Raw genomic sequence first — 46,148 nt, forward strand, 5'->3', positions numbered from 1 at the left:
TGCTGCAGCGGGCGCGGCAGCGTGTCGTCGAGTCCGAGGTCGGCGCGGTAGACGGCCTCGGCATCCGCGACCAGGCCCTGTTCGAGAAGCAGCGCGCCGTATGCGTGCCGGGTGGGTTGCATCCACCCCCACGGCTCGTCGTACGGAAGACCGTCGTCCAGTTCGATCGAGCGGCGGAGTGCGGCGAATGCCGTCTCGTGCTTCCCCTTGCGGTAGGCCAGCTCTCCGTCCAGCATCTGCGCGGCGATCGCCAGGATGTCCGTGCAGGTGTTGTTGAACAGCGTTCGTGTCTGCGGGACCCGGGTGACCGCCTCGCGGAAGAGCTCACGTTCCACGTCGGCCTCGTCGACCCGGCCGGCGGCGGAGAGTGCGACTCCGCGCGCGTACCGCAGCATCGCCGTGGTCACGCAGTACAGCTGGGCGTCGGCGGGCATGGGAAGGCGCAGGATGTCCTCCCAGCGGCCGAAGCGGATGAGCACGTGCACCCGCATCGCGAGGAAGCCCTCCAGCCAGTCCGCCATGGGCGGGCTGGCCACACGCAGCAGTTCCTCGGGCACGGCCGCTTCGAGTCGGTCCGCTGTGTCGATCGCGTCCTGGAAACGGCCGAGGAACATCGCGCCGTAGATCTTGAAGTGGTAGTTGTGACACCGGTACAGGGTGTAGAAGTTCATCGCCCCGGCCCGGGCGTGAAACTTCTCGTCGGCTGCGATCGCGGCGTGGTTGTCGGCGATCACCCGGCGATAGTCGCCGCAGAGCACTTCCAGGTGGGACGGCATGTGCTGGAGATGTCCCGCGTCCGGCACCAGGCCGCGCAGCCGGTCACCCACCGACAGAGCGGCCTCGGGGGTCGGGGACATCTCCATCAGATGGATGTACATGTGAAGCAGGCCCGGGTGCCACGCGCCCGCCTCTGTGGCCATCGCCCGATCGAGTACCGCCTTGGCCTCGGTGGTGCGTGAACCCGGGGCCGGCCTGCCCGTGCGGATGTCCCACAGCTGCCAGGGCGTGAGGTTCATCAGCGCGTCGGCGTACAGGGTGGCCACGTCGAGATCGTCGGGCGCCAGTCGGTGGACGGAACCCATGCAGTCGGCGTAGGCGGCGCTCCACACGGAACAGTCATCGGCGTCGGGGGACTGCGCCCGTGGATAGCGAGCGTGCAATGCGTCGATGAGCGCCTGCTCGACCGGGGTGGCGCCTGCCGCCTTCGCGTGGGCGCGCTGTATGGCGGCGTGCGCACGCTCCACGCTCTGTCCGAGGTCCTGCTCGTCGAAGGACTCCCAGGGCTTGTTGTAGTTGGGGCCGAGCGCGTAGGCCACGCCCCAGTCCGCCATGGCACAGTCGGGATCCGCCGCGGCGGCGGCCTCGAAACAGCGGACGGCCTCCTCGTGATGGAAGGCGTACGTCCAGTTCAGCCCACGGTCGAACCACATCTGCGCCTCTGAGGACGACGTTGTCACGTGCCGGCCGTGGCTGCCGAGGTCGTAGTACTGCATACGGGCTCCTCAAGGCTGTCGGCCAGCCGTCCCGGTCACTGGGACGGCACGACGGTGGCTGGTGCGACGACCCTAGCGACGGACGGCGGTGATACGGCCCATTCATGCAGAAAATACCCGGACGCGGCGTCCGCGTGGAAGTGCGCATTCCGGCACCGGCGGCGGGCCGTGCGGGGGCACTGACACCAGGTGGGTGCCGCCGCGTGCAGCCGGCCAAGGACTGTCCCGCAATTAATCTCTGGCGCTCTGGTTGACGGCTCCGGCACCCTCCGTTCATGGAACAGGTCCACCCCCTCGTCCGTGAAGTCTTCCCGGATCTGGTCGCAGAGGTGATCGCTCTCCTGGAGAACGAAGGAGAACGCGAGCTGGCCGTCTGCGCGTGGGATCTTCGTCTGGTCGAAGAGTGCGGCTGCGGTGATGGGTTCTGCCAGAGCTTCCGGACCGCACCTCATCCGAAGGGCAAGCCCTATGGCGCCGGCCACCGCTGCGTGCCGCTCCTGCCCTCGCGAGGCATGCTGTGCCTGGACGTCGTTGACGGCCGGATCATGTACGTCGAAGTCCTCGATCGACCACCGATGCACCGCCAGGGTTCGCGGCCGTGAGGAGGATCCGAGCGGCCGGTGGCAACGACGGGCCGCTGGATCCCGCTCGGTGACTCGAAGCCGTACGCCGCCCCGCACCCGACTCAGTCCTCGGCCTCGGGCGCCGTAACCGCTTCGGCAACGACACATCCGCCCGCACCTGGCCGCCGGCCACATCGCCGGCCTCGACAACGCCCCCGGTTGCGTCCCCGACAGCAACCGCTGCCATGCCGAGGAGGTTCCGTCCCAGGGCGTCCCGGGACGCGGGAGGTGCCGTCCCGAGACGACGCGGGACGATCCGGGGACGGGACGGGACGGGACGGTCCGCGGTGCGGCGCGGGACGGTCCGTGCCGCGGGACACGCTGTCCCGAGACGGTGCGGGACAGTCCCGGGGAACCCTGCGGAGCGTGAACGGCCCATTACGCTCGCCACCGAAACGACCACCAGTCTCCGGGGGAACCCATGTCAATCAAGCATGCCCGCAAGGCAGTTGCGACCGCGGTCGCGGTTGCGGCGCTCACGCTGGCCGGCGCGGGCACCGCGTCCGCCGACGGCAACGTGACCTGGCGTCATCGGCCGTCGAACAACTGCCTGGCCATCGTCATCAACGGCGCCGGCCAGCCGTACGACGTCGGCATGAACGGGTGCGACGTCGGCCATGGCTGGTACGAGCAGTACAACAGCAACGACGACACCTGGCTGATGAAGCCGCAGGCCCAGTCCTGGCGGGGTTACTGCCTGGCGGCCAACTCCAACGACGACGTGTACATGGAGCCCTGCCAGCCGAACAACGACTGGCAGCGCTGGTACGAGCGCTGGACCGGCTCCTCCTGGAAGCTCCAGCACAAGCAGACCGGTCGCTGGCTGGACAGCAACGGCAGGAGCGTCTACCTCGGCCCGGGCGGCTGGAACAACGACAACAAGTACCAGCTCTGGTACTGAGCCGTCGGCTCCGTCCCGCACACCCTTCCGACCACGAACAACGACACACAGGGGGATCTCCCATGCGCATCAACACCGCCCGCATAGCCAAGGTTCTCGGAACCGCCGCGTTCGCACCGGTCCTGGCGCTGACCATGTCCACGGCGGCGCACGCCGACGGCGACGTGCACTGGGTGCACCGCGAGTCGGGCAACGCCCTGCAGATAAAGTGGGCCAACAACCACCCGGACGACGTCACGGTCGGCTGGGACTCGGACGTCTTCACCCGGTGGCACGACGTGCACCTGAGCGACGGCAGCTGGCTCGAGAAGAGCTTGGCGGACACCGGCTACTGTCTGACGGCCTACACCGACCACGACGCCTACATGGAGCCGTGCAGCGGCAACAACTACCAGCGCTGGGACGAGATCGGCGTCGGGGGCGGCAACTGGAAGCTGCGTAACCGGCAGACCCAGGAGTGCCTCGACAGCAACGGCAGCTCCGTCTACATGCACGAGTGCAACGACGACAACAAGTACCAGCTCTGGTACTGAGCACCGATGCCCTGCCCAGGGGCCGGTACCGGACGGTGAGCCGTCCGGTACCGGCCCCTCGGCCAGGCGTGCACGGCCGGACGCCGCCCTCCGCCGTAGGCTGAATCTCGACCATGGTGGAGAGGAGGCTGAGGTGGCCGAGACGACGCTCGCCGAGGTGATGGCCGAGCTGGCCGGGCTCGAGGACCCGGAGGCACGCGCGGTGAACGAGAAGCACGGTGACGATCACGGTGTGAACCTCAGCAAGCTGCGCGCGCTCGCGAAGCGGCTGAAGACACAGCAGGAACTCGCGCGCCGGCTCTGGGAGACGGGCGACACCGCAGCGAGACTGCTGGCGATCCTGATCTGCCGTCCGAAGGCTTTCGAGCGTGACGAGTTGGACGTCATGTTGCGGGAGGCGCGCACGCCCAAGGTGCAGGACTGGCTCGTGAACTACGTGGTGAAGAAGAACCCGCACTCCGAAGAGCTGCGTCTGGCCTGGTCCGACGATCCGGATCCGGTGGTTGCTAGTGCCGGCTGGGCGCTGACCACCGAACGCGTGGCGAAGAAGCCCGAGGGCCTCGACCTCGCAGGGCTGCTCGACGTCATCGAGGCGGAGATGAAGGACGCGCCGGATCGCCTGCAGTGGGCGATGAACCACTGCCTGGCTCAGATCGGGATCGAACACGCCGAGTACCGCACCCGCGCAATCGACATCGGTGAGCGCCTGGAGGTGCTCAAGGACTACCCGACCTCCCCGGGCTGCACGTCACCGTTCGCGCCCGTCTGGATCACCGAGATGGTGCGTCGACAGGACGACAAGACCGGGGCGTGAGGTCGGTACGCGCGGCGATCGTGTCCGTGGCCACCTATGGGTGGCGGGCAGGACGGGAGTCCTCCTCCAGGAACGCCGAAACCGCCTCGACGAACGCCTCCGGGGCCGCGTGGTGGATCAGGTGTCCGACCGGGATGGTGGCCGCTCGCGCGCCGGGGATGCAGCGAGCGAGCTCGGCGACGCCGTCCTGGGAAACATGGCTGTGTGGACCGCCGGCAAGCACGAGGGTCTTGGCGTTGATCCGGCTGAGCCGCTGCAGCCACCTGGGATCAGGCACGTCGATCTGCCGCCTGACGGCCAGCACCATCTCCCAGTCGAAGGTCAGGGCGCCGTCTGGCCTGGTCGGGGTGGCCCGCTCCCGGGGACGCGGGATGGGAACGTCCTCCAGGACGAGCCGGCTCACCCTCTGCGGACAGTCCTGAGCGAGCAGGTAGGCGACGACCCCGCCCATGGAGTGCCCGACCAGATCCACCGAGCCGAGTCCCAGTGTGTCCAGGAACCCGAGCACATCGGCCTGCATGAGTTCGAGCGAGTAGTCCCCCGGCCAGTCGCTTCGGCCGTGACCGCGAAGATCGAGGGCGTACACCCGTCGGTTCCGGGCGAGGGCCGGAGCAACCGCCTCCCAGTCGGTGGCATTCTCGCCCATCGCATGCAACAGGACGAGCGGCGGAGCATCCGGCGGACCCGACATCCGACAAGCCAGCCGAACCCCGCCGACGTCGACCGTGTGTTGATCAACCATGGCCGGAGAATATGCGGTCGGGCCCTGCCGGAGGATCGGCGTTCACCAGCGGCCGAAACACCGACCCGGTCAGCACCCCGGATCCTCAGCCACCTGGTTCCGGGCCCCTGGTGTCTGCTGTTGATGATCGACATGTCAGGATTTGCGGGGCTGACCAACCGGCGTGGTCATCTTGCTGGTTGAAGAGTGTCTGCGCCGGTCACCTCGGTGAGGCGCGGACGACCGCTCGTCAGTCCGTCCGGCCCGGCAAGACAGGTAGGCACAGCTCATGGCTGATGAGTGGTACGTCCTCATCGAAGAGGACACTCGACTGACAGAGCGCGTCGAAGGCGTGGAACTGAAGCTGCATCGCTGGATGCTGGTGGGTACTCACCACATCGAGGGGGACGAGGCACAGGCTGCAGAAGCGGCCGAGGACGCGGCCCTGCACTACATGCCACAGGTTCTCGCACGGCATGCCCGACCGGGAGACGAGCCGGCGCGGCATGCCCTCCTCACCGCGGACGGTGCGTGGGTGGTGCTGGTGAGGCAGCGGCACCGGGAGTGCCATGTACGAGTGACCACGGCGCGGCTCATGCATTCACGGGAGGAGAAGGAAGCCCCGCCCAAAAGCCTGAAGGAGAAGTTCCGCAGCGCCTGGGACGGACCGGCGCCTGCCGAGAAGCCGTGGACGCCGCCCGGCAAGGGATGAGCGACGTATCCGGAAACGTACTGGCGGAGAGGGCAGGATTCGAACCTGCGTGGGCCTCGTGAGGCCCGACCTTGAGGCGTGCTCGCTGGTCCCCGATCAACCACTCCGGGCACCTCTCCCTGCTCCCGGCTTCGGGTGACCCGCGCCGTTCACGTGAACAACATTGGCAGGGCCCACTGACGCCGGCCTGATCTGTCTCTGACACGCTCGGAGGGCAGTGGGCCCGGGCGTGCGGGTACGCGGGATCTACTGCCTGGTAACTTCTCCGGGTGATCATTTCCTCCCGCTTAAACCGTCTGGCACGCGTCACGCTGATATCCGCCCTCTCCCTGGCCGTGCTGCCCGCCGCACCCGCCACCGCCGCCGACTCGGCGACCCCACATCTCGACGCCGTGGAACGCACCTTGCGCGAGGTCTCACCCGGCCTCGACGGGGACGTGTGGGAGCGGACGAGCGGCAACCAGCTCGACGCCGCGGACGGCGACCCCGCCGGCTGGCTGCTGCAGACGCCCGGCTGCTGGGGCGACGCCGACTGCAAGGACCGCGTCGGCGCCAAGCGGCTGTTGGCGAAGATGACCGAGAACATCTCCCGGGCGACGCGGACCGTCGACATCTCAACTCTCGCGCCCTTCCCGGACGGCGCCTTCCAGGACGCCATCGTCGCCGGCCTGAAGTCCTCCGTGGCCTCCGGCCACAAGCTCAAGGTCCGCGTCCTCGTCGGGGCCGCGCCCCTGTACCACATGAACGTGCTGCCCTCGAAGTACCGGGACGACCTGCGCAGCAAGCTCGGCCCGGCGGCCGACGCCGTCACGCTCAACGTCGCCTCGATGACCACCTCGAAGACCGCCTTCTCGTGGAACCACTCCAAACTCCTGGTCGTCGACGGCGAGTCCGCGATCACCGGCGGCATCAACGACTGGAAGGGCGACTACCTCGACACCGCCCACCCGGTCACCGACGTCGACCTCGCCCTGACCGGCCCCGCCGCCGGCACGGCCGGCCGGTACCTGGACCAGCTGTGGAGCTGGACCTGTCGCAACCAGAACAACATCGCCAGCGTCTGGTACGCCGCCTCCGGCGGAGGGGACTGCATGGCGACCATGGAGCGGGACACGAACCCGCGGGCCGTCCCGGCCACCGGCGACGTCCCGGTGATCGCCGTCGGCGGGCTCGGCGTGGGCATCAAGGACGCCGATCCCACCTCGACCTGGCATCCGGCCCTGCCGTCCACGTCCGGCACCCGGTGCGTGGTCGGACTGCACGACAACACCAATGCCGACCGCGACTACGACACGGTCAACCCCGAAGAGAGCGCGCTGCGTTCACTGATCTCCAGCGCGACCAGCCACATCGAGATCTCGCAGCAGGACCTCAACGCGACCTGCCCACCGCTGCCCCGCTACGACACCCGCGTCTACGACGCCCTCGCCGCGAAGCTCGCCGCCGGCGTCAAGGTACGCATCGTCGTCAGCGACCCTGCCAACCGTGGCGCGGTCGGCAGTGGAGGCTACTCACAGATCAAGTCGCTCTCCGAGATCAGCGACGTACTCCGCAGCCGGCTCACCCAGGTCACCGGCGACGAGGGCAGCGCCACGGCGGCGCTCTGCTCCAACCTGCAGCTCGCGTCCTTCCGCAGTTCCCCGGGCGCGAAATGGGCCGACGGACACCCCTACGCCCAGCACCACAAGCTGGTCTCGGTCGACGGCTCCGCGTTCTACATCGGCTCGAAGAACCTCTATCCGGCGTGGTTGCAGGACTTCGGGTACATCGTCGAGAGCCCCCACGCCGCACAGCAGCTCGACACCCAGCTCCTGAGCCCGCAGTGGTCCTACTCCAAGGAGTCCGCCACGGTCGACTACGAACGGGGCATCTGCCAGATCTGAAGTCCCGCTGTCCGCAAGGAAATCCGCGGACAGGCCGGACACTCACCCGCTCAAGGCCGGCTCAATCGGCTTGATCACCAAGCTGCGGGCTACTCGGCGATGCCTCGGGTGAGCAGGACCGTCGTGACGAAGGTGCGGTACAGGCGGACGGGGTCGTCGTCGCGTAGGCGGACGGTGAGTTCGTCCGCACGGGCCACGCCGTTGATCCAGGTCACCATCTCGGCCAGGTCGGCGTTGCGGAAGCGGACGGCCAGGGTGGCCGGCAGATCGATCGCGGGCAGTGGGGCGTCCGCCAGCCGCCGCACCGCGGCACCGGCGGCCTCCCTGATCACCTCACGAGCCTGTTCCGGGTGCAGGCTGTCGGCGGCGAAGCGGGAGACCGAGTTCTTCACCACCGCTGCCCGGACACCGGGGCAGAACGGCTCGATCTGCGCGGCGGTGACGTCGTCGCCCGTGATGAGTACGACCGGTACCCGGTGTCCGAGCGCGACCAGGGCATTGATCCCGGCCTCCCCGGTCGGCACGCCGTTCAGCCGGACCTCGGCGATCGCACGCGGGTTGTAGGTGTGCGACAGCGTGGCCGGGGCGCCGGACATGGAGCCGTGGTACGAGACGAGGAAGACCGCGTCGAACGACTCGTCGAGCCCCTGCATCATGTACAGCGGCTTGTGCCGGCCGGACAGGTAACGTGCCCGGTGCGCCAGGCGGTCCGGCCGCAGATTGGCCATCGCCGAGTGCGAGTCGTTGACCAGGAACTCCCGTGCGCCGGCCGCCGCCGCGCCCTCGATCGCCGCGTTGACCTCCTGCTCCAACAGCTCCCGGTAGTAGCCGTACTCGGGGCCCGACGGCCGGCACTGGTCCCAGTCGACGACCCCCGCGGTGCCTTCCATGTCCGACGAGATGAAGACCCTCATCCGTGTGCTCCCCTCAACCGTCATCTGCATCCGGGGCGTTCAGGCGGATCATCGCTCGTGGCCGGGCAAGCCCGGTAGTGGGTGGACGGTGCCCGTGGACCGGTACCGTGATCCCCGCCGCCCGGGGATGCAACCGATGCCTCTCTCGTCAGGACGGGATTGTGCCGCGCAGACTTCGGAAGAAGGCACGGATGTCGCCGACGAGCAGGTCGGGCTCCTCCATCGCTGCGAAGTGGCCCCCTCGATCGAACTCCGTCCAGCGGACGATGTTGTCGGTGCGTTCGGCGATGTGGCGCAGGACGATGAAGTTCTCCTGCGGGAAGGAGGCGAACGCGGTGGGGGTCTTGGAGGGCTCGGGCTGCTGTCCCCAGTAGGACGCGTGGGCGCGCTCGTAGTAGATCCGCCCGGAGGAGCCGGCGGTCCCGGTCAGCCAGTACAGCATCACGTTGGTCAGGAGATGGTCTCGATCCACGGCATCCTCCGGCAGGCCGGAGGAATCGGTCCACTCCTTGAACTTCTCGATGATCCACGCAAGCTGGCCGACGGGGGAGTCGGTGAGTGCGTACGCGAGGGTCTGTGGACGCGTGGACTGGATGTCGGCGTAGCCCTGCTTCTCGCGGCTCCATGCCTGCATCCGCTCCCAGGAGGCCCGTGTGCGTTCCTGCTCCACGGGGCTGAGGGCGGCGAGTTCCTCCTCGGTCGGCTCGGCCGTCGCCCCTGCGCCGGGAATCATGTTGAGGTGGACCCCGATGACCTGGTCGGGGCAGATACGGCCCAGTTCGCGGGAGATTGCTGATCCCCAGTCGCCGCCCTGGGCCCCGTAACGGTGGTGTCCCAGGCGTTGCATCAACTCGGCGAACGCAGCCGCGACACGGCGGTACTCCCAGCCCGATGCGCGGGTGGGGCCGGAGAACCCGAAGCCGGGGATGCTCGGAAGAACCAGGTGGAAGGCATCGGCAGGGTCGGCGCCGTGCGCACGGGGGTCGGTGAGAGGGCCGGCGATCCGCTCGAACTCGACGATGGAACCGGGCCAACCGTGCGTGATGATCAGAGGCGTGGCATCCGGTTCCGGGGAGCGGATGTGAGCGAAGTGGATGTCCGCGCCGTCGATCGTGGTCATGAACTGCGGCCACTGGTTCAGGCGGGCCTCCGTCGCTCGCCAGTCGTACTCGTGCCGCCAGTAGTGCGCAAGCTCCCGCAGGTAGTCACGCGGAACGCCGTAGGCCCAGCCGACGTCCGGCAGTTCGTCCGGCCAGCGGGTGCGGTCAAGGCGGTTCCGCAAGTCCTCCAGGTCGCTCTCCGGGATCGCTATGCGGAAGGGGCGGATCGTCTCGTTCTGTGATGCCGTCATATCGGCGCAGCTTAGGTTCCTGTGCGATTCAAGATCGGCAATTTAACGGGGCAAGGCGCGGCATGCGGCGGAGATCGCGATGAGTTCACGGTGGACACAGCGGATGCCTCCGCCCTCCTCAGCGGCGGATCAGGCCCGTCCGTTTGACCGTCGCCAGGAGTGGGGTGGTGTCGATGGCGGTGACCCCGTCCAGGGGGCCGACGGAGTCGGTGAGGAACATGTACAGAGCGCCGAGGTCGGCGGCGGCGAGCGCGACGACCAGGTTGGCGGGGCCGGTGGTGGCGGCGCAGAACCGGACGTGAGGGTGGGCGCTGAGGGTCTGCGCGGTCTCCTGCAGTGCGCCGGGCCGCACGGCGATCCACAGCAGGGCTTCGGCGTGAGCGCCGAGCAGTGCGAGGTCGAGTTCGGTGGCCGGGCGGATGACCTGGCCGCGCACGAGTGCGTCGAGGCGCCTGCGGGCGGTGAGGGCGGTGGTGTCGGCGCGGCGGGCGAGGTCCGTGTAGGTGGCCCGGCCGTCCTCGGTCAGCGCAGTGATCAGCGCGGAGTCGATGTCGGCGGCCGCGGGCGGCGCGGTGGGCGGGGTGGGCTCGGGGGTGAGCTGGGCCAGTTCGTCGGGTGAGAGGAGACCGGCGGTCCAGCGGAACGCGGTGGGGAAGACCCGCAGCAGGGTGTGGGAGGTCCAGGTGCCGACCGCTTCGGTGGCGGGCAGGTCGCGCAGCAGCAGTGTGTTGCGGGCTTCGGGGCCGGCGAGGAAGAAGATCGTGGAGATCTCGTCGCCGCCGCCGAGGATGTCGACCCAGACGGTGTCGCTGCGGCGGGCCAGCGCGTGGGCGACCTGAAGGATCTTGTTGGGGCGGCAGCGGATACGCAGGGCGATGGGGATCACGTGCGGGAAGCACGCCGGGTTGCGCACGACCGTCGCACGCAGGGTGCCGTCTGCGTACAGGGGTGCGACGTGGCGTACGACGGTGCGCTCGGACAGGCCCAGGCAGCGGGCCACCTCGCGCCAGGAGGCCCGCGGCGAGGCCAGCAGGGCGGCCGCGATCCGACGGTCCGTTTCGTCGAGCGACTGGCGCATGTTCTGCATGGTATGACGCAACCGTGACACGTTTCCTGTGCTGCGAGCCGCTGAATGTACGCGCATCGGCTGACGGGCCATACAACGTTCTGTGTCAGCGGACGGGGTGAACAAGCGGAACGGTTCACCAGCGGCCCCCTGACCCGCTCCAGACGACCACGTCGAGATGGTGATGGGAGAAGACGATGACTGATCGAGCAGCCGATCTGCAACGCGCACACGCCCGTTCGTACAGGTCGACGTGTTTTCCACCAGCCCCTATCGCGGCAACCCGGTCGCAGTCGTCCTCGACGGGACGAATCCGGGGCGCGCACGAGCAGTTCCCCGGGTTTGAGTTCAGGCTGGCCGGTGACGTGGACGGCAACCATCACATCGCCCGCTTCGGCTGGGAGTTGGTGTCCACCGCCGACGGCTCTGCGCCGGTCGCCGGTTCCGACGTGGTCACCCTGGACGAGGACGGCCGGATCACCTCCGTCCTCGCCTTCCTCGACCGGATCCCTCAGGCATGAGACTTCGCCTGGCAACGACCACCAGGACATCGGCCAGCGACTGTCGCTGATCACGGTTGGTGTTGTGCGAGGTGGCGTTGGAGGTCGAGGTGGCGGAACTGGTAGACGGCGCCTGCCTGTCGTAGCACGCCGCGTCGCTCCTGGGCGTCGGCCAGGAAACTCATGAAGCGCCAGGGCACACGCCCCGCTGCCGCCAGTGTGATGCGCGCCAGTTGGAACTGCATCCACACCGACCGGGCGAGGGCGAGCATGAGGCCGACCGTGAGTCCGGCGGCGAGCCCGTACGCGAGCCCTGGTGCGAGCTCACTCGACGAGTAGTCGGGCGGGTACCCGAACGCGATTTCAAGCACGGTGACGAGCCCGAACGCGAGCGCGCCCACGATCCCGACCGCGAGCGTGATGGCCGAAAAGGTGCGCCGATCCCGGGCCAGGACCACGCCTGGTCCCACTGCCTTGTCCAGGTAGGGGTGTACCGACCGGAGCCCGCCCATGAGCGCGAACGGGAACCCGCCTGCGAGTGCGGCCACGAGTCCGTACTGGAGCGCATTTTTGACGTCAACCTCGACGGTGAGCCAGGATTTCCCTCTCCAGCTCCAGCGGATCCCTGAACTTGGGTTTCTGTCTCGTGCGGACGCAGTGATGAAGGCCGCCATCACTGCACACGGGAGCCCGACTCCGAGCCCGACCCCGAGGCTGGTCGAGATGAGTCCACGATTCGACGAGGTCCGCGTCGGCCGCCTCCCCTGCGACCGGCAGCGGGCAGGGGTCGTTCAGGCGGCGTAGCCGGGCCTCGGCCTCCCACTGCTGGCGTACCGCCTGGGCGAGCTGGTCGGCCATGTCCAACCGGGACGGGCGGGCACCGGCCCGGTCTTGCCGGAGCGGATCACGGCGACGACTGCGGCGGGCAGCGCGAGCAGGGCAGTGAACGCGGAGACCACGGTGCCCAGATGGTCGACCTTTTGGCCGCGTGCGATGTACCGGGTGAGAAAGACGCCAACCAGGACGACATAGAGCAGTCCGACCTGCTTCGGTACAGGTCTCACATAGCGATCATGCAGGACCTTGGGCGACGTTCCCGGGATTTGAGCTCGCTGACGCCGCCGGACCGACGGCGGCCAGATCCTGCGCGGGTACCGGATCCACCCGACCAGGTCCACTCCCTCGATGAACTCCCATGCAATATGCGCATAGCACATGAGTGATACGCGATAGAGTCATCGCCATGGGCATGAGCCTTGATGAGCGGGTACGTTCCACTGTCGCTGCACTCCTGCACGCGACCGGCGAGTCGCAGACCGATCTAGCCGCCGCACTGGGAGTGAGCCAGGCCCAGGTGAGCCGCCGTCAGTCCGGCACCGCCGTATGGAGCCTGGCCGACTGCGACGCGGTCGCCGCGCACTACGGCATCGACGTCCTCGAACTCCTGGCAGGACCCACCCGTGCCACGGAGTCACTGCCCGAGGAACGCCGTCGCGTTCCCGGCCGCCACGCCCAGACCGCACGCCCCGCGGCCGTACCGGACGGGGGAGTCCGATGACGGACTTCGAAGCGATCGATGCCCTGCTCGCGGGGGCCAGGAAAGAGGTCCCGCTGCCTCCCGCCGAGGAGCGGCGCGCCCTGCGCGAAGGACTGAGCCTTTCGCGTGCCCAGCTCGCGCAGGTCTTGAACGTCAGCCCGTCCACGGTCGGGGGCTGGGAGGCCGGGCGGGATCCGAGCGGTGAAGTGCGGGAGAAGTACGCGTACTTCCTCGACGGAGCGCGGACCAAGCTGGCTGCCGCTACGGCCGAGGAGGCCCCCGCCGAGGAACCGGCGGACGCCGCCCCGGCGGAAGCTGAGCAGGCGGCCGATCCCGACGACGTCGAGGCCCTGTACACGCCGCAGCCCTGTGTGCTGTGCGGGCAGCCCGCCTCCCACCAGGTCGCGGGATTTCCGCAGCACCTGGACCCCGCCGACTGCGGCACGGCCGGGCACATGCAGACGGCCGGGCACACCCGGACGCCCGAGCCCGCGCAGCCGGAGAGCCCCGCTCCGCAGAGCGAACCCCGTCGGCCGGCGTCCTCCGACAGCGCCGGCCAGGCGGCGCGGGGAGTGAAGGTCGTACCCGTCGGGCGTCGTCTGAAGACCGCCGACACCCCAGGCCTGATCGGCTCGGCCGTCGCGGCCGCCCTCGCCCAGCACTCCGGCGACGTCGAAGCGGCAACCGCGGCACTGGTGAAGCGAGCCATCCCGGACGCGATGGTGCTGCTGGACGAGAGCCGCAAGGGCGGCCGGTACGACGTCGTCGCCCACCCGTGGCTGCCCGACATCCTGCGCAAGCAGACCTCCCGGGGCGCCGACCAGATCTGGGAGGCCCGGCCCAAGTGGGCACGGGCAGAATTGCCGCCCGGCAAGCACGAGGTGACCGCGCTCGATGTCAACGGCGCCTACCTGTCCGCGCTCAAGACCCACCTGCCGCTCGGCCAACTGGAGCACTCCACCGGCAACCATCACGACCGCCGCCGCGCCGGCGTCCACCTGATCACTCCGCCCACCTGGGAGCACGACGCCTGCCTGCCCCATCCGATCGGCAGCCGGGACGAGCCGGGCCCGCTGTGGGTGACCGAGCCGACCCTGCGGCTGCTGCTGCGGCTCTCCGGCCCGAAGTACGGGCTGTGCGACCCGCCCGAGATCCACGAGTCCTGGACCTCCGGGGCGACGGAGATCCTGCTGGACAAGTTCCGCGTCGCACTGAAGGACGCCCGGGAGCGCGCGATCGCCGAGGACGACGAGGTCACGCTGGAGTACGTGAAGGCCATGTACTCGAAGTTCGTCTCCACGATGGGGGAGTCGAACTACAACCGGGAGCTGTACCGCACCGACTGGATGCACATGATCCGCTCGCAGGCATTCGTGAACCTGTGGTGGAAGGCGCACAGGGCGTACGACGAGGGCCTGATGGTCGTCCGGGCGATGGGCACCGACGAGCTGCACGTGATCGGTGACTGGCGCGCGGTGTTCCCCGAGGGACGCGGCGTCACCGAGGTGAAGGTCAAGGACGTCTACACCGTCGGTTCCCCCGCCACGACGGGCTAGAGGCTTGCGTTCGGATCGCATGACCGGGTTGAAACGGCTCGGCCATGGTCGACCGGGCGGTCTCCTTCGGGTCGACGTCCATGATCCAGGACCAGCCGCTTTTCTCCGGAGCAAGCCGGGAAGAACGCGGCGGCCATGGCCTGTATCCGCCGCGATCACCGGCACCGCCGTGCCCCTGCGCCGCGGGCAGCACCCGGAGGCGACACTCGTCTGTCAGCGGCCGACGATCAGAGAGATCCCGTAGGTGGCGACCGCCAGGCACGCGCAGAAGCACAACACCGCCACCGCGGCGCCGATCGGCCGGTTGGCACGGCGCGTCTGTTCCTCGCCGGTGTCGCCGGGCCAGGCGGCGATGCCGAGAGAGAACAGCACGACCGTGAGCAGCGTGATACCGAGGCTCGCACCGAAGACTCCGCCGAAGGCACTCCAGTCGATGTCCATCCGTCGCCTCCCTCTGACTGTGGACCGGACGGCCGCCCCCGCTCACGCGGCGGGGTTCTCCGCGTGCCGGCGCAGCGGAGCGGGCAGGTCATTGACGTTGTCGGCGGTCACGGGGCGGCGGCGCGACAAGGCCCAGAACCCGGCTGCCGAGCCGACGGCCGCGGCCGCCACCAGGGCCACACCGAGAGTGCCGTGATCTGCGATCCAGGCTGCGGCGCCGCCGACGGCCGCTGCTGCCGGCAGCGTCAGCGCCCACGACAGGGCGATGCGCCCGGCTACGCCCCACCGCACCTGCGCCAGTCTGCGCCCCAGCCCCGCGCCCAGGATGCTTCCGGTGCACACCTGCGTGGTCGACAGAGGAAAGCCCATGTGGGAGGACGCGAGAATCACGGCTGTGGCGCTGGTCTCGGCCGCGAAGCCCTGGGGCGCCTCGATGTCGGTGAGGCTCTTGCCCATGGTGCGGATGATCCGCCAGCCACCCGCGTACGTGCCGAGGGCGATCGCCAGACCGGCGGTGAGCACCACCCACCAGGGCGGCCCGGAGCCGTGGGGCAGTAGCCCGGCGGAGATGAGAGCGAGAGTGATGACGCCCATGGTCTTCTGCGCGTCGTTGGTGCCGTGCGCCAGTGCGACCAGCGACGCCGAACCGACCTGCCCCCTGCGGAATCCGCTCCGCGCCTGATCAGGCGCCGTCCGCCCGGTGATGACGTACGCGAGGAAGGTCGCCAGCACGGCCACGACGCCGGCGACGATCGGCGAGAGGACGGCAGGGATCACGATCTTCTCCACGAGCACCCCGAACTGCACGGCGGATCCGCCGGCACCGACCCACACGGCACCGATCAGCCCCCCGAACAGAGCGTGCGACGAACTCGACGGCAACCCGGCGAGCCAGGTCATCAGGTTCCAGAGGAGTGCGCCGACGAGACCCGCGAAGATCATGACCAGGGACACCTTCGAGTCGTCCACGATGCCGCCGGAGATGGTCTTCGCCACGGCCGTGGACAGGAAGGCGCCCCCCAGATTGAGCACACCCGCGACCGCGACCGCGACGCGAGGTCTCAGAGCACCGGTGGCCACGGACGTCGCCATCGAATTGGCGGTGTCGTGGAACCCGTTGGTGAAGTCGAAAGCCAGAGCTGTCAGAACGACGACGATGAGAAGGAACGAGACGGTACCCACTGGGAAACCTCACGAGGGAGGGCCGGACCTCGCGCCTGCCGTGCGTGCCCGCCCGGACGCGCCTTGCCTTCCACGCTAAGCGGCGTTTCCGGAGCCCGCGACCTCGGGGACCGCGCACGGTGACAGGATCCACCGTATGGATCTTGCCGCCGCGTTTGCAGACCTTCACCGGGTTGCTTGGCCGGAACTCGGCCATGCCCATGGTCCGGCCGATGATGTGCCCGGTTTGCTGCGTGCGGCGACGGGCGCGGACGAGGAGGCTGCGGCAGAGGCGGAGGAGGAACTGTGGAGCAGCCTCGTGCACCAGGGCACGCCGTACGAGGCCACGGTGGCGGCCGCCCCCTTTCTGGCATGCTTCGCGGCGGCGGGAGTGCGTCGCGCGAACCTGCTCGGCATGCTGGGCGCCGTCGCTGAGAGTGCGGACGAACACAGCCTGGACCAGCCGGGTGCGGCGCGCGCGGCGGCCGTCGCACAACTGCCGCTGATGCTGGTCATTCACAACGACTCGGAGTTTCGCGTCGTCGCCCGGCGTGTGCTGGCGGACCTGGCGCGCTGAACGGCTGCCGACACCTGCATCGGCGCCATGAGCGCAAGGCCGGACTCTCCCTTGCCTTCGTCTGCATCGCCGGTGCCCTCATCTCGTACCGGCGTGAGACCGACCGGCGAGGGTCACAGTGCACCACGGGTCGTCGGTGAAGTCCCGTTCGGGCAGACGGCCTTGTCGGGTGACGCGCCGACGCATATCGTTCCGATGTATCAACTTGATATATCGGTGCGGCACTTGCGGTCGCCCGGTCAACACGGGGAGCAGCGATGAGATCGATCGACTACGACTCGGAGCAGCATCAGGACTATGCGCGCGGCCGCGCGCTGACCCAGCAGCAACTCCACGTATGGATGAGCGCTTTTGAGGCGGCGCTGCCCGAACGGCGTACGCTGGCGGGGCTGGACGTCGGCTCAGGGACCGGCAGGTTCACCCCCGCGCTGGCGCGAGCGTTCGGGCCGGTCATCGGCGTCGAGCCATCGGTTCGTATGCGCGAGGTCGCGCAGACACAGTCCCAGCATCCCGGTGTGCGGTATCTCCCAGGCACCGCCGAGGAGATACCCGTGCCGTCCGACAGCGCCGACTACGCCCTCATGGGCTGGTCCTGGCACCACGTCCAGGACAAGCCCCGGGCAGCCCGGGAGCTGGCCAGGGTGGTCAGGACCGGCGGACGGCTGCTCCTGCGCACGAACTTCAGCGACCACCATCCCCGGCCGTGGTGGCTGGAGTACTTCCCCCGCGGTTACGAGGCGGACGCCTCGATATTTCAGCCCCTGCACGAAGTCATCGAGACCTTCACGTCGGTCGGCTGGCGCGTGGCCAGCTTCGGCACGGTCACCGAGCCGTCCTCGGGCACCCGCGGCGCCATGCTCGAACGGCTGCGCCTGCGCACCCTCTCCTTCTTCGCGCAGCTCAGTCCCGACGAGCTGGAGGCCGGCTTCCTCCGACTGGAGCAGGCTGTCGCCGAAGATCCCGACGCCCCGGCGCCTGTGTTTGCTGAGCCGCTGCTCACGCTCGAACTGAGCTGATGCGGCTCTTCGTCAGCGCGCTGGGCCAGTGCCGGTAAAGGCCGGAGGCAGGCCCTGGCTGTCACAGGCAAGGTGGTCTCCAGTCGTGGAGTCGACGCAGACGCTGATCTGAAAGGGACGCCCGATGTCCGCCCTACCCTGCCTTCAGGAGCTGCTTCTCCAGCAGCGTGAAGGACTTGGGCGTCCCGCTCGGCTGCGGCTTGCCCTCCTTCAGGCCCACGGGACGGTAACCGGCGTTCCGGTAGTAGGCGTTGAGCTGCGTATTACCGGCCAAGCAGTCTAGGCGCACACATGTCCGTCCCACCGCAGCCACTCGGTGTTCCGCGGCGCTCAGCAGCAGCCTCCCCGTGCCGGGCGCGGCGACACCCCTGTCCACCATGAGGCGGTGCACGTATCCGGCCACGGGCGGCTGCGGGCCCCAGGCGTCTTCGTCCTCCCACCACAGCTCCCAGGCGCCGACGATGCGCCCGCCGGCCTCTGCGAGCCAGATCTCGCCGTGTGCCATGACCCGGCGGAAGTGATCCTCGTCCAACTCTCCCGGCAGCCACTGCCCGGTGATACCGCGGGCGAGCATCCAGCGTGCCGCCACGTCGCGAAGGAGGACCAGGGCAGCCAAGTCGCCCTCGGATGCAGAGCGGACACGTAGATCATTCACCCAGGGATCTTCGCACGTTCGTCCGACCACGGCCGCTGCCGGTTCTGCGGTAGGTCGCAACTGGTGATCGATAGACGCTCCGCAGGACTTGTCGGGTGGCCAAGTGACCGTGCTCAGCACACCCGCGCTCCGCGACGCGCCCAGGCCGTGGTCCTCGCCTACGAGACGGGCCTTGTCGCTCCCGGCGGCGTCGCCGGCTGACACCGCTTCGACGGCGCTGGGGCTTCCAGCAGCGATGATCCGTACGGTCAATCGAGATGATCGCTCGATCGTGAGTTCTTCCGCTCTCGCATCCAGTCCGGCGCGATGCTCGGAGAAGCGGCGCGTGACCGGCGCCGTCCGGACGTGCTGTGGGTGGGGGAAGTGCATGACGCGAGAAACGGAATCGGGACGGCGCAGGGGCCTGGACGAGCAGGCGGTGCTGCTCGCCGCCGGGCTGGCCGATCTGGCGGTGAGCACGCTGGACTCGGCCGTGGGAACGGTGCGGAGCCTGCTGCGCCGCTCGGACGCCACGGAGTTGGCGGCGCAGGCGGAGCAGGACCTCATGGCACGTGGGCGCCTGGTGCTGGACCGGTACGCGACTGTACCCCCGGCCCACCTGGAGATCCTTGCCCGGCACGCCCTGGCTCGTCGAGCGGGGGACGATGTCTGACCGGTGGGAGCCGGCGGCGTTCAAGAACCGCGTCGACGGGGTGTTGCACCGGTTCGTCGCCGAGGAGGCCGACCAGTTCGCCGCGGTCGATCCGCTGCTGGGCCCGGTGGCAGATCAGCTCGAGGCTGCGGTCGCCGACGGCAAACGGCTGCGGGCAGCGTTCTGCTACTGGGGCTGGCGCGCGGTGGGGCAGCCGGACAGTGACGCGCTGGTGCGGGCGGCGGCGTCCATGGAGCTGGTGCATGCCGCAGCGGTCGTGCACGACGACCTGATCGACGAGAGCCCGCTGCGGCACGGTCGCCCCACCGCACACGTCGCCCTGCGTGGTGCCGTACGGCGCCGTCCGCACGCCGATGCCGCCGCACGGTCGCTGGCGATGCTGGTGGGAGACCTGCTGACAGCACTGGCCGGACAACTGTTCGCCACCAGCGGTCTGCCGGCCGCCTACCTCGCTCGGGCCCGCCCGTTGTGGGCGGTGATGGCCCGGGAACTGATCGCGGGGGAGTGCCTCGAAATCCTGCGCACCGGAGTCGGCCCGGACACCGAGGCGTCCCTGAAGGTGATTCGGTACAAGACCGCCAAGTACACCGTCGAGCAACCCCTGCTGATCGGCGGCGCCCTGGCCGGGGCCGGTCAGCGGCTGCGCGAGGGCTACTCCGCGTACGGGCTGCCGCTGGGCGAGGCGTTCCAGCTGCGCGATGACCTGCTCGGCCTGTTCGGCGACCCGGAACGCACCGGCAAGTCCGCCGCCGACGATGTGCGCGGACACCGGCCCACCGCACTGCTGGCAGAGACCTGGCGCCTCGCCGGCGACAACGACCGTGAACGGCTGCGCACCCAGCTGGGCTGCCCCGGCCTGGACGCGACTGCTCTGGACACGGTCCGCGAGGTGATGCGCCGGCTGAAGGCACCCGACCGCATCGAGGCCCTGATCAGCGCACGGGTCGAGGAGGCACTGGACGCTCTGCACGAGCTGGACGTGCCGGCGCACGCCGCCGGCGCGCTGACCTCACTGGCGCAGTCGGCGACGAACCGCCTGTCCTGACCCTCGCACCGCCGCCGCACAGCCCCCAGCCGACCGCGACCCGAGCCGGCCCCAGCCCCTGCCGCCGCTCGCGGACGACCCCGCGAAAGACAAGGAGCCCCCTCATGACCTACACCGAAGCATCGATGGACGCCCTGCGGAACGGCGGTGACGAACTCGCCGACGCCACCGTCGCCGCGCTCTTCGAACGGGGCGAGGTGGGCACTTTCAACACCCTGATGCGCTACGTCTCCACGGCAGGCGCTCCCCTCCCGGACGGGTTGCCCGACGTGGCCCGGGACTACCTCGAGGCCACTCGTGTCCCGCCGACCTGGGTGGACTGGGCCGAAATGGAGAAGGCTCGGCTGTTCTTCATCGACAACAACGTGCACATCTCCACCGCCCTGTCCTTCGCCTCCATGCCCGCCTGCTACGTCGTCCCGCACGTGGCGAAGCTGCTGTCCGCCACCCACGGGCTGAAATACCCGTCCAAGCGGATGGCGGAGACAGGCCAGTTCACCGTCTACCTGATGCAGCCCGACGCCTTCGAAGCCGGCAGCCGCTTCATCCCCGCCGCACAGAAGGTCCGCCTCCTGCACGCCTCCATCCGCCACCACCTCAAGCGCGAGAACCGGTGGGACACCGACGTACTCGGCACGCCGATCAACCAGGAGGACATGATCGGCGGGCAGATGTTCTTCTCCATGCTCGTGCTGGACAGCCTGCACCGCCTCGGCATCCACATGTCACAGGAAGGCGCGGAAGCCTACTACTACGCCTGGCGCGTCGTCGGCGCCATGCTCGGCGTCGACCAGGACGCCGTCCCCAAGACCCTCGACGACGCCCGCCACTTCCTCGACCGGTACATGATCCGGCACATGGGCCCCTCCGAGGAGGGCGCCCATCTGACCCGCCAGCTCATCGACCTCTACGAAGAGGTGGTACCCGGCACCTTCTTCGACCCGATCGTCTCCGCCCTGATCCGCTACCTCGTCGGCGACACCTGCGCCGACTGGCTCCGCGTACCGAACACACCGTGGGACACGGTCGTCAAGGCCGTACCCCACCTCCTCGGCGTCCTGGAGACCATCGAGGACCGCTCCCCGTTCGGCGCCTGGGCCCTGGACCGTCTCGGCCACCTCACCAGCGTGTTCGAACTGTCCACCCTCACCCGCGGACGCGTCATGCACTACGCCATCCCCGAACGGCTCAAGAGTGACTACGGCATCTCCAGCGCGACGCCCCGCACCCACCGGTGGACCCCACCGGCCGTCACAGTCTCTTGATCATCACGCCGCTCGCGTGCCTATGCGAGCAGGGGCGGGACTGCCGGCGAGCCCGGACCGCACGGGCAGAAGCGAACGCGCCGGCGGGAGCGCACGCGGCCAACTGACGCACTCAGCTCCGCCGTGGGCCCGGCACCCCACGCGGCGCCGGGCCTCCCGCATCGTACGAGGCGTTCACGCGCCGTTCACCGCACAACCATCGACCGTTCCTGCTTGTCTCGCAGTCGAATCTCACCCGCGTGCGCTCGCGCCTCGCCGCCGCTCGCGCTTCAAGGAGGAACCGTGGGCATCCGCAGACCGGCCGTCACCACCGCCGCAGCCGCCGCGCTGATCGGGGCGTTCACCGTGCCGCTCGCCGGGGACACGGCCTTCGCCGAGGAGCGCGCCACCACCGTGCGCGAGGACTTCAACGGCGACGGCTACCAGGACGTCGCCGTCGCCGCCCCCGCCGCCACGGTGGGCGGCCATTCCTGGGCGGGCTACGTCGCGATCAGCTACGGCTCGACGAACGGCCTCGGCCCGGCACGTACCACGATCATCACCCAGGACACCCCGGGCGTGCCCGGCACCTCCGGCGACAACCACGGCTTCGGCTACGAGCTGATCCCCCGCGATCTGGACGGCGACGGCCTGACCGACCTGGCCGTGGTGACGAACGAGCACCAGCCGGCGAACAACATCAGCGGTTCCGTGATCATCCTCTGGGGCAGCGGAACGGGCATCTCCGGCACGGGCGCGGTCCGCGTCCCCGCACCTGCGAACGCGTTCGTCGGCGAGGACATCACCGCCGGGGACTTCGACGGCGACGGACACACGGACCTGTTCATGCGCAACGCCGAGGACTTCGACTTCCGCGCAGTGCTCTACGGCCCGTTCGGCCGGACCGGGTCACCAGTGCGCGAGCAGCAACTGACCGCGTTCAGCACCGACAACACGATCTGCTCCACCGCGGCAGGCGACTTCAACGGCGACGGCATCGACGACCTCGCCACCTTCTACGTCTACGAGGACCACGCCGAGGGCGGCAAGCTGTGGCTCGGCACACGACAGGGTCTGTCCACCGTCCCGCAACGGCTGCCCTCCGCGAACACCACCGCCGTCGGCGACTTCGACAAGGACGGCTACGCCGACCTCGCCACCAGAGTCTTCCCGAACGGCGAGACCTATCTGGAGGACGACCCGGGCACGATCAAGATCTACTACGGCTCGGCGGCCGGCCCCAGCACGACCCGTACGAAGACGATCACGCAGGAGACCGCAGGCGTGCCCGGCGTGAGTGAGAAGGGCGACCAGTTCGGGGCCCGGCTGAGCGCGGGCGATGTGAACGGCGACGGATACGCGGACTTGGCCGTGGGCGACCCGGGCGAGGCGATCGGCTCGGTGGCGAAGGCCGGCTCGGTGGTGCTGCTCAAGGGTGGTAGGGGTGGGCTCACCGGCACGGGTGCGCAGGCATTCCACCAGAACACACCGGGTGTGCCGGGGAGCGTGGAGAAGGGCGACCTGTTCGGCGGCGCGGTACGGCTGCTGGACGTGACGGGGGACGGGAAGGCGGACCTGGCCGTGGGCGCGCCGGGGGAGGACCTGGGCAGGATTGCGAACGGCGGCGCGGTGTGGCTGCTGCGCGGCACGACTTCCGGTCTGACGGCTTCGAAGGCCTTCGCGGAGAACCCGGTGGATCTGGGGGCGCCGCCGGCAGGAGCGCAGTTCGGAAGGAACCTGGGTGGGGACAACGGGCCGGGGCTGGTGATTCCGTAGGTCCGGTCGTTCCGCAGGTCCTCCGGTTACCTGGGCCGCTTCCTCCAGTGGTCGAACACCAGCAGTTGGGGCGCGGCGGGATGCCGGACCACGTACGCGGCGACGCGGCTTCTGGGTCCGGCCGTCCCGGCATTGTCTGTCACTGGCACCTAGGGCGCTTCTTTCGAGTCACGTTGGTCCATGGCGACGTACCGACCGATGCCTTCGGGGGTGGGTGCGGCCGCGGGCAGGGGTGCTGCGCCTTCGGGGCGCAGTCCGTGCAGGTAGACCGCCACGTGCCGAACGGCGAGAGCTGCGCTCACTTCACCAGGTAGGTGCGGCATGGGGCGACAGGCCATGGCAGCCGCGGTGATCAGGTCCTCTGCGGTGACGTCATCGCGCACGACGCCGGCGGCCTGACCGGCCGCAAGGAGTTCCTCGACGTTGTTGCGGATGGCGAATTGGAGTTCCTGTACCCGCTGATCATGTACGACCGGTCCGCCGATCAGTGGGAGCACAAGGCGTTCCCGTTGTTCCACCACACGCCGGAACAGCCTGTCCAGCGCCACCGCCGGATCGGCCGACTCCAGACGTGCCGCCTCTACTGCCGCCAAGCAGATTTCGAAGCCGTCGATGATGACCTGCCGGATCAGTGCGTCGCGGTCAGGGAACCGGCGATACAGGGTGCCTGCACCCACGCCGGCGCGGCGCGCGATGTCGTCAAGGGCCACCGCGGTTCCCTGCTCTCGAAACAGTTCGCGAGCGGCGGCGAGGATTCTCTCGCGGTTGCGCTGGGCGTCGGCGCGCAGGGGCGGCTCAGTGGTCATGCGGCGATCGTAAGCGGCTTCAAGTAACCGGAGATTTTTCTCCGGTTCGGGCGTATGGTGAGAGGTGCCAATCGGCATCCTGAGGTCGACAGGGAGGGATCACTCATGTCCGCAGACCGTTTTGTCCTGCTGCAGCCCGGAGAGACCCGGCACACGCGGGTCCCGCTGCCGCCCGGCTTCGGCGTCAAGGTCGCCACCACTGACAGCGAAGGCCGACTCGCCGTCCTGGAGAACCGCTTGGACGTTGATATCCCGTCCCATGTGCACGAGTTGATGGACGAGTGCGTCTACGTGCTGGAAGGGGAGATGGAGATCGACTTCCAGGGGACGACCTACCGGCTGACGCCCGGCATGTGCGCGCTACTGCCTCACGGAGTCCCGCACGCCATGCGCAACGCATCCCAGCCCCCGGCGCGAGTCCTGCAGATCTCCACACCGGGCGGCTGGGACCAGTTCATGGAGGATCTCTTCGGGGCCGGACCCGCCGTGAGGAATGCCAGCGGTGCAATGGACCTGGAGAAGGTCAACGTGATCGGCGAAAAGTACGGCATGCGCTACACCCGGGGCACGATGGCCTTGGACTAGGCAGCTTCACCTGGATCGACGTGCGGACCAGAGGGAGATGCCAAGGCGCCCTCACCTTGAGGCCCTCGGTGTAGTCGGCGGCGATCTGGCGCCGCAGCCATGCCCGCACGCTCTCGCGGGACGGGTCGAACGAGGCCAGCGAGAGCAGCACCGGTATCGGATCGTTCGGGCCACGGTCGCGTAGCAAGGCGAGGGTGAGGAGCACCGTGAGGGTGGTTTTGCCTGATCCGGCTGGTCCCAGGGCGACCAGGCGTCGGCGCGGCAGGCTGCGGAAGGCGGCCACCAGCTCTTGCGGCGCGTCGGCCCGGCAGGTGACCGGGTCGCCGATCAATTGCCGGTGATTGCCTGCACCGCCTGGGCCAAGGCCTACGCGAAGCTCACCAGAAACCCGCCCGTAGTCAGCTTGGACGTCTCAGCAGGCAGCAGGGCACCCTCGTCGACGCTCTCGCCGAGCACGCCCGCACGCTGGCAACCGAGGCCGGACATCCCATCGGAGAGGCCGCGCAGCGCAAGGTCGATCAGACCCTGCATGCGGCTCTGGCGAGTCCGACGGCAGCGAAGAAATGGGCTGCCGGCAGGCTTGTCAAGGCCCTCGCCCCACCCGTCGGCTTTGCCGCAGAAGATCACGACCAGGCGCAGGCGAGATCGAGCGGACCGAAGCCGCACTGCGTGAACTCGAAGAACGCGCGACCGAACTGGCCCAGCAACTCCACGCCACGGTGGAGCTACGACGCCGGATGCGAAACGAACTCGACAACGCCCGCAACCGAGCCGCCCGGACAGATCGCGCTGCACACGAGGCACGCCGTACCGCTGAGGCTGCGCGAGCCCGTGCCAAGCACTAGAGAGCTTTCCTGGCCCAGGTCCCGGCGTGGTGCGGGACCGTCCCTTCAATGCCCGCGCACAGGGCGAGCGAGTGGCGGTGCCGATTCAAAACGGAGGGCAGCGTGCCAACGGGCGGTGCAATTCTGTTGGACCTACCGCCGGGCTTCAGAAATCCTGACGCTGCATTTTCGCACCTCAGCGTCCGGTATTCTTGACGAACCGAGAGCAGCGAGCGCTTGAAGCTTCGTCAATTACGAGCAGGCTGAGGGGACGAGGTGCCGGAGAGGAATATCGAGTTCGGCAAGTACGGTGCTCGCGGCATCAGGGGACATGAGGCCGTGGCTCGCCAGCTCGATGCGCTCGCCGGCTTCATCGCCACCCCGATCACGGCACGGCGTGGCCTGCTCGCGCGCCTGCACTACCTCACTCGCACCGAGCACGCCCGCCGGGCGGCCCGTGAGGTCGGACTGGCCGTCACCGATCGCACGCTCAAGGCGTGGCTGGACGGCAGGCGCAGCCCGTCCAAGAAGAACCTCGAGCGCATCGAGACGGCCTATCGAACGGTGCGCCGGCGCAACGTCGCCCGCTACCTGCTCACGCGCCTCAACCGTGAAGGCCGTGGAACCCGTGTCGAGTTCCACCCGCTCAACCAGTCCCAGGTCGACCGGCCCCGCCAGCGTGTGGTGACCTACCGCACGCTCAACGTCCGTCACTGGGACCGCATCGTCGAGGCGTGGACCAACGATGACGAAGGGGCCCTGGACGACGCCTGGATCAGCGACGCGGTGGTGGACCTCGGCTCCGAGTGGGGCCAGTACGAGTACGTCACCAACATCGGCTTCGCCGCCTGATTCCTGCGTTCGGCGGCTTTCGCACGCCTCCCTCCCACGGTGGACTGCAAAGGCCCGCACCCGGCGGGCGTGCCGTGAAGGAGGGCCTGAGCGTGGCTTTCGCCGACTACCAGGACGAGATCTACCTGGACGGGCTGCGGGGCGTGGTGCCGGGGCTGCCCATGACATGCGACGAACTGCAGCCTCTGGCGGAGGCGGCGATGCCGCCCGCGGTGCGCTCCTACGTGGCCGGAGGGGCGGGCAACGAGTTCACCCAGCGGGCCAACGTCAGCGCGTTCGAGCAGTGGGGCCTTGTCCCACGCATGATGGTCAGCCCCACCCAGCGCGACCTGTCCGTCGACCTCTTCGGGATGCGGCTGCCCACGCCGTTGTTCATGGCCCCGGTCGGCGTGGTCGGTCTGTGTGCCCAGGACGGCCACGGTGACCTCGCCACGGCCCGCGCCGCCGCCCGCACCGGCGTCCCGATGATCGCCTCCACCCTGACCGTAGATCCGATGGAGCAGGTCGCGGCCGAGTTCGGCGACACCCCGGGCTTCTTCCAGCTCTACACCCCCACCGACCGAGAGCTGGCCGAGAGCCTGGTCCACCGGGCCGAGGCCGCGGGCTTCCAGGCCATCGTGGTCACCCTCGACACCTGGATCACCGGCTGGCGGCCCCGTGACCTGGCCGCGAGCAACTTCCCACAGCTGCGCGGCCACTGCCTGGCCAACTACACCAGCGACCCGGTCTTCCGCTCCCGGCTCGCGAAAGCGCCGGAAGACGACCCGGCCGCGGCGGTGATGCACTGGGCGACGACCTTCGGCAACCCCCTCACCTGGGACGACCTGCCCTGGCTGCGGTCCGTCACCGGCCTCCCGCTGATCCTCAAGGGCATCTGCCACCCCGACGACGTCCGTCGTGCCAAGGACGGCGGCGTCGACGGCATCTACTGCTCCAACCACGGCGGCCGGCAGGCCAACGGCGGCCTTCCCGCGCTCAATGCTCTGCCGGAGGTGGTCGAGGCCGCCGAGGGCCTGCCCGTTCTGTTCGACTCCGGCGTCCGCACCGGAGCGGACGTCGTCAAGGCCCTCGCCCTGGGCGCCGCCGCCGTGGGCATCGGCCGCCCCTACCTCTACGGACTGACACTGGCCGGCACCGACGGCGTCGTCCACGTCCTGCGTTCCCTCCTGGCCGAGGCCGACCTGCTCATGGCCGTCGACGGCTACCCCACCCTCGCCGACCTCACCCCCGACACCCTCCGCCGCCTCACCTGATACGCCGCCGGCGTCTGCACCTTCGCGTACCCGCACACCGAAGGCTCGCCTCGATCAGGGACGTCCTCGGTCAACTGACATCGGCGGAGGAAGTTCTGCGGCCGCCCACCAGGTCGGGGCGCATGTCACGGCGGCGAGCACCAGGTCGTCCTTGGTGACCGACGGACTGCGGAGCCAGGCCTTGATCGCTCCGGCGAAGCCGTTGGCGAGGAACTGGGCCATCACCTGGTGGTCGGCGCCGGGGATGCCGGTGGCACGGGCGAGGTGGGTGCGGGCGTAGTCGTCGAAGTGGCGCACCAGCGCGTCGTAGACGCCGCGGTCCGCCGGGTCGTCGAGGGCGTGTCGGTAGACGCCTGCGAACCGCTCCACGTGATCGACCACCTGCGCAACGGCCAACCGCAGCAGCTCCGGGCCCGGGTATCCAGCGGCGCGGCGCTGGTCCTCCAGCCGGTGGCCGGTCTCCAGGTCTGCGTAGAGCGCCTCGACCAGCGGATCGAGGGGGGTGCTGTAACGGTTGTAGAAGGTCGCCCGGGTGACCCCGGCGTGCTCGGCCAGCTCGGCGACGGTGATCCGGGAAGCCGGTCGCTGCGAGGCGAGCTCCACCACGGCCCGCTGCAAGGCAGCGACCGTCCGAGTCACGCGGGGATCGGTCCTTTGGCTCGCAGAACTCACAGAGAGCCCTCCGTCCCCTTCGGCCCGGTTGCGGGACATCCGCGACCAATGGTCTTATACATATGTAAAACAGTTTACGACGGGAGTCGACATGTCCTCCCAGACCGCCCTCTCACCCCAGGAAGCCGCCGACCAGCTGGCCATCCGCTCGCTGATCGACGCCTACGCGCACTGCGCGGACCGCAGGGACGCCAAGGGACAGATGTCCCTGTTCACCGAGGACAGCCGCTTCCTGGTCTACATGGACGCCACCGCCGCCCGACCAACTCAAGAACTGCACGGACGCGACGCCCTCGCGCCGGTGTTCGACAACCTCAACACCTACAAGGCCACTACTCACTTCAACGGCCAGAGCACCGTGTTCCTCGACGGGGACCGGGCCAGCGGCGAGACCTACTGCCTGGCGCACCACATCTCGTTCGGCACGGATGCCGAACGCACGGTCATGATCGCGTCCATCCGCTATCTCGATCAGTTCGTCAAGCAGCACGGCGACTGGTTCTTCGCCGAGCGCCGACTGCTGGTCGACTGGACCGAGACCCGCCTCTGCGCCCCCTGAGACCGAGGAAAACGAGCGTCCGGCGCGCTGCCGCTCTTCCGCTGACTCGGTGTCAAGAAGGCGGCCCGGTAGACAGCCGCTTGAGAGCACCGCGGATACCGATCGCCACCCGCGTCGAATCCCGAGCGGGTGGCACCGGGCCCCTCTCCTGGCTCCAAGGGAACGGGGTAGCTGCTCAGATCGCCGGACTGCCGAACCAGTGGCCGGCGACCCGCTCGAACGCTTCACGATCAAAGGCGCTGTCGCCTGCCCAGGCGACGATGCCGTCAGGTCGGACAAGCACGGCACCAAGTCCGAGGTCGTCGCGGGCCGGCCCGGCTATGTAGCGGATCCGCTCGTCCCAGCCCTTCACCGAGTCGTGCAGACGGCGGTCGGTGGTGAGATCGAGGGCGACGCCTCGTCCTTCCTGCATCAGGTCGCCCAGGCGGGTGCCGTCCTGAAGACGAAGTTCCGGGGCGTTGCGGCCGACGAGCGGCTGCTCGTTGCCGAGGTCGTAGCGGACCGACGATCCGGACAACTTCTCGAACACGTAGGTCGTTCCGTCACGGGTCCCGATCAGGTCGCGAATCAGCGCTTGAACCGCCTGGCCGTGCTGGTTCGGCTGCATGGTCGCCACTTGGGCGCGTGTCCAGTCGAGCACCCAGGCGCCGATCGGATGACGCTCACGGGTGTAGGTGTCGAGAAGCCCCTCCGGCGCATCCCCGCGCACGGTCGCCGCGAGCTTCCAGCCCAGGTTCAGGGCGTCGCCGATGCCGACGTTGAGGCCCTGCCCTCCAAGGGGAGAGTGAATGTGGGCGGCGTCGCCCGCGAGCAGGACGCGTCCCTGCCGGTACGTCGTCGTCTGCATCGCCCGATCGGTATAGGTCGAGGCGAGATGGACATCGCTCAGCGTCACATCGGTGCCGGACACGCGGCGCAGAACCGCCTCGAGGTGTTCGCGACTCGGCGACTGCGAGCGATCGAACGCGCCCGCGTCGAACTCCATCATGGCGACATGTCCTTGCATGGGCATCTGCAGGTACACGCCCGTCGGCGTCAGATTGAACCCAGGGCGCAGCTTCTCGGGATCAGCGACGGTGGCGAGCATGGTGTAGCCGGTGAACTGCGGCTCGGTGCCGACGAAGTCGAAGCCCGCGAGCCTGCGGACCGCGCTGCGTCCGCCATCGCAGCCGACGAGCCAGCGCGCCGCGTACTCGTGCTCGCCGGCGTGCGCGACCACGTTCTCCTCGTTCCGCGTGACGCCTGAGACCCTGACACCGCGCCTGATCTCCACGCCCAGCTTGGCTGCCCGCTCGGACAGCACCTGCTCGACCGCGTCGAGGTGTGTCAGCACGCCCTCCGTTGCCGGGCTGGGAAGCCGGAACGGCAGGGCGGCGACGTCGACGTCGGCCGGATCGAGCACCATGCCGGCGAAGTGGCCCACCTGACGAGGGGGCGCCGGCTCGTCCGACGCGTCGGGATAGTCGTCGACGCCCGACGCCGACAGCAACTGCTCCAGCATCCCGCGGCGGTAGAACGTCTCGACCGATGCGGCGGACAGGCCCCGCAGCCCGAGAGGGAGCGCCCGCCGCGGGGAGTGGAGCCCCGGCTCCTGCTCAAGCACCAGGACGGAGCAGTTTGCGAGGCCAAGCTCGCAGGCCAGGAACAGGCCAACCGGGCCAGCGCCCACGATCACTACGTCATGCATGAAGATCACCTTCCTGAAACGGATGTATCGGTCGAGTGGGGAACCGCCGGAATCTCTTGAAGTTGCCAAACCTCACCGATGAGCAGCCGACAGCGGTGCGGGCCTTGAGCGGCTCACTGGCCCTGCTCGAACATGGTGATCAGGCGGTGGGGTGCGTCGTCGCCGAAGAGGAGGTCGTCGAGCTGGGCGCCTTCGGCGGCGGCTGCGGCGCTGCGGGGGAACATGGCCTGCTCGTATTCGGTCAGCGCCGCCTCGATGTCGTCGGGGTGTGCGGCGAGGGCCTTGCCGAGTTCGGCACCGTCGAGCATGGCCAGGTTGGCGCCTTCGCCGTTCGGGGCCGCGAGGTGGGCGGCGTCGCCGAGCAGGGTCACCCCGGGCACCCGGTCCCAGCGGTGCCCGGTCGGCAGAGCGTAGAGGGGGCGCAGGACCGGCGCGATGTCGCCGTCGGTGATCAGCGCGGTGAGCCCCGGCGCCCAGCCGTCGAACTCCTGCGCGATCCGCGCGGTGGCCACGGCGGCATCGGCGAAATCGATGGCGGCGAACCAGTCCTGCGGCTCGGACAGCCCCACGTAGGCGTGCAGAGTGGCGTCCCGTTCCCGGTGAGCGAAGATCTCCCTGCTCGGCGTGGGTGCAATCATCGACCCGCCGCCGACCGTTTGTGCGGCGACTGGGTGCCGGATGTCGGCGTCGAACAGGTAGGTCTCGACGACCGACTTGCCGATGTACCCGGGTGTGGCGGTGGAGAGCAGCGGCCGGACCCGGGACCACGCGCCGTCCGCGCCGACCAGCAGGCTGGTGACGACGGTGCTGCCGTCGGCGAACGTCACCTCGTGGCGCCCCTGGCTGAGGCTACGGGTGCTGCTGACCTTGTGCCCCCACTGGACGGTGCCGACCGGGAGTGAGTCGAGCAGGATCTGTCGCAGCTCGCCGCGTTGCACCTCGGGCCGTCCCCCCGTGCCGTCGTCAGCTTTGTCGAACAGGACGGTCCCGTCCGGGGCGAGGACCCGCATTGCCTGGCGGCCCTCCAGGATCAGGCCACGGAACGCGTCCATCAAGTCTGCTGCTTCGAGGGCGAGTTGTCCGTTGTAGTCGTGGATGTCGAGCATGCCGCCCTGCGAACGCGCAGCTGGGGAGGGCTCCGCCTCGTAGACCGTGGCCGGTATTCCGTAGACGTGCAGGACGCGGGCGAGCGTGAGACCGCCGAGTCCGGCGCCGATTATCGTGACGTCATTGTTCATGGTGACTCCTTGCCTGTCGGACGCCTGCCGGACGGGCACCCGGCAGGATCTGATGGAAAGGTGCCGGACCCCGCCGACAAGCCGCCGACATCGGACCGACAGGCCTCCGATACGTGCGGGCCAGGTCATCACCCCGAACCGGCGCAGGACTTGGGCGGCTCGACCTCATGGGGCCGCTACAGGCCGTCATCCCGGTGCGCGGTCAGCTGGCCGCCCTGCGAATCCGCGGCGATCGGAAGGGGAGTTGACCCGCCGTTCCTGCCCGTGTCGTTCTGTGCGCGCAAGCGGCCGGACGACCGCAGAGTCAGTCCTCTGGGCGATCGAGGATGCGGCACGGCAGCCGATGAGGAACTGGCATCGCGCGGCTTGGCCTGAGAGGGGATCGCCGGAGTCGTCCGGTGGTGAGGGGTGCGACGAGAGCGCGGCCATGGCGCTGCTCGACAGCCGTGCTTCAGCGGCGGCCGGACGGCGGGGCTGTCGGTCAGTAAGGGGATGCCGGGAAGCGCGCGTTGATGAGTTCCTGCGCCTCCTCCTCGGTCGCCACCGCGGGCGGCGAGCCGTCGAGGGGGCGCTGCGCCGTCTCCTTCATCAGATACACGCACACCAGGCCGACCAGCGCGGCGGCCATCGCGTAGTAAGCGGGCATCAGATCCGTGCCGGTCGCGCTGATCAGGCCGGTGACGACCAGGGGGGTGGTGCCACCGAAGAGGGAGGTCGCCAGGTTGTAGCCGATGGCCAGCCCGCCGTACCGGGCCTCGGTGGGGAAGAGCGCGGGCAGCGCCGCGGACATGGTGCCCAGCAGGCACACCAGAGAGAAGCCGAGCATCAGCATGCCCACGGCCACGGCTGCGATGCTCCCCTGCCGCAGCAGCAGGAAGGCAGGGAGCGAGAGGAAGAAGAAGCCCGCCATTCCGGCCATGAGCAGGGGCTTACGGCCGAGCCGGTCGTTGAGCCGGCCGACGAAGGTGATGGCGGCCATCAGGAGCACCATAGTCACCAGCAGGATCACCAGGCCGTGAGTTTCCTCGTAACCGAGTGTGGTGGTCAGATAGGTCGGCATGTACGACAGCAGCATGTAGTCGGTGATGTTGTACGCCGCGACCAGGCCGAAGCACAGCAGCAGCGCCTGCCAGTGCTCGGCGAAGATCCGCCGGAACTCCTTGCCGGGGCGTGCGTCCGGATTGCCGTGCTCGAACGAGATGGGGGCGGTGTGCTGGGCCTCCAGTTTCAGATAGGCAGGGGTCTCGTCCAGCCTCAGCCGCAGATACACACCGATGAGGCCGAGAGGCCCGGCGACGAGGAACGGGATCCGCCAGCCCCAGTCGTTCATGCTCCCCGTGCTGAGCAGGGCGTTCATGACGGTCACCAGCGTGGCTGCGCCGACATAGCCGGCGAGGGTTCCCAGCTCCAGGAAGCTGCAGAAGAAGCCACGCCGCCGGTCCGGGGCGTACTCGGCCATGAAGGTGGCCGCACCCCCGTACTCGCCACCGGTGGAGAACCCCTGGATCAGCCGGAAGAAGACCAGCAGGGCGGGTGCCCAGTTGCCGATGGCCGCGTGACTGGGGATGAGCCCGATGCAGAACGTGCCAAGAGCCATCATGATCATCGTTGTGGCCAGCACCGTCCTGCGTCCGATGCGGTCACCGAGCGGCCCGAAGAACATTCCGCCGAGCGGGCGCACGAGGAACGCGATGGCGAAGGCCGCGAACGAGGCGAGCAGGCGTGTGGTCGGGGCACCCGCAGGGAAGAAGACGTTACCGATCGTGACCGCGAGATAGCTGTAGATCCCGAAGTCGAACCACTCCAAGGCGTTTCCGAGCGCCGCCGCTTTCACCGCGCGCTTGACCAGACGCTCGTCGGTCACGGTGATGTCGCTGCGGCGCAGGCGTGGATGCGTCCGGCGGTAGACCGCGCGGAACAGGCTTCGGTGGCGTCTTCGCGCCTGCCATTCGTGTTCGACGACGGTCTCACCGTCGACTGATGCCACAACTGCCGCCTCTCTCACGATCAGCCGCAGGAATCGCTCGTGCGGCCTCTGCATCTCCGATTACCGCTTATCGCTGATTCTTAGGCAAATGTGACATGTCGGACTCATGGTGACGGCCATCCCCGGGGCCAGGGCAGGGGACGGCTTGCATACGGAGGCGGCCGCTGAGGGTACTCGTCGTGCCGTCCGGGAGTGTGTGTTGCCGCGTGCGTCGGGCGGCTGCCATGGGGAACTCGGTGCTCTGAGCAAAGGCAGACAGGATCTGAGCAAAGGCCGACAGGAGCGGGGTTACAGATGTCCAACCCGCAGCGACCCCAGCAGCGACGCAGCCGCAAGGGCGGCCCCACACCGCAAGACATCGCCGACCTCAAGGCGCGGCAGACCGAGGCGGCCGAGCGGAAGGTCGGGCACGACCACGGCACCGACAAGGGCGACAAGGGCGGAGGAGAGGGCGGCGGCGTGCCGCCGGATCAGCAGCCGGACCAAGCCTGAGGCCGGGTTGCGCACATTCTCAGGCCCGAGAGCTGGGAAGCCCTGCTCCCGGACGTCCAAGGGCCCGCGGATCTCCTCCGGTGCCAAGCCCGGTCGCCTTCGCCGGCGAGGAGAGGCCGCCGGAGCGGCCTCGGTCGCTCACCTGAGGCGGGCTGTCAACCGGTCTCTCCGGACCCCTCGGTGTGCTTGGCGTCGTGCTGGACCAGAAGGGAGAGCAGATCCGCCACGGTCAGAGCCGCCTCGGCCGGGTGGCGCAGGATGGTTCCCGGCTGGATGTGGTAGACGTTGGACCGGCCTTCGCGGTTATGGGTGAGGTAACCGTCCGCCTCCAGGTCGGAAATGATCTTCTGGACCGCGCGTTCCGTGAGTCGGCAGTGCGCAGCTATGTCGCGGACACGGGGCCGACTGTTGCTCGCGATCGCAGCGAGGACCCGGGCGTGGTTGGTGAGGAACGTCCACCCGGTGTGTGGCTCAGGCACTTCTCCCATGGATCCAGGGTAGGACGTACCTTTCACGCATCCAAAAGGGTGAAATTTATTTCCCGTATTCCTTGACAGGCTATGGTCGGCGAGTCGAACCTGAAATCGGAGACAGTGGGCGCCGGCACAGGAGGCGGCCATGTGGGAGCTGAAGCTTCCCCGGCAGCAGGCCAGGGGGGCGGAGATGGTGAGCAGATCACCAGTTAGGAGCTGCTCCGCCGTGGCCGGTGCAGCACCGCAGGATCTCCTGATCGACGTGTCGTCCTGCGGGGGGGCGCCTCCGTGTGACGATCCGCGGCGAGATCGACATCAGCGTGAAAGCGGCACTCGAGGCGGCGCTGCAGGACGCCGTCATGCGGAGCACCTACGGTGTGGATCTCGACCTGAGTGGGACAGCGTTCTGCGACTGCTCCGGCTTGAGCTGCTTCCTGGCCGCACGGCACCGCGCCCTGGCAGCGGGCAAGACGGTGACTGTCCAGGCTGCCAGCCCCCTGGTACAGCGCCTGCTGGGCGTCACGGGCACCTGGCCACTGTTCACGCTTCAGCAGCGAGCTTCTCGCCATCCGGCATACGCCCCCGGCCTGCCGGATGCAGCATCTGCGGAGGATGCCCCATTCCGTGACGGTGACCTGCGCGCCGAGGTCGTGCAGCTTCGTCGGGCCATGCAAACGCGCCCCATCATCGATCAGGCCATTGGAGTACTGATGGCCACGTACAGCCTCAGCGCCGAGGACGCCTGGCAGGTGCTGGTCGCGGTCTCGCACACCACGGACACCGAACTCGTCATGGTCGCTGAGCAACTGGTGACTGCGGTTCGGGGCCGGCCGATGTCCGACGCGGTCCGGCAGGAGGTGGGCGCGGCTGTGGCCTCCCTTCGCACCGGCCGTGCAGGTTCCGATGGGATGCCGAGCCAGCAGTCTGTCCAGGAGCACGGTGAAGGTGGCCAAGCAGCGTCGTCGCCGGACGAGGCATAGGCAGGGAGAGAGGCGTTCAGCTTGCGCAGCCCGTCGGCCCCGGGGCTGCCGGACTGCAGCTTGTCCACGAACCCGCCGGAGGAGTCAGTGATGGACAACGGCCCCGGAGGTGAGGAGCTTGCGCCTGCTGCGTTCTGCGAGCTTTGCCGGGCGTCCATCGCCCCTGGCCGGGCCGTGAACGGGCAGGTGAAGGACTCATCGTTCGCTCACCCGGTCGACCCTCAGCAGGACGGCATCCGCATGGTGACGGCCTGCTGCGCGGATCACCTGGCCGAGCTCCAGCGGCAGTATGACGAGCGGCCCTTCGTCACAGAGGAGCTGTGGGTGGCGAAGATCGATCTGGCGATGCAGCAGCGCCGCATGGGACTGAGCAATGATCAGCTGGTCAGGGAGACCGGGCTGAACCTGCTGCAACTTGAGGCCGCGGCGCGCTGGTGCCTGGGCGTCGGAGCGAGTGCTGATGATCGGAGCGTGGAAGAAGCATGAGCAGCGGCAGGGTGCCGACCTGCTCGTTTCCACCACAGCCGTGTTGCCGCCGCGGTAGTCCTCGGTTGCCACAGCCGTCGCTGACGGAGGATCGTCGCTCGCCGCGCCCCGCTGCGCGACACCACGGCCCTACGACGCCGCCCGGTGAGCTGTCCCGGCCGCCGGGTGCCCTCGATCCACCAGCGCGGCGACGTTGCGAGATGCGTTGCCTCTGCTGTTGCTTGATCCGGTGACCGCGCAGGGGGACCTGAGGTGGCGTAATGGGACGTGCGGCCGCGCTGGTCCGGGGCGAGGCTGGTCTCGTGCCCGCACCCGTGATCGTTCGCCCACCGGCGCCGACAGACGGTCTCCGGGTGCGGGCTGTGGGGTGAGTCGGAGATGGATGAGGGTTGGGTCATTGCAGAGCACCACGTGATCGTGTTCCCGCCGTCCGAACGCGGTGGCCGGCGTGTTCAGGTCGACAGCGAGACTCTCGGCACGGCGTTCAGCCTGCACGATCTGGCGGCGTTCTTGCAGCGTGCTGGTCTCAAGGGCGTGGACGAGCTGGATGTCGCTGAGTCGCCGGTGATCGAGTGGCACGGAGGCGGGCCGGAGGATTGGCGGGGGACGTCGTGGACACCGTGAGGTGCGAGTGCCGGCCTTCGTACGGGATGCCGAGGACGCCGTCGCAAGGGCCGTGACCTCAACCGTGAAGCCCATGAGGCGGCGGGCGGCCTGCCCCCCCATGCAGAAGGCCATGCTCGTGCGGCAGGCCCGCACTCGGCTCCGGATGCAACGCACTGTCAAATATGGTCGCTGGAGCCGGGTTCGAAGGTCGGATCGAGCGCGTACCGCGCCACCCCGAACGGCTGGAAATCGGCATGTAGTCCGTCGGCAGCGGGACCCCCAGCTCTCCCCCGATCGCCGCCCAGTCGACGGATATCCCGAGCGGCTTCCACCCGCTCAGTTCGATCACTCGCTGAACCCACATACAACAATCTTTCAGCCGGACCGCCTTCAACCTCTACAGCGGCGCTCCGCGCGACGACTCGGGCAGCACCGCGGCGCGTCGTGGCCCCGCGCTCAGGGACGTACGACGTCTGTCCGCCCCTACAGCTGATGCGGGAGCGGGTGGTACAGGGCGTGGGCGCGCGTCAGGTCGGCAGGTTCGTCCTGGCGGAGCTGGAGGAAGTAGTTCACCTGCCATGCCTGAGTGGTCCGGGCCTGTCGGCTGGTCGTGGTCACCCACGGCGGGTACACGCGGAAGCCGCGCCTCCCGCCGGATCCGTCACGGGAGACGATGCCGCGCTCGCACAGCACCTCGCCAGGGAACACGAACTGTCCGAAGCCGTCCTCGTGGCGGCTGCTGATGACGAAGAGGTCCACGTTGTCGTCAGTGTCGAAGGGCCGGATCGGCCCTTCCTCGGACCGCTGCCACACGGTGACGAACTGGCCGACCTTCGTCGGGGTGGTCTTGGCCACGCGAAACCGGATCGAGCCGCCATCGAGTGTGAACGCGCAGGCAGCGTACTCGGCGCTCTCCGGTTCGGGCACCGGCAGAGAGCAAGCGAAACCACTGGCGTCGTACACCAGCGCCTTTGCCGTTTGCAGATCACCGTGAAGCCCGGCCCACGGCTGATTCGTCACCATGCCGCCATCCTGCCACCCTCATCCGTAACGGCGTCCCGCCGAACAGATCGGCAGAGACTCTGCAGGTCGTGGTCGTCGGTGGCGGACAGCCAGGGCGATGCACCAGGCGCAAGACACGAGGCACACCATCGGCAACCGTCGCAGTGGCATCTGCTGCGGCCACGACCCGACGATCGGCCCGTGCCGCTCCGTACGGGACGTCATGCCGGCCGATCTGTGGGGCAAGCAGGTGGGCTCCTCATGCGGGACTATCCCTGCGCGGTCGACCAGCTGCTCTGCCGAGTGGAGAGCCCGGCGAGCCGTTCTGCACAGGTTCTTGTCGATGGTTTCACTGCCCAGCTGCAATTGCACGGCAGTAGTCGACTTCGCCCCTCCTCCGGCTTCCCCGAACTTCGGACAGCTCATCAATTCTGCTCATCAGGCAATCACATTAGACGGCAGTCCGATCATCTTGGATCGCTTCCGGGAAGGCTTGTCGCCCGCCGGGCCGGCGCGCCTACGGTGCGGTTGCGGGCGGGTGAGGAATTGGAGCCCGCCGCAACCGACAACCAAGGGGATGCGCCGATGGCGAGTGTGGAAGTGGCCCTGAAGGAAATGATGACCGGGATCGAGGGGGCGCTGGGGGCGGCTGTCGTCGACTACACCAGCGGCATGGCCCTCGGCACCTTGGGCGGGGGCAGGGACCTGGACCTGACGGTCGCCGCGGCCGGGAACACGGACGTGATCCGCGCCAAGGTACGCACGATGGAGCATCTGGGCCTTGGGGCCCAGATCGAGGACATCCTGATCACGCTGGACGGGCAGTACCACCTCATCCGGCTGGTGACCGGCCGCAGCGGCAACGGCCTGTTCGTCTATCTCGTCATGGACAAGGCCCGCTCGAACCTGGCCATGGCCCGCCATCAGCTCAAGCGGATCGAAGAGCAACTCGAGGTCTAGGCCGTCCCAAAGGTCCGGGCTGACGCGCGCCCATGAATTGAAAACTTCTTCAAGCCATCACATGGAGAGGATGACAACTCATGAACGACGGGCCCCCGGACCGAGAAGAATGAGCAGGCACGACACGTATCGCGGTGGCGTCCTCAAGGCGTCACCGCGATACGAGAAGCCACCTCGACAGGCAGGAAGAGCGCTATGCAGGTCCCTCTTTACCAAGCCAAAGCAGAGTTCTTCCGCATGCTCGGGCACCCAGCGCGCATCAGGGTCCTGGAACTGCTGCAGCACGGCCCGGTCCCGGTGCGGGACTTGCTCGCCGATATCGAGATCGAGCCTTCGAGTCTCTCGCAGCAGCTAGGGGTCCTGCGCCGTGCAGGCATCGTCGTGTCCACGCGAGAGGGATCCACCGTCAAGTACGAACTCGCCGGCGGCGATGTAGCCGAACTCCTGCGCTCGGCCCGCCGCATCCTGACTGAGCTTCTGGCCGGGCGGAACCAGCTCCTGGCGGAACTTCAGCAGACCGACATCGCCCCGCCACAGGCAACAGAGGCAGTCAGCGCCGCAGCAAGATCTGCACAAGGAGCGGTGTAAATCCGACCGGAGAAGTTGCACATGACGACAGGCGTGACGGCGCCGCGTAACGTGCTCGCCGACTCCGTGCAGTCGGGATCGTCGTCCGTGCCCAGGGATCCGGTGATGCCGTCGGTGCTCGAACTGTCGGGGCCCGGCCACGGAAGTGCCTCGGTGAGAGCGATGCCGCTCTGCCTCGAGACGGTGTAAGTGACCGTCACGGACTTCTTGCCGCTGCTGTCGAGGGCGATGTCCTTGCCGTTTTTCACGACCGAGGGCGCGGCACGCAATTCCCGAGCGCCGCGACCAGCGGGCCAACGAGCGTAGCCGCCCTCGTGCCGAAGGATCCCAAGCTGACGGGCTGACGTCATCGCTTGATGGCGTATCCCCGAGTACGCCACCTGCGCAGTCTGATGCGCAAGACCAAGCTGAATGCCGCCGCCTCTGCCCGATTTCGGGCAGAATCATGGAAATTCCCTGCTCTTCGGCCTAGGGTGACCGGTCATGATCACCGGTGTCGGCGCACTTCTGACGGCATCTCACCTCGGATACGACAGCGTTCGTTGGAGCGGAGTTGCATATCTGGTGTCGTTGGGGACACGACCGGCACTCGGATCGTGACCGAAACCGAGGCCGGGAGAGGCGCTGGCAATACCCTGCTCGGCGGCTGGCGCCAAGGGATCACGGCCAAGCCTCTCAACCCGACGATGGGCGCTTATTGCGTTGTCGTGCTCCCGTAGTTCACCCTCCCGGGCGCCTCGCGCGTCGGTCTAGGCGTACTCCTGGCCGGTGGGCACATCCTCTTGGTCGTCGGTCTGGTCCGGCGCGCTGACCGCATTCGCGTACGTGCTCCGGAACCGTATGCAACGGCCTTTCGGGCCGCCGCCACCTCGACCGCATCACCGGCGCGGTGGTCGTCGCCTTCGGCATCCGGCTCGCGCTCGGGCAGTGAGGCAGCTGTCGGGCGCACCGCAAGACCCCCCACGGTCGCCGCACGGGCAACCCCGCATCTGAGAAGCGAAAGGACATCTGTATGTATGCGCTCCCCACCAGCACCGAGGCCGTGGTCTTCGACTGCGACGGCTTGCTGGTCAACACCGAAGCATGCTGGACCGTTGCGGAAACGGCCATCTTCGCGGCGCACGGCCATCCCTTCGGTCCCGAACAGAAGGCCCTCGTCATCGGCCGAACCGTGGAGGCTGCTGGAGAAGCCATGGCCCAATACCTCGGATGCCCCGGCGCCGGGGCCGAACTCGCCGCCGACCTCCTCGAAGGAGTCCGTAAGGAACTTTCCCGGGGCGCCACAGCCCTCCCCGGTGCGACAGAACTGGTGCGCGCCTGCCGTGCAGCCGTGCCCATCGCCGTAGCCAGCAACAGTCCACGGGAACTGCTGGACGCGGCGCTGTGGTCGGCCGGCCTCGCCGACTGCTTCACCCACTCGTTCGCCGCTGACGAGGTGCGTTCCCCCAAACCCGCACCGGAGCTCTACCGCACGGCATGCGAAACACTCGGTGCAGCCCCGAAGCGTGCTGTCGCCTTCGAGGACTCGGCCACAGGCATCGCCTCGGCGCGTGCTGCCGGGCTCTACGTCGCGGTCGTACCGTCCCTTCCAGGAGTCGACCTCGACCACGACTGGCTGGGCACCAGCCTGGCCGAGCCCGAATTGCAGGAGTGGGCCAGGGGACTGGGGCATGACATTGCCTGCTGACCTGCCTTCTTCGAATGCCGGGCAGACTCATCGGCGAGTTGACGGCGGCAGCCGGCTGCACGCCTGGGTCGGGTTCTGGCTGCCTTTACGGACGGTGCCCCCGGCCGTGTGGCCCTGCTGCGGACGCCACCCGGCCTGACCGGTGCGGAATGACCTCGACGATCGCCCGCATGTGTACTCTGCGTAGTGTTCGAACACTGATGGTGATGCCATGAGGGGAGTCGAGTCGTCATGTCCATGCTGCTGATCAGAGGAAAGTTCAAGGTTGAGGGGGGAGCCAAACCGGACGGCGACACCCTCCCGTTCATCCCGGACAACGTGGCCGACTGGAAGCTCGTGCCCGGGGAAGGGCAGATCGTGCCCAAGGCCGACGGCCGTGCGAGCATCCGCCTCGAAGGAATCGACGCCCTGGAGACCCACTACGGCGAGAAGCAGCGTGTGGAGCACCAGCCGCGGGGCCTCGCCCACGAGGCCGCGGACGCGCTGCTGAAGTTCCTCGGCTTCGACACCGTCCTCCGGGCCGACGACGAGACCGTCGCCACCACGCCGGACAGCGTGCCCGGCTGGATCCTCACCCGGGGCGCCGACACCTTCGGCCGCTGCGTGGCCTTCGTCGGCAAGGGCACCCCGCCCGTGTACAGCGGCTACTGGGTCGACGTGGACGACGACCTGTTGAAGCGGACCGCCAACCACCACCTGCTCCTGCTCGGTTTGGCCTACCCGACCTTCTACTCGAGCCTGCCCGTGTACCTGCGCGAGCTCCTCACCGACGCCTCGGAGAAGGCGAGGGCGTCCGCGAAGGGCGTGTGGAAGGTCGACAAGACCCTCGACGGGGCGAAGGTCACCGGCATGACCTCGCTGACGGACGACACGACCGGCGCGGTGATCCTGCCGAAGTTGTTCCGCCGCCTGAAGGACTACCTGGACTTCATGGGTGCCGACTCGTCACTGGCCTGCTTCCGCGCCTTCCTGGCCGGGGCCACGGACGACGAGTACCGCCTCCTCCCGGACTCTGAGACGCTCCACACAGGTCTGCACCACATCGTCGAGGTCACCGCCGACAACACCGTGAAGATGACCCGCCCGGCCAGGGAGATCGTCTTCAAGGAGAAGTGAGCGAGAACCCGCCGGGGCCGACGGCCCCGGCGGGCCGGCGCCCGCCCGTCTCGGTGACGTCGGGGCCTGGCCTGCCGGGACGCTCAGTGGTTCCGGGATGTCCTAGGGCCTGTCCGAGGGGGGGCGGTCGGGCGGTCTGCCGTGACGAGCCACGAGGTGCTCCGTAGCCGAACGATGCCGTCCGCCGCCTCGTGGGCCCGCAGATGGTCCGTCAGGACGTGGCGTGCACGGGTCCGTGCAGGCGGGTCGGTCTGTTCCATCAGGTGGCGGCCGGGGCCCGTGCCGAGCAGGAACTCCGCCGCGTCCTCGGCCCCGTGTCCCCACACCCCGTCCGCCTGTGCCTGGCTGACGGCGATGCCGGTGAAGCCGGCTGCGGTGAGGACATCGCGGATGCGGCCCGGTTCGGCGAGGGAGAACATGCCGGGCAGTCCCGACCGCCCGAAGTCGCCGACCGGGAGGATGTCGCGCAGCGAGGCCATCGCAGCCACCCAGCCGTTGAGTGCGGCATCCGCCGGGCAGACGAACGCCAGGCGACCGCCGGGCCTCAGTGCCCGGCCGACATTGGCGAAGGCGGCTACGGGGTCGGCGAAGAACATCACCCCGTAGCGGCTGATCACCGCGTCGAATGCGCCCGCCTCGAAGGGGTGGACCTGCGCGTCACCTTGTGCGAAGGAAGCGTTGACGATGCCCTCCCGCTGCGTGCGGACCCGCGCCTCGGCCAACATGGGGCCGGACAGGTCAAGGCCCAACGCGCATCCTCGGGGCGCCCTGAGTGCGGCGAGGCGTGTGGTTTGCCCGGAGCCGCAGCCAAGGTCCAGGACCCGATGGTCTGCGGTGATCGCGGCAGCGTCGAGCAGCGGCTCGTTGAAGCCCTCGTTCACGGCGTTCCAGCGATCTTGGTTGCGGGCCCAATGGCTTCCTTCGGGGCCGTTCCATGCCTGTGCCTGCTCCGTGTTGACGACGTCTGACACGGTTCCTCCTGCGGTGGACGACAGAGAATGGGCGTGCGCCCAAACAATATGGGCAGCTGCCCAAACCTGCAATGTCCGCTACCATCAACGAAGTTGCACGCTTTGCGGGCGGCGGAAGCAGAACGGAAGAGAGGCCCATGTCACCGCGCGGAGTGGCGACGCCGGATGTGCGCGAGCAGCTGTTCGCAGCCGCCGAGCGCGTCGTGGAGAGACACGGCTCCGGCGCCCTCACCAGCAGGGCCGTCACCACCGAGGCAGGTTGCGCCAAGGGGCTGCTCCACGCGCACTTCGCGGGGATGGACGAGTTCGTGGCCGAGCTCTGCCTCGACCGGTTCACGCGGACCGCCGCGAAGGCCCGGGCGCTGTCGGAAGTCGCGGGGCAGCACACGGTGGCACAGAATCTCGATACCGTCGCCCTCGCCCTGTTCGACTCCGGCGGCCCGGCCATATCGGGGCTCGCCATGGCCCGACCCGGCGCCGCGCTGCGCATCCGGGAGGCCCTGGAGGGCGGAGAGCCCGGCTTCGACGCGATCCAGATGGCCATCACCGGCTATCTGGAGGTCGAACAGAAGCTCGGCCGGGTGGCGGAGACCGTCGACCCGAGCATCGTGGCGCTCGCCATCGTCGGCGCCGCCCACCACCTACTGATGACGAGTTGGCCCGGCACGCCTGACCCCGGATCCGCCATCACGCGCCTGGTGGCCGTGTTGGTGGGCAGCTAGCCAGTCGCCGGGTGCCGGCATCGGGTCCCGGCCCGGGCGCGTCCGGACAGGCTTCCGTCGAGCGCGTGCATCGACCCACCCGAACGCCCCGCTGGAACCGCCAGCTTCCTGTGGTCGTCTTGTGCGCTGATTGTGTACGAAGCAGGGATGTGGGGGGCGTTGTGACGCGGAACGTGAGGAAGGCCGGTCTCCTGGTGGTGGCCATGGCGACGGTGCTCGGGGCCTCGGCCTGCGGCGGGGAAGCCGGTGCGGCGGCCGGGGGGAATGGCGGGAAACTCCCCGCGCACGTGAAGGGGGAGTCCGCGGCGCTCTCCGGGGACGGGGCGCCGTCCGGCTCGGCGCCGACGTCTCCCGGCACCGTGGGGAAGTTGTCCGGGGTCGCGCAGGCCGGCGCCGCTCCCATCACCCGGCACGTGCCGTGGAACCTGGACATCCTGGACCAGCGGTCGCGGCCGCTGAACGGGAAGCTCACCACCACCGCCACGGGCAAGGGCGTGCACGTCTACGTGATCGACACCGGGATGGACATCGCCCACAAGGAGTTCGGCGGCCGCGCCCACCTCGGCGCCGACTTCGTGGGCCTGAAGGACTCCGGTGACTGCTTCAGCGAGGCAGGGCTGGGCCACGGCACGTTCGTCGCGGGCATCATCGGCGGGGCGAAGTACGGTGTGGCGCCCAAGGCGGAGCTCGTACGGGTCCAGGGCGTCCTGTGCGAGAGCGAAGGTGGTGGCTCCCCGGCGGCGGCCGAGGCGGCCGTGGTGAAGTCGGTCAAGTGGGTCACCGCGCACGCGCAGAAGCCTGCGGTGGTGAACATGTCGCTCAACTTCGACCACCGGTCGGCGGCCGTGGAGTCCGCCGTGAAGAAGATGGTCGACGCGGGGATCCCGACCGTGGTGTCGGCCGGAAACTTCCATGACGACGCCTGCAAGCACTCCCCGGCCGGCGTCCCCGGCACGATCGTCGTGGCGGCCTCCACCTCAACCGACCGCCCGTGGAGCGACACCGACTCCTACGGATCGGGCTACGGACGCTGCGTGGACCTGTACGCCCCCGGCCAGAAGGTGACCGCCGCACTCGCCGGCGGCGGTACGACCACGGAGACCGACGGCGCTACGTCCTGGGCCGCGCCGCATGCGACCGGCGTGATCGCGCTGTACCTGTCGGCACACCCCCACGCCACAGCCAACGAGGTCCACGTCTGGCTCGACCACGCGGCCACCCGCGGTGTCCTGCGCGGCGTCCGCTCCGACACTCCCAACCGGCTGCTCAACACCGGCGGCCTCTGACCCGCCCCGGAGCCCCGGTCCCAGGCTTCAAGATCAAGGCGGTTCGCGTGCATGCCATGCCCTGGGAGAGAGGGGGGACGGCGTCCCGTCACAGTGGGAAACCGCCCCCACCCTCCGTCCCGACCCTTGCTCCACCTATCGAAACTCGATAGATTTCCATCGTAACTCGTTGGAAGGTTGGGCGATGGGAAAGCTGACAGTGCGTGCGCTGCGCGCCGTGCTCGTGGTGGTGTTCGCCGGCACCGTGTTCGTGCAGGCAGGGATGGTGTGGGCGTTGGTCAGCGGGAGGGACCCGGAGGACGGGTCGCTCCCGCTGACCCCGTTGCGCGTGATCACGATCCTGGGCATGGTGTCGGCTCAGGTCGCCCTGGTCTGCGTATGGCGGCTGGTGACGATGGTGCGACGCGGAACCGTGTTCTCCCACGCCGCCTTCCGGTACGTGGACGGGATCATCGGCGCAATCGTGGCGGCATCCCTCGTGTGGTTCGCGGTCACGGCCATCAATGCGCCGGGCCAGCGGGACGACCCGGGCGTCACCGTCATCATGGGCGGGGTCGGCGTGGCCATCCTGGGGGTCGCACTCATCGTGCTCGTGCTGCGGATGCTGCTCGCCCAGGCCGTGGCACGCGACGTCGAAGCGGCGCAGATGCAGGCCGAGTTGGACGAGGTGATCTGATGCCGATCGCCGTCGACATCGACGTGATGCTGGCCAGGCGCAAGATGTCCGTGGGTGAGCTCGCGGACCGCGTAGGGATCACGCCCGCCAACCTGGCGGTACTCAAGAACGGCCGCGCCAAGGCGGTGCGCTTCGCGACGCTCGCCGCGCTCTGCGAGGTGCTCAAGTGCCAGCCGGGCGACCTGCTGCGCTGGCAGGCCGAGGACGTCGCGGGCGAATGAACCGTACCTGCCGACGCGTCATCGCCGATCCCGCCCGTCTTTGACCAGCTCCGCGAGCACCCTGGGGGGTGGTACCCGAGGAGATCCCAGGCCTGTTGGAGCGGCTGTCCGAGGTGCCCGACCCACGATGTCTGCGCGGCATACGGCACGCCCTAGTACTGCAACGGTGCTTGTTCTGATTGCTGGCTAGTTTTCAGGGGCTGTGGCCGCGTCGTTTGTAGTGGCTGATGCGGGCTTGGTGTTGGCGT

At 68.7% G+C, this 46,148-nt stretch carries 49 protein-coding genes and 2 pseudogenes (1 of these 51 only partly in view); 31 read left to right on the forward strand and 20 right to left on the reverse strand.

The annotated features are described in order from the left end of the window. A protein-coding gene (locus ACIRVH_RS39160) for a tetratricopeptide repeat protein (RefSeq protein WP_403964106.1) crosses the window boundary here: on the reverse strand, nucleotides 1–1,493 show its 5' portion. The gene continues 202 nt to the left of window position 1, outside the view; only the first 1,493 of its 1,695 coding nucleotides appear in the window; it begins with the start codon at nucleotides 1,491–1,493; the stop codon falls past the left edge of the window. 275 nt (nucleotides 1,494–1,768) lie between these two features. Here ACIRVH_RS39160 and ACIRVH_RS39165 point away from each other — a divergent pair, with 275 nt between their 5' ends. From ACIRVH_RS39165 to ACIRVH_RS39180, 4 genes are all read left to right on the forward strand, one after another. Then, nucleotides 1,769–2,095, forward strand: coding sequence for a hypothetical protein (locus tag ACIRVH_RS39165; RefSeq protein ID WP_403964108.1), 327 nt, complete (start codon nucleotides 1,769–1,771; stop codon nucleotides 2,093–2,095). Between the two features lie 442 nt (nucleotides 2,096–2,537). Then, nucleotides 2,538–3,017, forward strand: coding sequence for a hypothetical protein (locus ACIRVH_RS39170; RefSeq protein WP_403964110.1), 480 nt, complete (start codon nucleotides 2,538–2,540; stop codon nucleotides 3,015–3,017). Between the two features lie 62 nt (nucleotides 3,018–3,079). Next, the gene (locus ACIRVH_RS39175) at nucleotides 3,080–3,550 is read left to right on the forward strand and encodes an RICIN domain-containing protein (RefSeq protein ID WP_403964112.1); all 471 of its coding nucleotides are present in this window, start codon (nucleotides 3,080–3,082) and stop codon (nucleotides 3,548–3,550) included. Between the two features lie 160 nt (nucleotides 3,551–3,710). Next, entirely contained in the window at nucleotides 3,711–4,364 is a 654-nt protein-coding gene (locus ACIRVH_RS39180) for a DNA alkylation repair protein (protein WP_403964204.1), read from the forward strand. A 34-nt stretch (nucleotides 4,365–4,398) separates the two neighbouring features. Here the strand turns inward: ACIRVH_RS39180 and ACIRVH_RS39185 are convergent, their stop codons facing one another. Beyond that, on the reverse strand, nucleotides 4,399–5,106 hold the full coding sequence (locus ACIRVH_RS39185) for an alpha/beta fold hydrolase (protein ID WP_403964113.1): 708 nt from the start codon (nucleotides 5,104–5,106) through the stop codon (nucleotides 4,399–4,401). Between the two features lie 268 nt (nucleotides 5,107–5,374). On the opposite strand from ACIRVH_RS39185, the gene ACIRVH_RS39190 reads away from it, so the two are divergent. Continuing rightward, nucleotides 5,375–5,797 carry a hypothetical protein gene (locus ACIRVH_RS39190; RefSeq protein ID WP_403964115.1) on the forward strand — a complete coding sequence of 141 codons (423 nt, stop codon included), beginning with the start codon at nucleotides 5,375–5,377 and terminating at the stop codon, nucleotides 5,795–5,797. A 21-nt stretch (nucleotides 5,798–5,818) separates the two neighbouring features. On the opposite strand, the pseudogene ACIRVH_RS39195 reads toward ACIRVH_RS39190, so the two are convergent. Further along, a pseudogene (locus tag ACIRVH_RS39195) lies at nucleotides 5,819–5,916 on the reverse strand. A gap of 150 nt (nucleotides 5,917–6,066) precedes the next feature. Here ACIRVH_RS39195 and ACIRVH_RS39200 point away from each other — a divergent pair. Further along, the gene (locus tag ACIRVH_RS39200) at nucleotides 6,067–7,680 is read left to right on the forward strand and encodes a phospholipase D-like domain-containing protein (protein WP_403964117.1); all 1,614 of its coding nucleotides are present in this window, start codon (nucleotides 6,067–6,069) and stop codon (nucleotides 7,678–7,680) included. A gap of 89 nt (nucleotides 7,681–7,769) precedes the next feature. Here the strand turns inward: ACIRVH_RS39200 and ACIRVH_RS39205 are convergent, their stop codons facing one another. From ACIRVH_RS39205 to ACIRVH_RS39215, 3 genes are all read right to left on the reverse strand, one after another. Next, nucleotides 7,770–8,594, reverse strand: coding sequence for a M55 family metallopeptidase (locus ACIRVH_RS39205; RefSeq protein WP_403964119.1), 825 nt, complete (start codon nucleotides 8,592–8,594; stop codon nucleotides 7,770–7,772). A 148-nt stretch (nucleotides 8,595–8,742) separates the two neighbouring features. After that, nucleotides 8,743–9,945 (reverse strand): epoxide hydrolase family protein, encoded by a 1,203-nt coding sequence (locus ACIRVH_RS39210; protein ID WP_403964121.1) that lies wholly within the window; start codon nucleotides 9,943–9,945, stop codon nucleotides 8,743–8,745. Nucleotides 9,946–10,063: 118 nt separating this feature from the next. Continuing rightward, on the reverse strand, nucleotides 10,064–11,032 hold the full coding sequence (locus ACIRVH_RS39215) for an Lrp/AsnC family transcriptional regulator (RefSeq protein ID WP_403964123.1): 969 nt from the start codon (nucleotides 11,030–11,032) through the stop codon (nucleotides 10,064–10,066). Between the two features lie 290 nt (nucleotides 11,033–11,322). Between ACIRVH_RS39215 and ACIRVH_RS39220 the strand changes: the two are divergent. After that, nucleotides 11,323–11,532, forward strand: a pseudogene (locus ACIRVH_RS39220) (nuclear transport factor 2 family protein); the annotation flags it as partial. 50 nt (nucleotides 11,533–11,582) lie between these two features. On the opposite strand, the gene ACIRVH_RS39225 reads toward ACIRVH_RS39220, so the two are convergent. Next, on the reverse strand, nucleotides 11,583–12,059 hold the full coding sequence (locus ACIRVH_RS39225) for a hypothetical protein (RefSeq protein ID WP_403964125.1): 477 nt from the start codon (nucleotides 12,057–12,059) through the stop codon (nucleotides 11,583–11,585). A gap of 243 nt (nucleotides 12,060–12,302) precedes the next feature. Then, nucleotides 12,303–12,575, reverse strand: a complete 273-nt coding sequence (locus ACIRVH_RS39230) for a hypothetical protein (protein WP_403964127.1) — start codon at nucleotides 12,573–12,575, stop codon at nucleotides 12,303–12,305. 179 nt (nucleotides 12,576–12,754) lie between these two features. Between ACIRVH_RS39230 and ACIRVH_RS39235 the strand changes: the two genes are divergently transcribed. Both ACIRVH_RS39235 and ACIRVH_RS39240 read left to right on the forward strand, forming a co-directional pair. Continuing rightward, on the forward strand, nucleotides 12,755–13,069 hold the full coding sequence (locus ACIRVH_RS39235) for a helix-turn-helix domain-containing protein (protein WP_403964129.1): 315 nt from the start codon (nucleotides 12,755–12,757) through the stop codon (nucleotides 13,067–13,069). After that, on the forward strand, nucleotides 13,066–14,604 hold the full coding sequence (locus ACIRVH_RS39240; RefSeq protein WP_403964131.1) for a helix-turn-helix domain-containing protein: 1,539 nt from the start codon (nucleotides 13,066–13,068) through the stop codon (nucleotides 14,602–14,604). Before ACIRVH_RS39235 ends, ACIRVH_RS39240 begins: the two co-directional genes overlap by 4 nt. Nucleotides 14,605–14,817: 213 nt before the next feature. Here ACIRVH_RS39240 and ACIRVH_RS39245 read toward each other — a convergent pair whose 3' ends face one another. Both ACIRVH_RS39245 and ACIRVH_RS39250 read right to left on the reverse strand, forming a co-directional pair. Continuing rightward, complete coding sequence (locus ACIRVH_RS39245) at nucleotides 14,818–15,045, reverse strand: hypothetical protein (RefSeq protein ID WP_403964133.1); 228 nt, start codon at nucleotides 15,043–15,045, stop codon at nucleotides 14,818–14,820. Between the two features lie 42 nt (nucleotides 15,046–15,087). Further along, nucleotides 15,088–16,227, reverse strand: coding sequence for an anion permease (locus tag ACIRVH_RS39250; RefSeq protein WP_403964135.1), 1,140 nt, complete (start codon nucleotides 16,225–16,227; stop codon nucleotides 15,088–15,090). Between the two features lie 136 nt (nucleotides 16,228–16,363). Between ACIRVH_RS39250 and ACIRVH_RS39255 the strand changes: the two genes are divergently transcribed. Beyond that, on the forward strand, nucleotides 16,364–16,783 hold the full coding sequence (locus ACIRVH_RS39255; RefSeq protein WP_403964137.1) for a hypothetical protein: 420 nt from the start codon (nucleotides 16,364–16,366) through the stop codon (nucleotides 16,781–16,783). Nucleotides 16,784–17,040: 257 nt separating this feature from the next. Next, on the forward strand, nucleotides 17,041–17,799 hold the full coding sequence (locus ACIRVH_RS39260) for a class I SAM-dependent methyltransferase (RefSeq protein ID WP_403964139.1): 759 nt from the start codon (nucleotides 17,041–17,043) through the stop codon (nucleotides 17,797–17,799). 133 nt (nucleotides 17,800–17,932) lie between these two features. On the opposite strand, the gene ACIRVH_RS39265 is transcribed toward ACIRVH_RS39260, so the two are convergent. After that, entirely contained in the window at nucleotides 17,933–18,454 is a 522-nt protein-coding gene (locus ACIRVH_RS39265) for a GNAT family N-acetyltransferase (protein ID WP_403964141.1), read from the reverse strand. Between the two features lie 367 nt (nucleotides 18,455–18,821). On the opposite strand from ACIRVH_RS39265, the gene ACIRVH_RS39270 reads away from it, so the two are divergent. The 4 genes from ACIRVH_RS39270 to ACIRVH_RS39285 all read left to right on the forward strand — a co-directional run bounded on the left by ACIRVH_RS39270 (nucleotide 18,822) and on the right by ACIRVH_RS39285 (nucleotide 23,171). Continuing rightward, nucleotides 18,822–19,106, forward strand: a complete 285-nt coding sequence (locus ACIRVH_RS39270; protein WP_403964143.1) for a polyprenyl synthetase — start codon at nucleotides 18,822–18,824, stop codon at nucleotides 19,104–19,106. Continuing rightward, the gene (locus ACIRVH_RS39275) at nucleotides 19,099–20,151 is read left to right on the forward strand and encodes a polyprenyl synthetase family protein (protein ID WP_403964144.1); all 1,053 of its coding nucleotides are present in this window, start codon (nucleotides 19,099–19,101) and stop codon (nucleotides 20,149–20,151) included. Before ACIRVH_RS39270 ends, ACIRVH_RS39275 begins: the two co-directional genes overlap by 8 nt. A gap of 104 nt (nucleotides 20,152–20,255) precedes the next feature. Beyond that, entirely contained in the window at nucleotides 20,256–21,416 is a 1,161-nt protein-coding gene (locus ACIRVH_RS39280; protein WP_403964146.1) for an oxygenase MpaB family protein, read from the forward strand. Between the two features lie 282 nt (nucleotides 21,417–21,698). Next, nucleotides 21,699–23,171, forward strand: coding sequence for an FG-GAP and VCBS repeat-containing protein (locus ACIRVH_RS39285; RefSeq protein ID WP_403964148.1), 1,473 nt, complete (start codon nucleotides 21,699–21,701; stop codon nucleotides 23,169–23,171). 149 nt (nucleotides 23,172–23,320) lie between these two features. Here the strand turns inward: ACIRVH_RS39285 and ACIRVH_RS39290 are convergent, their stop codons facing one another. Next, nucleotides 23,321–23,977: a TetR/AcrR family transcriptional regulator gene (locus ACIRVH_RS39290; RefSeq protein WP_403964150.1), complete on the reverse strand. Its 657-nt coding sequence runs from the start codon at nucleotides 23,975–23,977 to the stop codon at nucleotides 23,321–23,323. 105 nt (nucleotides 23,978–24,082) lie between these two features. Between ACIRVH_RS39290 and ACIRVH_RS39295 the strand changes: the two genes are divergently transcribed. Beyond that, a complete protein-coding gene (locus tag ACIRVH_RS39295) occupies nucleotides 24,083–24,562 on the forward strand; it encodes a cupin domain-containing protein (RefSeq protein WP_403964152.1) in 480 nt (159 codons plus the stop codon). Between the two features lie 366 nt (nucleotides 24,563–24,928). Here ACIRVH_RS39295 and ACIRVH_RS39300 read toward each other — a convergent pair whose 3' ends face one another. After that, the gene (locus ACIRVH_RS39300) at nucleotides 24,929–25,093 is read right to left on the reverse strand and encodes a hypothetical protein (RefSeq protein ID WP_403964154.1); all 165 of its coding nucleotides are present in this window, start codon (nucleotides 25,091–25,093) and stop codon (nucleotides 24,929–24,931) included. Nucleotides 25,094–25,662: 569 nt separating this feature from the next. Between ACIRVH_RS39300 and ACIRVH_RS39305 the strand changes: the two genes are divergently transcribed. Further along, on the forward strand, nucleotides 25,663–26,238 hold the full coding sequence (locus ACIRVH_RS39305) for a transcriptional regulator (protein ID WP_403964155.1): 576 nt from the start codon (nucleotides 25,663–25,665) through the stop codon (nucleotides 26,236–26,238). Nucleotides 26,239–26,330: 92 nt separating this feature from the next. Beyond that, nucleotides 26,331–27,491, forward strand: coding sequence for an alpha-hydroxy-acid oxidizing protein (locus ACIRVH_RS39310; RefSeq protein WP_403964157.1), 1,161 nt, complete (start codon nucleotides 26,331–26,333; stop codon nucleotides 27,489–27,491). A gap of 54 nt (nucleotides 27,492–27,545) precedes the next feature. Here the strand turns inward: ACIRVH_RS39310 and ACIRVH_RS39315 are convergent, their stop codons facing one another. Continuing rightward, nucleotides 27,546–28,130, reverse strand: coding sequence for a TetR/AcrR family transcriptional regulator (locus ACIRVH_RS39315; protein WP_403964159.1), 585 nt, complete (start codon nucleotides 28,128–28,130; stop codon nucleotides 27,546–27,548). Nucleotides 28,131–28,254: 124 nt separating this feature from the next. Between ACIRVH_RS39315 and ACIRVH_RS39320 the strand changes: the two genes are divergently transcribed. Beyond that, nucleotides 28,255–28,722, forward strand: coding sequence for a nuclear transport factor 2 family protein (locus tag ACIRVH_RS39320; RefSeq protein ID WP_403964161.1), 468 nt, complete (start codon nucleotides 28,255–28,257; stop codon nucleotides 28,720–28,722). 175 nt (nucleotides 28,723–28,897) lie between these two features. Here the strand turns inward: ACIRVH_RS39320 and ACIRVH_RS39325 are convergent, their stop codons facing one another. The 3 genes from ACIRVH_RS39325 to ACIRVH_RS39335 form a co-directional block, all read right to left on the reverse strand. Then, nucleotides 28,898–30,409: an FAD-dependent monooxygenase gene (locus tag ACIRVH_RS39325; protein WP_403964163.1), complete on the reverse strand. Its 1,512-nt coding sequence runs from the start codon at nucleotides 30,407–30,409 to the stop codon at nucleotides 28,898–28,900. Between the two features lie 113 nt (nucleotides 30,410–30,522). Further along, nucleotides 30,523–31,647, reverse strand: coding sequence for an FAD-dependent oxidoreductase (locus tag ACIRVH_RS39330; protein ID WP_403964165.1), 1,125 nt, complete (start codon nucleotides 31,645–31,647; stop codon nucleotides 30,523–30,525). A gap of 481 nt (nucleotides 31,648–32,128) precedes the next feature. Then, nucleotides 32,129–33,655: an MFS transporter gene (locus ACIRVH_RS39335; RefSeq protein WP_403964206.1), complete on the reverse strand. Its 1,527-nt coding sequence runs from the start codon at nucleotides 33,653–33,655 to the stop codon at nucleotides 32,129–32,131. 273 nt (nucleotides 33,656–33,928) lie between these two features. Here ACIRVH_RS39335 and ACIRVH_RS39340 point away from each other — a divergent pair, with 273 nt between their 5' ends. Beyond that, nucleotides 33,929–34,126, forward strand: a complete 198-nt coding sequence (locus ACIRVH_RS39340) for a hypothetical protein (RefSeq protein ID WP_403964167.1) — start codon at nucleotides 33,929–33,931, stop codon at nucleotides 34,124–34,126. Between the two features lie 155 nt (nucleotides 34,127–34,281). Here ACIRVH_RS39340 and ACIRVH_RS39345 read toward each other — a convergent pair whose 3' ends face one another. Beyond that, nucleotides 34,282–34,614, reverse strand: a complete 333-nt coding sequence (locus tag ACIRVH_RS39345) for a helix-turn-helix transcriptional regulator (RefSeq protein WP_403964169.1) — start codon at nucleotides 34,612–34,614, stop codon at nucleotides 34,282–34,284. A gap of 275 nt (nucleotides 34,615–34,889) precedes the next feature. Between ACIRVH_RS39345 and ACIRVH_RS39350 the strand changes: the two genes are divergently transcribed. The 3 genes from ACIRVH_RS39350 (at nucleotide 34,890) to ACIRVH_RS39360 (ending at nucleotide 36,689) form a co-directional block, all read left to right on the forward strand. Then, nucleotides 34,890–35,579 (forward strand): ANTAR domain-containing protein, encoded by a 690-nt coding sequence (locus tag ACIRVH_RS39350; protein WP_403964171.1) that lies wholly within the window; start codon nucleotides 34,890–34,892, stop codon nucleotides 35,577–35,579. A 90-nt stretch (nucleotides 35,580–35,669) separates the two neighbouring features. Continuing rightward, complete coding sequence (locus ACIRVH_RS39355) at nucleotides 35,670–36,065, forward strand: hypothetical protein (protein WP_403964173.1); 396 nt, start codon at nucleotides 35,670–35,672, stop codon at nucleotides 36,063–36,065. A 378-nt stretch (nucleotides 36,066–36,443) separates the two neighbouring features. After that, nucleotides 36,444–36,689, forward strand: coding sequence for a hypothetical protein (locus ACIRVH_RS39360; RefSeq protein WP_403964175.1), 246 nt, complete (start codon nucleotides 36,444–36,446; stop codon nucleotides 36,687–36,689). Between the two features lie 465 nt (nucleotides 36,690–37,154). Here ACIRVH_RS39360 and ACIRVH_RS39365 read toward each other — a convergent pair whose 3' ends face one another. Further along, nucleotides 37,155–37,694 (reverse strand): MepB family protein, encoded by a 540-nt coding sequence (locus ACIRVH_RS39365; RefSeq protein WP_403964177.1) that lies wholly within the window; start codon nucleotides 37,692–37,694, stop codon nucleotides 37,155–37,157. A 564-nt stretch (nucleotides 37,695–38,258) separates the two neighbouring features. On the opposite strand from ACIRVH_RS39365, the gene ACIRVH_RS39370 reads away from it, so the two are divergent. The 4 genes from ACIRVH_RS39370 to ACIRVH_RS39385 all read left to right on the forward strand — a co-directional run bounded on the left by ACIRVH_RS39370 (nucleotide 38,259) and on the right by ACIRVH_RS39385 (nucleotide 42,024). Further along, nucleotides 38,259–38,633, forward strand: coding sequence for a hypothetical protein (locus ACIRVH_RS39370; protein WP_403964179.1), 375 nt, complete (start codon nucleotides 38,259–38,261; stop codon nucleotides 38,631–38,633). Nucleotides 38,634–38,828: 195 nt separating this feature from the next. Beyond that, nucleotides 38,829–39,221 (forward strand): ArsR/SmtB family transcription factor, encoded by a 393-nt coding sequence (locus ACIRVH_RS39375; protein ID WP_403964181.1) that lies wholly within the window; start codon nucleotides 38,829–38,831, stop codon nucleotides 39,219–39,221. Between the two features lie 1,012 nt (nucleotides 39,222–40,233). Beyond that, nucleotides 40,234–40,908 carry an HAD family hydrolase gene (locus ACIRVH_RS39380; protein WP_403964183.1) on the forward strand — a complete coding sequence of 225 codons (675 nt, stop codon included), beginning with the start codon at nucleotides 40,234–40,236 and terminating at the stop codon, nucleotides 40,906–40,908. Between the two features lie 231 nt (nucleotides 40,909–41,139). Then, nucleotides 41,140–42,024 (forward strand): thermonuclease family protein, encoded by an 885-nt coding sequence (locus tag ACIRVH_RS39385; protein ID WP_403964185.1) that lies wholly within the window; start codon nucleotides 41,140–41,142, stop codon nucleotides 42,022–42,024. A gap of 83 nt (nucleotides 42,025–42,107) precedes the next feature. On the opposite strand, the gene ACIRVH_RS39390 is transcribed toward ACIRVH_RS39385, so the two are convergent. Then, nucleotides 42,108–42,995: a class I SAM-dependent methyltransferase gene (locus ACIRVH_RS39390; RefSeq protein WP_403964187.1), complete on the reverse strand. Its 888-nt coding sequence runs from the start codon at nucleotides 42,993–42,995 to the stop codon at nucleotides 42,108–42,110. A gap of 137 nt (nucleotides 42,996–43,132) precedes the next feature. On the opposite strand from ACIRVH_RS39390, the gene ACIRVH_RS39395 reads away from it, so the two are divergent. The 4 genes from ACIRVH_RS39395 to ACIRVH_RS39410 all read left to right on the forward strand — a co-directional run bounded on the left by ACIRVH_RS39395 (nucleotide 43,133) and on the right by ACIRVH_RS39410 (nucleotide 45,900). Further along, on the forward strand, nucleotides 43,133–43,717 hold the full coding sequence (locus ACIRVH_RS39395; protein WP_403964189.1) for a TetR/AcrR family transcriptional regulator: 585 nt from the start codon (nucleotides 43,133–43,135) through the stop codon (nucleotides 43,715–43,717). Between the two features lie 161 nt (nucleotides 43,718–43,878). Continuing rightward, nucleotides 43,879–45,003, forward strand: coding sequence for a S8 family peptidase (locus tag ACIRVH_RS39400; RefSeq protein WP_403964191.1), 1,125 nt, complete (start codon nucleotides 43,879–43,881; stop codon nucleotides 45,001–45,003). Between the two features lie 184 nt (nucleotides 45,004–45,187). Beyond that, nucleotides 45,188–45,679, forward strand: a complete 492-nt coding sequence (locus ACIRVH_RS39405) for a DUF2975 domain-containing protein (protein WP_403964193.1) — start codon at nucleotides 45,188–45,190, stop codon at nucleotides 45,677–45,679. Further along, nucleotides 45,679–45,900 (forward strand): helix-turn-helix domain-containing protein, encoded by a 222-nt coding sequence (locus tag ACIRVH_RS39410; protein WP_403964195.1) that lies wholly within the window; start codon nucleotides 45,679–45,681, stop codon nucleotides 45,898–45,900. Before ACIRVH_RS39405 ends, ACIRVH_RS39410 begins: the two co-directional genes overlap by 1 nt. The last annotated feature ends 248 nt before the right edge of the window (nucleotides 45,901–46,148 follow it).

Origin of the sequence: Streptomyces sp. NPDC101165 (assembly GCF_044768135.1) — a bacterium.
Classification (GTDB): Bacteria; Actinomycetota; Actinomycetes; order Streptomycetales; family Streptomycetaceae; genus Streptomyces.

Coding starts and splice junctions, on each gene's coding strand:
- ACIRVH_RS39300 (WP_403964154.1), bottom strand. CDS start 25,093: ATGCAGGGTCTGATCGACCTTGCGCTGCGCGGCCTCTCCGATGGGATG.
- ACIRVH_RS39255 (WP_403964137.1), top strand. CDS start 16,364: ATGGATCTTGCCGCCGCGTTTGCAGACCTTCACCGGGTTGCTTGGCCG.
- ACIRVH_RS39180 (WP_403964204.1), top strand. CDS start 3,711: ATGGCCGAGCTGGCCGGGCTCGAGGACCCGGAGGCACGCGCGGTGAAC.
- ACIRVH_RS39240 (WP_403964131.1), top strand. CDS start 13,066: ATGACGGACTTCGAAGCGATCGATGCCCTGCTCGCGGGGGCCAGGAAA.
- ACIRVH_RS39410 (WP_403964195.1), top strand. CDS start 45,679: ATGCCGATCGCCGTCGACATCGACGTGATGCTGGCCAGGCGCAAGATG.
- ACIRVH_RS39345 (WP_403964169.1), bottom strand. CDS start 34,614: ATGGGAGAAGTGCCTGAGCCACACACCGGGTGGACGTTCCTCACCAAC.
- ACIRVH_RS39385 (WP_403964185.1), top strand. CDS start 41,140: ATGTCCATGCTGCTGATCAGAGGAAAGTTCAAGGTTGAGGGGGGAGCC.
- ACIRVH_RS39405 (WP_403964193.1), top strand. CDS start 45,188: ATGGGAAAGCTGACAGTGCGTGCGCTGCGCGCCGTGCTCGTGGTGGTG.
- ACIRVH_RS39280 (WP_403964146.1), top strand. CDS start 20,256: ATGACCTACACCGAAGCATCGATGGACGCCCTGCGGAACGGCGGTGAC.
- ACIRVH_RS39210 (WP_403964121.1), bottom strand. CDS start 9,945: ATGACGGCATCACAGAACGAGACGATCCGCCCCTTCCGCATAGCGATC.
- ACIRVH_RS39235 (WP_403964129.1), top strand. CDS start 12,755: ATGGGCATGAGCCTTGATGAGCGGGTACGTTCCACTGTCGCTGCACTC.
- ACIRVH_RS39370 (WP_403964179.1), top strand. CDS start 38,259: ATGGCGAGTGTGGAAGTGGCCCTGAAGGAAATGATGACCGGGATCGAG.
- ACIRVH_RS39330 (WP_403964165.1), bottom strand. CDS start 31,647: ATGAACAATGACGTCACGATAATCGGCGCCGGACTCGGCGGTCTCACG.
- ACIRVH_RS39395 (WP_403964189.1), top strand. CDS start 43,133: ATGTCACCGCGCGGAGTGGCGACGCCGGATGTGCGCGAGCAGCTGTTC.
- ACIRVH_RS39320 (WP_403964161.1), top strand. CDS start 28,255: ATGTCCTCCCAGACCGCCCTCTCACCCCAGGAAGCCGCCGACCAGCTG.
- ACIRVH_RS39325 (WP_403964163.1), bottom strand. CDS start 30,409: ATGCATGACGTAGTGATCGTGGGCGCTGGCCCGGTTGGCCTGTTCCTG.
- ACIRVH_RS39270 (WP_403964143.1), top strand. CDS start 18,822: ATGACGCGAGAAACGGAATCGGGACGGCGCAGGGGCCTGGACGAGCAG.
- ACIRVH_RS39170 (WP_403964110.1), top strand. CDS start 2,538: ATGTCAATCAAGCATGCCCGCAAGGCAGTTGCGACCGCGGTCGCGGTT.
- ACIRVH_RS39215 (WP_403964123.1), bottom strand. CDS start 11,032: ATGCAGAACATGCGCCAGTCGCTCGACGAAACGGACCGTCGGATCGCG.
- ACIRVH_RS39340 (WP_403964167.1), top strand. CDS start 33,929: ATGTCCAACCCGCAGCGACCCCAGCAGCGACGCAGCCGCAAGGGCGGC.
- ACIRVH_RS39375 (WP_403964181.1), top strand. CDS start 38,829: ATGCAGGTCCCTCTTTACCAAGCCAAAGCAGAGTTCTTCCGCATGCTC.
- ACIRVH_RS39165 (WP_403964108.1), top strand. CDS start 1,769: ATGGAACAGGTCCACCCCCTCGTCCGTGAAGTCTTCCCGGATCTGGTC.
- ACIRVH_RS39360 (WP_403964175.1), top strand. CDS start 36,444: ATGGATGAGGGTTGGGTCATTGCAGAGCACCACGTGATCGTGTTCCCG.
- ACIRVH_RS39295 (WP_403964152.1), top strand. CDS start 24,083: ATGTCCGCAGACCGTTTTGTCCTGCTGCAGCCCGGAGAGACCCGGCAC.
- ACIRVH_RS39260 (WP_403964139.1), top strand. CDS start 17,041: ATGAGATCGATCGACTACGACTCGGAGCAGCATCAGGACTATGCGCGC.
- ACIRVH_RS39185 (WP_403964113.1), bottom strand. CDS start 5,106: ATGGTTGATCAACACACGGTCGACGTCGGCGGGGTTCGGCTGGCTTGT.
- ACIRVH_RS39245 (WP_403964133.1), bottom strand. CDS start 15,045: ATGGACATCGACTGGAGTGCCTTCGGCGGAGTCTTCGGTGCGAGCCTC.
- ACIRVH_RS39205 (WP_403964119.1), bottom strand. CDS start 8,594: ATGAGGGTCTTCATCTCGTCGGACATGGAAGGCACCGCGGGGGTCGTC.
- ACIRVH_RS39355 (WP_403964173.1), top strand. CDS start 35,670: ATGGACAACGGCCCCGGAGGTGAGGAGCTTGCGCCTGCTGCGTTCTGC.
- ACIRVH_RS39275 (WP_403964144.1), top strand. CDS start 19,099: ATGTCTGACCGGTGGGAGCCGGCGGCGTTCAAGAACCGCGTCGACGGG.
- ACIRVH_RS39190 (WP_403964115.1), top strand. CDS start 5,375: ATGGCTGATGAGTGGTACGTCCTCATCGAAGAGGACACTCGACTGACA.
- ACIRVH_RS39365 (WP_403964177.1), bottom strand. CDS start 37,694: ATGGTGACGAATCAGCCGTGGGCCGGGCTTCACGGTGATCTGCAAACG.
- ACIRVH_RS39175 (WP_403964112.1), top strand. CDS start 3,080: ATGCGCATCAACACCGCCCGCATAGCCAAGGTTCTCGGAACCGCCGCG.
- ACIRVH_RS39290 (WP_403964150.1), bottom strand. CDS start 23,977: ATGACCACTGAGCCGCCCCTGCGCGCCGACGCCCAGCGCAACCGCGAG.
- ACIRVH_RS39380 (WP_403964183.1), top strand. CDS start 40,234: ATGTATGCGCTCCCCACCAGCACCGAGGCCGTGGTCTTCGACTGCGAC.